General features: G+C 69.2%; 47 protein-coding genes (1 of these 47 running past the window's edge). 25 read left to right on the top strand and 22 right to left on the bottom strand.

Going from position 1 to position 57671, the window contains the following annotated elements:
- Positions 1 to 889, bottom strand: the beginning of a protein-coding gene (locus ACFVM3_RS09990) for a BTAD domain-containing putative transcriptional regulator (protein ID WP_378437338.1). The gene continues 1817 nt to the left of window position 1, outside the view; only the first 889 of its 2706 coding nucleotides appear in the window; the start codon lies at positions 887 to 889; the stop codon falls past the left edge of the window.
- A 122-nt stretch (positions 890 to 1011) separates the two neighbouring features.
- Between ACFVM3_RS09990 and ACFVM3_RS09985 the strand changes: the two genes are divergently transcribed.
- On the top strand, positions 1012 to 1497 hold the full coding sequence (locus ACFVM3_RS09985) for a hypothetical protein (protein WP_378437336.1): 486 nt from the start codon (positions 1012 to 1014) through the stop codon (positions 1495 to 1497).
- A 56-nt stretch (positions 1498 to 1553) separates the two neighbouring features.
- Here ACFVM3_RS09985 and ACFVM3_RS09980 read toward each other — a convergent pair whose 3' ends face one another.
- Complete coding sequence (locus tag ACFVM3_RS09980) at positions 1554 to 2366, bottom strand: SAM-dependent methyltransferase (protein ID WP_378437334.1); 813 nt, start codon at positions 2364 to 2366, stop codon at positions 1554 to 1556.
- A 172-nt stretch (positions 2367 to 2538) separates the two neighbouring features.
- Here ACFVM3_RS09980 and ACFVM3_RS09975 point away from each other — a divergent pair, with 172 nt between their 5' ends.
- The 5 genes from ACFVM3_RS09975 (at position 2539) to ACFVM3_RS09955 (ending at position 10750) form a co-directional block, all read left to right on the top strand.
- Positions 2539 to 3888: a cytochrome P450 gene (locus ACFVM3_RS09975; RefSeq protein ID WP_378437332.1), complete on the top strand. Its 1350-nt coding sequence runs from the start codon at positions 2539 to 2541 to the stop codon at positions 3886 to 3888.
- Between the two features lie 70 nt (positions 3889 to 3958).
- Entirely contained in the window at positions 3959 to 5008 is a 1050-nt protein-coding gene (locus ACFVM3_RS09970) for an alpha/beta hydrolase (RefSeq protein WP_378437330.1), read from the top strand.
- Between the two features lie 105 nt (positions 5009 to 5113).
- Positions 5114 to 7228 carry an EAL domain-containing protein gene (locus ACFVM3_RS09965; protein ID WP_378437328.1) on the top strand — a complete coding sequence of 705 codons (2115 nt, stop codon included), beginning with the start codon at positions 5114 to 5116 and terminating at the stop codon, positions 7226 to 7228.
- 196 nt (positions 7229 to 7424) lie between these two features.
- Positions 7425 to 8996 carry a substrate-binding and VWA domain-containing protein gene (locus tag ACFVM3_RS09960; RefSeq protein ID WP_378437424.1) on the top strand — a complete coding sequence of 524 codons (1572 nt, stop codon included), beginning with the start codon at positions 7425 to 7427 and terminating at the stop codon, positions 8994 to 8996.
- Positions 8997 to 9004: 8 nt separating this feature from the next.
- The gene (locus tag ACFVM3_RS09955; protein ID WP_378437327.1) at positions 9005 to 10750 is read left to right on the top strand and encodes a hypothetical protein; all 1746 of its coding nucleotides are present in this window, start codon (positions 9005 to 9007) and stop codon (positions 10748 to 10750) included.
- On the opposite strand, the gene ACFVM3_RS09950 is transcribed toward ACFVM3_RS09955, so the two are convergent.
- Positions 10744 to 11448: a class I SAM-dependent methyltransferase gene (locus ACFVM3_RS09950; protein ID WP_378437325.1), complete on the bottom strand. Its 705-nt coding sequence runs from the start codon at positions 11446 to 11448 to the stop codon at positions 10744 to 10746. The two genes, ACFVM3_RS09955 and ACFVM3_RS09950, sit on opposite strands and share 7 nt — an antisense overlap.
- A 40-nt stretch (positions 11449 to 11488) precedes the next feature.
- Here ACFVM3_RS09950 and ACFVM3_RS09945 point away from each other — a divergent pair, with 40 nt between their 5' ends.
- Together ACFVM3_RS09945 and ACFVM3_RS09940 are read left to right on the top strand one after the other, a co-directional pair.
- Positions 11489 to 15418, top strand: a complete 3930-nt coding sequence (locus ACFVM3_RS09945) for an alpha-(1->3)-arabinofuranosyltransferase (RefSeq protein WP_378437323.1) — start codon at positions 11489 to 11491, stop codon at positions 15416 to 15418.
- Positions 15419 to 15552: 134 nt separating this feature from the next.
- Positions 15553 to 16473 (top strand): hypothetical protein, encoded by a 921-nt coding sequence (locus ACFVM3_RS09940; protein ID WP_378437321.1) that lies wholly within the window; start codon positions 15553 to 15555, stop codon positions 16471 to 16473.
- A 5-nt stretch (positions 16474 to 16478) separates the two neighbouring features.
- On the opposite strand, the gene ACFVM3_RS09935 is transcribed toward ACFVM3_RS09940, so the two are convergent.
- Complete coding sequence (locus ACFVM3_RS09935) at positions 16479 to 17678, bottom strand: lipopolysaccharide biosynthesis protein (protein WP_378437319.1); 1200 nt, start codon at positions 17676 to 17678, stop codon at positions 16479 to 16481.
- 68 nt (positions 17679 to 17746) lie between these two features.
- On the opposite strand from ACFVM3_RS09935, the gene ACFVM3_RS09930 reads away from it, so the two are divergent.
- Positions 17747 to 19438 carry a hypothetical protein gene (locus ACFVM3_RS09930; RefSeq protein WP_378437317.1) on the top strand — a complete coding sequence of 564 codons (1692 nt, stop codon included), beginning with the start codon at positions 17747 to 17749 and terminating at the stop codon, positions 19436 to 19438.
- A gap of 3 nt (positions 19439 to 19441) precedes the next feature.
- Positions 19442 to 19621, top strand: a complete 180-nt coding sequence (locus ACFVM3_RS09925) for a hypothetical protein (protein WP_016335312.1) — start codon at positions 19442 to 19444, stop codon at positions 19619 to 19621.
- Positions 19622 to 20546: 925 nt separating this feature from the next.
- Here the strand turns inward: ACFVM3_RS09925 and ACFVM3_RS09920 are convergent.
- The gene (locus tag ACFVM3_RS09920) at positions 20547 to 21779 is read right to left on the bottom strand and encodes a glycosyltransferase family 4 protein (RefSeq protein WP_378437422.1); all 1233 of its coding nucleotides are present in this window, start codon (positions 21777 to 21779) and stop codon (positions 20547 to 20549) included.
- 163 nt (positions 21780 to 21942) lie between these two features.
- Here ACFVM3_RS09920 and ACFVM3_RS09915 point away from each other — a divergent pair, with 163 nt between their 5' ends.
- The gene (locus tag ACFVM3_RS09915; protein WP_378437315.1) at positions 21943 to 22641 is read left to right on the top strand and encodes a methyltransferase domain-containing protein; all 699 of its coding nucleotides are present in this window, start codon (positions 21943 to 21945) and stop codon (positions 22639 to 22641) included.
- Here the strand turns inward: ACFVM3_RS09915 and ACFVM3_RS09910 are convergent.
- Positions 22635 to 23669 (bottom strand): DUF3068 domain-containing protein, encoded by a 1035-nt coding sequence (locus ACFVM3_RS09910; RefSeq protein WP_378437313.1) that lies wholly within the window; start codon positions 23667 to 23669, stop codon positions 22635 to 22637. The two genes, ACFVM3_RS09915 and ACFVM3_RS09910, sit on opposite strands and share 7 nt — an antisense overlap.
- A gap of 224 nt (positions 23670 to 23893) precedes the next feature.
- Between ACFVM3_RS09910 and ACFVM3_RS09905 the strand changes: the two genes are divergently transcribed.
- Positions 23894 to 24277 (top strand): hypothetical protein, encoded by a 384-nt coding sequence (locus tag ACFVM3_RS09905; RefSeq protein ID WP_219151019.1) that lies wholly within the window; start codon positions 23894 to 23896, stop codon positions 24275 to 24277.
- Here ACFVM3_RS09905 and ACFVM3_RS09900 read toward each other — a convergent pair.
- The 6 genes from ACFVM3_RS09900 to ACFVM3_RS09875 form a co-directional block, all read right to left on the bottom strand.
- Entirely contained in the window at positions 24274 to 25449 is a 1176-nt protein-coding gene (locus ACFVM3_RS09900) for a PucR family transcriptional regulator (RefSeq protein WP_378437311.1), read from the bottom strand. The two genes, ACFVM3_RS09905 and ACFVM3_RS09900, sit on opposite strands and share 4 nt — an antisense overlap.
- 182 nt (positions 25450 to 25631) lie before the next feature.
- Positions 25632 to 26402 carry a hypothetical protein gene (locus tag ACFVM3_RS09895; protein WP_378437309.1) on the bottom strand — a complete coding sequence of 257 codons (771 nt, stop codon included), beginning with the start codon at positions 26400 to 26402 and terminating at the stop codon, positions 25632 to 25634.
- Positions 26403 to 26496: 94 nt separating this feature from the next.
- Complete coding sequence (locus ACFVM3_RS09890; RefSeq protein ID WP_378437308.1) at positions 26497 to 27186, bottom strand: sigma-70 family RNA polymerase sigma factor; 690 nt, start codon at positions 27184 to 27186, stop codon at positions 26497 to 26499.
- Positions 27187 to 27310: 124 nt separating this feature from the next.
- Positions 27311 to 27829, bottom strand: a complete 519-nt coding sequence (locus ACFVM3_RS09885; RefSeq protein ID WP_378437306.1) for a hypothetical protein — start codon at positions 27827 to 27829, stop codon at positions 27311 to 27313.
- 108 nt (positions 27830 to 27937) lie between these two features.
- Positions 27938 to 28558 (bottom strand): hypothetical protein, encoded by a 621-nt coding sequence (locus tag ACFVM3_RS09880; protein ID WP_378437304.1) that lies wholly within the window; start codon positions 28556 to 28558, stop codon positions 27938 to 27940.
- 207 nt (positions 28559 to 28765) lie between these two features.
- Positions 28766 to 29635, bottom strand: coding sequence for an alpha/beta fold hydrolase (locus tag ACFVM3_RS09875; RefSeq protein WP_378437302.1), 870 nt, complete (start codon positions 29633 to 29635; stop codon positions 28766 to 28768).
- 121 nt (positions 29636 to 29756) lie between these two features.
- Here ACFVM3_RS09875 and ACFVM3_RS09870 point away from each other — a divergent pair, with 121 nt between their 5' ends.
- Positions 29757 to 32840 (top strand): BTAD domain-containing putative transcriptional regulator, encoded by a 3084-nt coding sequence (locus ACFVM3_RS09870; RefSeq protein WP_378437300.1) that lies wholly within the window; start codon positions 29757 to 29759, stop codon positions 32838 to 32840.
- Position 32841: 1 nt separating this feature from the next.
- Here ACFVM3_RS09870 and ACFVM3_RS09865 read toward each other — a convergent pair whose 3' ends face one another.
- Genes ACFVM3_RS09865 through ACFVM3_RS09855 form a run of 3 tightly spaced genes read right to left on the bottom strand, consistent with a single transcriptional unit; the run spans position 32842 to position 37287 of the window.
- Positions 32842 to 33132 (bottom strand): hypothetical protein, encoded by a 291-nt coding sequence (locus ACFVM3_RS09865; protein ID WP_378437298.1) that lies wholly within the window; start codon positions 33130 to 33132, stop codon positions 32842 to 32844.
- Positions 33129 to 36524 carry a TM0106 family RecB-like putative nuclease gene (locus ACFVM3_RS09860; protein WP_378437296.1) on the bottom strand — a complete coding sequence of 1132 codons (3396 nt, stop codon included), beginning with the start codon at positions 36522 to 36524 and terminating at the stop codon, positions 33129 to 33131. Before ACFVM3_RS09860 ends, ACFVM3_RS09865 begins: the two co-directional genes overlap by 4 nt.
- 52 nt (positions 36525 to 36576) lie before the next feature.
- Complete coding sequence (locus tag ACFVM3_RS09855) at positions 36577 to 37287, bottom strand: GntR family transcriptional regulator (protein WP_378437294.1); 711 nt, start codon at positions 37285 to 37287, stop codon at positions 36577 to 36579.
- A 119-nt stretch (positions 37288 to 37406) separates the two neighbouring features.
- On the opposite strand from ACFVM3_RS09855, the gene ACFVM3_RS09850 reads away from it, so the two are divergent.
- Together ACFVM3_RS09850 and ACFVM3_RS09845 are read left to right on the top strand one after the other, a co-directional pair.
- Positions 37407 to 38324 carry a glycoside hydrolase family 16 protein gene (locus ACFVM3_RS09850; RefSeq protein WP_378437292.1) on the top strand — a complete coding sequence of 306 codons (918 nt, stop codon included), beginning with the start codon at positions 37407 to 37409 and terminating at the stop codon, positions 38322 to 38324.
- A gap of 9 nt (positions 38325 to 38333) precedes the next feature.
- Positions 38334 to 39197, top strand: a complete 864-nt coding sequence (locus tag ACFVM3_RS09845; RefSeq protein ID WP_378437290.1) for a sigma-70 family RNA polymerase sigma factor — start codon at positions 38334 to 38336, stop codon at positions 39195 to 39197.
- 485 nt (positions 39198 to 39682) lie between these two features.
- Here the strand turns inward: ACFVM3_RS09845 and ACFVM3_RS09840 are convergent, their stop codons facing one another.
- Entirely contained in the window at positions 39683 to 40927 is a 1245-nt protein-coding gene (locus tag ACFVM3_RS09840; protein WP_378437288.1) for a DUF222 domain-containing protein, read from the bottom strand.
- 140 nt (positions 40928 to 41067) lie between these two features.
- The gene (locus ACFVM3_RS09835) at positions 41068 to 41247 is read right to left on the bottom strand and encodes a GNAT family N-acetyltransferase (protein WP_378437286.1); all 180 of its coding nucleotides are present in this window, start codon (positions 41245 to 41247) and stop codon (positions 41068 to 41070) included.
- Positions 41248 to 41586: 339 nt separating this feature from the next.
- Here ACFVM3_RS09835 and ACFVM3_RS09830 point away from each other — a divergent pair, with 339 nt between their 5' ends.
- Both ACFVM3_RS09830 and ACFVM3_RS09825 read left to right on the top strand, forming a co-directional pair.
- Positions 41587 to 42363, top strand: a complete 777-nt coding sequence (locus ACFVM3_RS09830; RefSeq protein WP_378437284.1) for a cyclase family protein — start codon at positions 41587 to 41589, stop codon at positions 42361 to 42363.
- Positions 42360 to 43970 carry a thiamine pyrophosphate-binding protein gene (locus tag ACFVM3_RS09825; RefSeq protein WP_378437283.1) on the top strand — a complete coding sequence of 537 codons (1611 nt, stop codon included), beginning with the start codon at positions 42360 to 42362 and terminating at the stop codon, positions 43968 to 43970. The genes ACFVM3_RS09830 and ACFVM3_RS09825 overlap by 4 nt, the downstream gene beginning before the upstream one ends.
- Before the next feature lie 5 nt (positions 43971 to 43975).
- Here ACFVM3_RS09825 and ACFVM3_RS09820 read toward each other — a convergent pair whose 3' ends face one another.
- From ACFVM3_RS09820 to ACFVM3_RS09810, 3 genes are read right to left on the bottom strand one after another with little or no spacing between them, the layout of a single operon-like run.
- Positions 43976 to 45238 (bottom strand): class I SAM-dependent methyltransferase, encoded by a 1263-nt coding sequence (locus ACFVM3_RS09820; protein ID WP_378437281.1) that lies wholly within the window; start codon positions 45236 to 45238, stop codon positions 43976 to 43978.
- A gap of 26 nt (positions 45239 to 45264) precedes the next feature.
- Positions 45265 to 46650, bottom strand: a complete 1386-nt coding sequence (locus ACFVM3_RS09815) for an FAD-binding oxidoreductase (protein ID WP_378437279.1) — start codon at positions 46648 to 46650, stop codon at positions 45265 to 45267.
- A 51-nt stretch (positions 46651 to 46701) separates the two neighbouring features.
- Positions 46702 to 47910, bottom strand: coding sequence for an SGNH/GDSL hydrolase family protein (locus tag ACFVM3_RS09810; protein ID WP_378437277.1), 1209 nt, complete (start codon positions 47908 to 47910; stop codon positions 46702 to 46704).
- A gap of 113 nt (positions 47911 to 48023) precedes the next feature.
- Between ACFVM3_RS09810 and ACFVM3_RS09805 the strand changes: the two genes are divergently transcribed.
- The 4 genes from ACFVM3_RS09805 to ACFVM3_RS09790 all read left to right on the top strand — a co-directional run bounded on the left by ACFVM3_RS09805 (position 48024) and on the right by ACFVM3_RS09790 (position 53238).
- The gene (locus tag ACFVM3_RS09805; protein WP_378437276.1) at positions 48024 to 48395 is read left to right on the top strand and encodes an MmcQ/YjbR family DNA-binding protein; all 372 of its coding nucleotides are present in this window, start codon (positions 48024 to 48026) and stop codon (positions 48393 to 48395) included.
- 120 nt (positions 48396 to 48515) lie between these two features.
- Positions 48516 to 49682 (top strand): sensor histidine kinase, encoded by a 1167-nt coding sequence (locus ACFVM3_RS09800; RefSeq protein ID WP_378437274.1) that lies wholly within the window; start codon positions 48516 to 48518, stop codon positions 49680 to 49682.
- The gene (locus ACFVM3_RS09795; protein ID WP_378437272.1) at positions 49679 to 50341 is read left to right on the top strand and encodes a response regulator; all 663 of its coding nucleotides are present in this window, start codon (positions 49679 to 49681) and stop codon (positions 50339 to 50341) included. Before ACFVM3_RS09800 ends, ACFVM3_RS09795 begins: the two co-directional genes overlap by 4 nt.
- Entirely contained in the window at positions 50341 to 53238 is a 2898-nt protein-coding gene (locus ACFVM3_RS09790) for a BTAD domain-containing putative transcriptional regulator (protein ID WP_378437270.1), read from the top strand. Before ACFVM3_RS09795 ends, ACFVM3_RS09790 begins: the two co-directional genes overlap by 1 nt.
- Here ACFVM3_RS09790 and ACFVM3_RS09785 read toward each other — a convergent pair.
- On the bottom strand, positions 53210 to 53650 hold the full coding sequence (locus ACFVM3_RS09785) for a hypothetical protein (protein WP_378437268.1): 441 nt from the start codon (positions 53648 to 53650) through the stop codon (positions 53210 to 53212). The genes ACFVM3_RS09790 and ACFVM3_RS09785 overlap by 29 nt on opposite strands.
- A 165-nt stretch (positions 53651 to 53815) precedes the next feature.
- Here ACFVM3_RS09785 and ACFVM3_RS09780 point away from each other — a divergent pair, with 165 nt between their 5' ends.
- The 3 genes from ACFVM3_RS09780 (at position 53816) to ACFVM3_RS09770 (ending at position 55823) form a co-directional block, all read left to right on the top strand.
- Positions 53816 to 54649, top strand: a complete 834-nt coding sequence (locus ACFVM3_RS09780) for a class I SAM-dependent methyltransferase (protein ID WP_378437266.1) — start codon at positions 53816 to 53818, stop codon at positions 54647 to 54649.
- Positions 54649 to 55260 (top strand): TetR/AcrR family transcriptional regulator, encoded by a 612-nt coding sequence (locus ACFVM3_RS09775; protein ID WP_378437265.1) that lies wholly within the window; start codon positions 54649 to 54651, stop codon positions 55258 to 55260. Before ACFVM3_RS09780 ends, ACFVM3_RS09775 begins: the two co-directional genes overlap by 1 nt.
- A 101-nt stretch (positions 55261 to 55361) precedes the next feature.
- On the top strand, positions 55362 to 55823 hold the full coding sequence (locus ACFVM3_RS09770) for an ATP-binding protein (protein ID WP_378437263.1): 462 nt from the start codon (positions 55362 to 55364) through the stop codon (positions 55821 to 55823).
- 68 nt (positions 55824 to 55891) lie between these two features.
- Here the strand turns inward: ACFVM3_RS09770 and ACFVM3_RS09765 are convergent, their stop codons facing one another.
- A complete protein-coding gene (locus tag ACFVM3_RS09765; protein ID WP_378437261.1) occupies positions 55892 to 56494 on the bottom strand; it encodes a TetR/AcrR family transcriptional regulator in 603 nt (200 codons plus the stop codon).
- 88 nt (positions 56495 to 56582) lie between these two features.
- Between ACFVM3_RS09765 and ACFVM3_RS09760 the strand changes: the two genes are divergently transcribed.
- Positions 56583 to 57632 carry an NAD(P)-dependent alcohol dehydrogenase gene (locus ACFVM3_RS09760; RefSeq protein ID WP_378437259.1) on the top strand — a complete coding sequence of 350 codons (1050 nt, stop codon included), beginning with the start codon at positions 56583 to 56585 and terminating at the stop codon, positions 57630 to 57632.
- The last annotated feature ends 39 nt before the right edge of the window (positions 57633 to 57671 follow it).

The raw sequence follows: 57671 nt of genomic DNA, 5'->3' as shown, positions 1-57671 counted from the left end.
CGAACAGCTGTCCGTCCGGGAAATCGGCGGCGAGCCGGTGCGCGACGTGGACGGCGAGCGAGGTCTTGCCGACCCCGGCCATCCCGTCGACGGCCACGGGACGGCCGAGCCGGACGGCGTCGAGCAGACGCGCGATCTCCGCTTCTCTGCCGGTGAAATCCGGGACGTCGTAAGGGAGGAAGCACCGGGTCTTGCCGTATTCCGGCTCGTCGCGGAGGATCCGGTCGTAGAGTTCGCGGAGCTTCGGCCCGGGTTCGATCCCGAGTTCCTCCACCAACCGTGTCCTCGCCTGCCGGTAGACGTTCAGCGCGTCGGCCTGCCTGCCCTGCTGATGCAGCGCGCGCATGAGCAGTCCGGCGAACGGCTCGCGGAGCGGGTGTTCGGCGACCAGCGCCGTCAGTTCCGCGACGGTGTCCTCCCCGGCGGAGATCTCCTCGTCGAGGCAACGCTCCACAACGGACAGACGACGCTCGTCGAGTTCTTCGGCCTCGCCGCGCAGCGCCATACTGTCGACACCGGACAGAGCGGGTCCGTGCCAGCACGCGAGCGCTTCACGGAACTCTCCGCGCGAGACGTGCCCTTCGAACGTGCGCAGATCGAAGGCGCGCGGGCGCAGGACGAAGCCCGGACCTTCGGCGGTCAGGACGTCATCGGGAGCGCCCTCGGCGACGAGGGCGCGTTTCAGCGCGGTCGTGAGGTTGCGGATCTGCCGGGTGGCCGTGGCGGGCGGATCCTCGTCCCAGACGACGTCCACCAGCCGCGAGACCGAGACGACGCGATCGGCGCCGAGCAGCAGCGCGGCCAGGATCCGCTCCTGCCGCGAGCCCGCCAGCTTCAGCGCCCGCGCGCCGCTGCGGCACTGCACCGGACCCAGTACCCGAAACTCCATCGCACCCCCTCCCGCGAGGTTAACCGGCAGGCCGCCCGCACCGGTGCGGAAGTGATGCAGCTGTGATGCGCCGCCGGGCGAACCTGATGGGGACGGATACGGGACGTGATGAGGAGAACCCCATGCGCAAGCGGTATTACGCGGCGTTGGCCGGGCTGGTCGTGGCCGCGGCGGGAATCGGCGTGCCCGCCGCGGCGGCCGGCGACCAGCGGGCGGAGACGGAACGGCAGGCCTGTCAGCGCGCGTTCGACCGCGCGGTCTGGGATGACATGGACAGCTTCAACAAGCGCGACGAGGCCCGCTACCGGGCGATCATCCACCAGAACATGGTGACGGTCGGGCGCCGGGGACAGCTGTTCATCGGCTACGACGCCAACGTCGACCCGGTGGTGAACGAGCAGTTCAAGGTCCCGTACGAGTACAGCATGCCGTGGACGGTGACCCACACCGTCGTCGAGGACTGCAAGATGGGCTTCGCGATCCTCGACGCCTACTACAAGGTGCCGTCGCAGAACGTCAACCGGCACTACACGATCAGCCTGACGCTGGTGCGTGAGCACGGCAAGTGGCAGGTCATCAAGGACACCGTGACCGACGTGGTGCCCTGAGGGGGGCGTGAGTGGTGAGGACGGTTCTAACCGTCCTCACCACTCACGAGGTGACCCTACGGTTTCCGGCCCACCCCGGCGTACGGCAACGCGTTGATCTCCGGATCCTCGGACATGTCGCCGGCACCCTGCGGGTTCCACATCGCGCAGCCGACGACGCCGGGCTCGACGACGTCGAATCCGTCGAAGAACGAAAACACCTCGTCGTGCGTGCGGGGGATGGGGTCGTTCTGGGTGCTTTTGTACGCCTCGATCGCCTCATCGAGGCCGCTCGAGTTCGCGTCGGCCGCGACGTGCGACAGGGCGAGGAAACTGCCGGGGGCGATCCGCTCCCGGTAGCGGGCCAGTATCGCGTGCGGATCCCACGAGTCCGGCACGAAATGCAGCAGCAGCAACATGAACAGGCCGACCGGCTGGTCGAGATCCAGCAGTTCCTTCGTTTCGGGCGCGTCGAGGATGTCGTTGACGTCGCGGAGGTCGGCCTGGATCGCCGCGCACCGGCCGTTGCCGCGCAGCAGCAGTTTGGCGTGAGCCACGGCGACGGACTCGCGGTCGACGTAGACCACCCGGCAGGACGGGTCGATCCGCTGGACGATCTCGTGGAGGTTGCCGACGGTCGGGATGCCGGAGCCGATGTCGAGGAACTGCCGCACGCCCGCGTCCACCATATGCAGCGCGGCGCGCCGGAGGAAGGCGCGGTTGAGCCGGGCGGCGTCGCGGATGCCCGGCATGATCTTCAGGATCTGCTCGCCGAGGTCGCGGTCGGCCTGGAAGTTGTGGTCGCCGTCGAGCCAGTAGTCGTAGACCCGGGCGGGATTCGGCACGGTCGTGTCGACTTCGGGAGGCACCCAGTTCAGGTTCGAAGTCACCGTCGTCGCCGCCGTTCGGTCGAGGATCCGTTGGGGCACAGGAGTCTAGCGGGCTCAAGGGACCCGGCCGCCATCGTCCGATCGTGTGGATGTCCGGTGGCGGAACACACTCCGCGGCCTCGCGGCCCTAAGGTGGCCGGGTTCAGCGCCCAGCCACCGGGAGACGAGCACGATGGCACCACGTCCGGACGTCGCCGTCGCACCAGGCCGGTGGCCGGTGCTGGGACATACCGTGCCGATGCTGCGGGATCCGGTGAAACTGTTGTCCTCACTGCGATCGCACGGCGATGTCGTGCGGCTCGACTTCGGCCCGATGCCGGTCTACCTGGTCACCACACCGGAACTGGCCTGGCGGCTGCTCGCCGTCGACGCGGCGAAGTTCGACAAAGGCATCGTGTTCGACAAGATGCGACCGTTGTTCGGCGACGGGCTCGCGACCTCCAATGGGGCCTTCAACCAGCGACAACGACGGATGATGTTGCCCGCCTTCCAGCCAAGCCGGATCGCGCTCTACGCCGAGACGACGATGACGAAGGTCGCTGTAGACCTTGCGGACGCGTGGAAACCCGGCGAGGTGGTCGAATTCGACCGGCGTATGCAGGATCTCGCCCTGACCGTCTCCGGGCGCACGCTGTTCTCCACCGAACTCGGCGGCGACGCGCTCACCGAGATCCAGCGGTCGATCCCGATCATGCTGAAGTACGTCATGGTCAGGGCGTTCTCGCCGAAGTTCGTGGAACGTCTGCCGATCCCGGCCAACCGGGAGTTCGACGCGGCGGCCGCGCGGCTGCGGCGGGTCATCGGCGACGCCGTCGTCCGGGCGCGCGAGAAGGGCGGCGATCAGGGCGATCTGTTGTCGATGTTGTTGCTGGCCGAAGACGACGAGACCGGCGAGAAGATGACCGACCGTCAGGTGGAGGACGAGGTCATCACGATCCTCACCACCGGCGCCGAGACGACGGCCGTCGCGCTCGCCTGGTTCTTCCACGAAATCGGGGCGCGGCCGGAGATCGAGCGTCGCTTCCACGCCGAGGTCGACGAGGTGCTGGCAGGTGGGCCCGCGCGGTTCGAACACCTGCCGCGCTTGGTCTACACACACCGGATCATCAACGAGGTCGTCCGCCGCACCCCGCCGGTGATCCTGATGCGGCGGGCGCGGGAGGACGTCGAACTCGGCGGCGTGTGTATTCCCGCCGGTACCGAGGTCGCGGTCAGCCAGCACACGCTGCACCGCGATCCGCGCTGGTTCCCCGATCCCGGCCGCTTCGATCCGGATCGCTGGGAGCCGGAGCGCGCCGCCGAGGTGCCGAAGGGCGCGTTCATTCCGTTCGGCGCCGGCGCCCGGCTGTGCCCAGGGCATCGGTTCGCTCCGACGGAGATCGCGTTGGTGGCGGCGACGATCGGCGCCCGGTGGCGGCTGGAACCGGCACCGGGCGTGAAGGTCTTTCCTCAGATCAAAGCGACGATGCAGCCGAACCGATTGCCGATGATCGTGCGGCCGAGAACCTCGGGCTGGCCGTGAGCGTCCGGTCACCCCGTGTAGGGTTCATGCTCCTTCCGCGCGTCCCGATTCCGGAGAGGGTTCTGTGAGAATGCCGCTCAAACTGGCCATGGCGGTGGCCGCCTGCTGCGTGCTCCTCGGCGGTTTCCTGGTCGCGGCCCCGGCCGAAGCCGCCGACATCCGCTGTTCCGATCTGGATCTGCCGGTCACCGGCCCGCTCGGCGAACCCGCCACGGTCCACGGCCGGTTCTGCCTGCCCGGCGGCCCGGCACCCGATGCGGTGCAACTGCTGGTGCACGGCGGTACCTACAACAGCGCCTACTGGGACCTGCCCTACGACCCGGATCGCTATTCGTACCAACGGGACATGGCCGAACACGGTTACGCGACCTTCGCCGCGGACCAGCTCGGAACGGGCGGCAGCAGCAAACCGTTCAGCCTTCCGCTCCTGTTGCCGGTGCTGGCGCGCTCGATGCACGAGGTGATCGGCCATCTGCGCGCGGGCCGGGTCGGCGGCACGCCGTTCGAGAAGGTCGTGATCGTCGGGCATTCGGTCGGCTCCGGCATCGTCGCCGCCGAGGCGGCGACATACCAGGACGTGGACGGCGTGATCCTCACCGGAATGACGCATCTGCCGTCGGTCCCCGCCTTGACCCTAGGTGTGCTTTTCGGTCTGCAACCCGCGTTCACCGACGGCACGCTCGGTTCACTGGGCAGCGATCCGCTGTATTTCACGACGAAACCGGGAGCGCGTGCCGGACTGTTCTACGCGACGGAAAATACCGACCCCAGGGTCATCGAAGCCGACGAGGCGACCAAGGATCAGGTTTCGGTCCCGGGAATGGGAACGGTCGCCGTGTTCGGGATCGTGCTGCCCGCGACGAAAGCGATCCGGGTGCCGGTTCTCCAGGCGGTCGGCTCGAAGGACATCCTGTTCTGCGGCCTTTTCGCGCTTCGGGACTGCTCGAGCGGTGAGACGTTGCACCCGGCGGAAGCGCCGTTCTACCGGCCCGAGGCACAGCTTTCCACGTATGTTCTGTCCGGTGCCGGACATTCGCTGGCCTTACATCGCAACGCGTCCGAATATCGGGACGCGACCCGCGTTTGGCTGAGGGACAAGGTGGGTGTTGCAGTACCGTAGGGTGACCACCCGATTGGATGATCGGTGAACCGTGAGTACGGTTAGAGAATCGTGGAGGATGTTTCTCCACCACGGAATACGAAAGCGACCCCAGGACCGGCGGACGTGACTGCCCCACTTCCGGACGGCGATGAGTTCCCCGTATCGCCGGACGCCCCGAAGAGAACTTCATCCTCCGCATCCCCGAAGCGGAAGAACACCGCGCCGACCCGCGCCACGCTGGCCCGCAAGTGGGCCTACCTGGTCACCGGTACGGCGTATCTTCCGTATACCCACGCCCAGATCGAAGAGCATTTCGCCGCTCTGCTGGACGAGGTCTTCGCGGCGGTGCTGAGTGAAGACGCCGAGCCCGCGCAGGCCACCGAAGCCGGCGCGCGGCTCGTCGCGCTCAGATGCGTCGGGCCGGACAGCCTCCGTCGCACGATGGAGGTGCTCGGCAAGGGGCTCCTGCACGAGCCGGAGTTGAGTAGCGTGAAGTCGCTCCCCGAACGGGTGTTGCAGGTGCTCGGCGCCCTCGCGGCCGGTTATGGCGAGGCGTTGCGCGAGAGCATCCAGACACAGCAAGAGGATCTGAGCCGCACGCTGGTCACGCTCGAACGCGAGACCCGGCGCGAACTGGTGCTGACGCAGGCACGCTTCGAGCAGCTCTTCGCCGGTTCGGCCACCGGCGTGGCCGTCACCAGGGTCGACGGCCGCGTCCAACGGGTGAATCCCGCGTTCGCCGAAATGCTGAACCGGCCCGTCGCGGACCTGACCGGGCTCAACCTGTACGACCTCGTGCATCCGGACGACGCGGACGGCCTGCGCGAGGGCTACCGGAAGTTGCTCGACGGCGAGACCCAGCGGCTCGAACTGTCGCGAAGACTCGTGGCCGAGGACGAGGAACCGACGTGGGCCGGTTTCACCGGGGCCGTCATCCGCGATCCGGCTGGCGAAGCCCAGCAGTTGATCACCCTGGTCGACGGCGACACGGACGTCTCGTTGCTGCAGCGGCAGCTGAGCCGTCAAGCCCTGCACGACCCACTGACCGGCCTGCCGAACAGGCAGTGCTTCGGCACCCGGCTGGAACGGGCGCTGCGGCACGCCGACCCGTCCTTCGGCGTCACGGTCTACCACCTCGACCTGGACGGTTTCTCCCTGATCGCGGGCGGTCTCGGCCAGAAACAGAGCGACGACCTGCTGAAGAACGTCGCCGCGAAACTGCGGGCCGTCGTCGGCGGAGAGGACGCGCTCGTCGCCAGGATCGGCGGCGACGAATTCGGCGTCCTCATCCAGAACACCGCGGCCAGCCCGGACGTCGCCACGGTCATCGGCATGATCAACCAAGAGCTCGCCGAGCCGGTCTACCTCGAAAGCGGCAGCGGGGTGGCGGTCTCGGCCTGTATCGGGGTCGTGCACCGGCCACCGAGGGATATCGCGCCGAACGAGTTGCTGCGCGTCTCCGGGATGACGCTGCGCCGGGCGCAGGCCAACGGCTACCGCCAGTGGGCGCTGTCCGACTCCGTTCTCGACACCAGGGAACGGCACGAGTTCGGCTTGGCCGTTTCGATGGCGGGCGCCTGGGAGACCGGCCAGATCGAGGTCGGCTTCCGGCCGCTGACGTGGCTGGCGGACAGCAGGCCGGCGGGTATCGAGGCGAGACTCGCGTGGAACCATCCGCGCCACGGCCGGATCGGGCACGACACCTGCGTTCGCTTCGCCGACGAGACCGGTCTCATCGTGCCGCTGGGCGAATGGCTCATCCGCACCGCCTGCGAGGAGTCGGACGACCGGCTCCCGATGGTCGTGGGACTGACCCCGCACCAGGCCGCGGATCCCGATCTCGTCGGCTCGGTGCGGAACATCCTGGCCGCGACCGGAGTCGGGGCGTCTCGGCTGCGGCTGGGCTTCCCCGCCGGCTCCGTGCTCGCCGAACTCGGCGAGACGGTCGACAACCTGCATCTCCTCGCCGAGATCGGGGTGGACGCGGAACTGCAGGACTTCGGCGCGGCCGGTGACGTCGTCTGTCTCGTCGACGTGCCCGTGCGGACGGTCCGGATCGCGCCCCGGCTGGCGGAGCGGCGGACGGAACCGCTGGCGGAACGCTCGTTGCGGAACCTCATCGACACCGCGACGATGGCGGGCGCGACGGTGATCGCGGACGGGATCGACTCGACCGGCGACGCCGGATGGTGGCAGAACGCCGGTGCCCACATCGGTGCCGGACGTTATTTCGGTTAGGCCGAACTCGCGTGATCAGGGACGTAACTCGCGTGATCAGAGGCGTAACTCGTGAGTTACGCCTCCAAGCACGCGAGTCACGAGGTCGGTTAGGCCGTTTGCCGTAGCGGAAGGCACTAAGTTACCCGAGGGTTGACGTTCGCGGGCGGATTGGGCAACATCCCAGGTCCTCACCCCGCACCTCGGAGGCATGCACATGCAGGTAGGCCCGAGGCGTGGCGGGCGTTTCAACGCGCCCGTCGTCGTCTTGAGCCTGTTGCTGGTGATCGCGCTCGGGGCCTGGTGGGGCGTGGACTACCTGCGGGCCCGGTTGGCGGGCAACGGTTGTGACGCGCTGACACCGGTCGAGATCACCGCGGCGCCCGACGTGGCACCGGTGCTCACGCGGCTCGCGAAGACCGTGCCACAGGAGGAATGCTTCAGCGTCAACGTGACCGCGAAGGAGTCGGCCGAGGTCGCCGATCTGCTCGGGACCACCGCCTCCGGTGGGCCCGATGTCTGGGTTCCCGAGTCGAGCACGATGTTGTCGCAGGCCAGGGACGCCGGTGCGTGGAACCTGCCGGAATCCGGTCAGTCGGTGGCGAATTCCCCGGTGGTACTGGGACTTCCCGACGAAACCGCGCGGCGGTTCGGCTGGCCGGGGAAGGCTCCCTCCTGGCAGGAGATCCTCGACGGCTCCCAGGTCGGGATCCCGGATCCGGCGCGCGATCCGCTCGGCGTCGCCACCCTGCTCGCCCTGCGGAAGCTGACCGAGAAGGAGCCCGATCCCGCCGCGGCCTTCACCGCCGCCATGCGAAAACTGAACCCCGCGCCGGGGCAGACCCCGGCGACCGAACAGTCGGTTCTCGCACGGAATCTGGTGGCCGCGTATCCCGGTGTCCCGGTGCAGGGGTTCGACTACCCGTATGTCGTGCTGCCCAAGGCGTCCGAGGCGTCGAGGACGGCGGCGGAACGATTTCTGCGGCTGCTGCTCGATCCGCTCGCCGGGAGCATCTTCGCCGACGAGGGATTCCGGTCGCCCACCGGTCAGTTCGCCGTGCCGCGGGCGCGGGACAGCCGGACCGATCCGGCGCCGCATCCGCCGGGGCCTCCACCGGTGACGGACCTGTACGCCGCTCTCCAGGCCTGGGCCGGGACGAACCTGAGCGCCCGGGTCCAGGTGCTGCTCGACGTCTCCGGATCGATGGCCGCCGCCGTGCCGGGGACGGGGAAGAGTCGGATGGAGCTCACGCTGCAGGCCGCGACGCAAGGGCTCGGACTCTTCAAACCCTCCACGGAGCTGGGGTTGTGGCTGTTCTCGACCAAATTGGACGGTGACAAGGACCATCGGGTCCTGTTGCCGATGAAGACGATCGCCGAGCAGAAGTCGTCGGGCGGCGTCGAGCGGCTGCAAGCCGTGCGGCCGAAAGCCGGCGGCGCGACCGGGCTCTACGATTCGATCCTCGCCGCGTACCAGAACGCCAGGCAGAACTGGAAACCCGGCCGGATCAACCTGGTCGTCGTCCTCACCGACGGGCGCAACGAAGACGGCGAAACGATCGGGCTGCCGCAGTTGCTGGAGGAGCTGGGCAAACTCCAGGATCCGAGGAAACCGCTGCCCGTCATCGGAATCGGCATCGGGCCCGACATCGACGCGTCCGAACTGCGGCAGGTTTCCACCGCCACCGGCGGGGATTCGTTCACAACCCCCGATCCGAGGAAGATCTCGGACGTCTTCTACCAGGCGCTGAGCAAGATCATGTGCCAGCCGCCGACCTGCAAGAATTGAGGCGACCCGTGGCCCTCCGGGGGAAAAGACCTTCGCCGGTCACGTCTGCCGCCTTCGCGGCCGGCGTGATCCCGTTCGTGCTGCACGCGTGGGCGGCACTGCGCGGCAGCCTCGCACAGGACGATTTCGTCATCACCTACCACGCCGCGAAGTCGGGCCCGTTCGACTTCGGCTATTTCTTCCAGGATTACCACGGCCATTTCGCGCCGGGCGGCTTCCTGCTCGCCGACGTGCTGACCGCGTGGGCACCGCTGAACTTCGCCGTGCTGATGGCTCCGGTTCTGGTGATGCAGGCGGCGTCCTCCGTGCTGTTGTGGGCGGTACTGGTGCGCTGTTTCGGGCGCCGGTGGGGGATTCTCGTCCCGTTCACCATGTTCACGACGTCGACCTTGCTGCTCGTCCCGACGTTGTGGTGGGCGTACGCCATCCAGATCGCGCCCGTGCTGCTGGCCGCCACCGCCGCCCTCCACGCGCACGTGCGGTATCTCGCCGACGGCGGGCGCTGGGCGATCGCCACTGTGGCCTGGACGGTGTTCGGGCTGGCCTTCTACGAGAAGGCCGTGTTCATCCCGGTGCTGATCGCCGGGATCACCGTGCTGCTCGGGATTTCCCTGCGCCGCCACCTCGTGCTGATGGGTGTCCTCGCCGCCGTCCTGGTGGGCTACGCCGTCCTTTTTCTGGCCTTGACCACGAGCCAGGTCGGGCAGGGCGGTGGTGCGGTCACCGTCGGCACGGTCGCGGACATGACGGGCCGGATGCTCGGTGACACCCTGATCCCCGGACTCGTGGGCGGGCCTTGGTCGGGCCCCGGTCCCGGGGCGACGTTCGCCGCTTCCCCCGTGGCGGTGCGGATTCCGCTGCTGCTCCTGGCCGTCGTGGTGCTGGTCGCCGGGATCCGCGTGGGCGGACTCCGGGCCAAGAAGGCGTGGCTGCTGCTGGGGCTGGTGTTCGTGGCGGACATCGGGCTTTCCGCGGCCACCCGGCTCACCGAGGTCGGCCCGGAACTGGGCAGCGATCCCCGCTACATCGCCGACCTCGCGCTCGTCGTCCCGCTGTGCCTCGCTTTCGCCTTCCTGGAACCGAAACCGCTCGACCGGCCTTCGGATACCGTGCCGTCCACGGCGAGACGGCCGATCGCCCTGGCGTTGTGTCTTGCCCTGATCGCGAGTTCCGCCGTGGGATTCTCCCGGCTGGCGCCCGGACTCAGGTTCGACCACTCCCGGGAGTTCCTCGCCAACGCGCGGGCCTCGATCGACCGGGATCCCGATCTCGTGCTGTTCGACACGGCGGTACCGAATGACGTTTTGCACGGCTGGTTCGGAGAAAACGCCCGGACGTCACGGGTGGTGGGCCTGATCCCCGGCTTCCTGTTCGACCAGCCGACGAGCCGGATGTCCCTTTTGGACGATTCGGGCACCGCGAGGACGATCATCGGTGTGGAACCGGTTTCCCGTGGTCTGCCTGGGCCGATTGCGGGCTGCGGGTACACCGTCGGCGAGCAGCTGGTCCGCGTTCCGTTGGACACGCCCGTTCTCGGCCGCTACCTGCTGCGGATCGACTACTTCACCTCGGACGGTGGCGAAGGATTCGTGGACCGCGACGGCATCCGCGTGCCCGTATGGTTCCAGCCTGGCCTGCACACGATGTACCTGCCGATCGAGGGACTGTTCGACAAGATCGGCTTTCAGTTGTCCGCCAAGGGGGCTCCCGTCTGTCTCGCGAAGGTCGACGTCGGCGAACCGCTCACTCAGTAAGGGTCGTACGGGCTGTCGTGGCCGAAGATCCTCGCCACGGGTGCCAGCCGGAGCCGCAGCAGGATCTTGATCCCGACGTTGCGCAGGAACCACGGAATCTGGGCGAGCACGCGCAGTCTGTCCTTGAACGACGGTGGGGAAAGCCGGAATCGGGCGAGCGACGTCGCGCGGTCGAGATAGGTGTAGCGCCGTCCGAAGAGGACTTTCGCGATCGTGCCGATGGTGACGCCGATCGACGAAAAACAGTCGTGGACCAGGATTTCCCGGCCGTCGGTCAGGTTGGCCGACCAGCGCAGGTCGTCGGTGTAGGTCCAGTAGTCGTGTTTGCCGTCGATGTAGAGCATCTGGATCGGACGATCCCAGCTCGGCCGCAGCTTCGTGCTGTACTCCGCCACGAGTTCCACGACGTCCTCGACGCCCGCTTTTCTCAGGTTTTCCTCGAACCGTTGGCGTGTCGGCGATCCGCCGAACAGGCGGCCGTCGACGAACGGGTCGACGGCGATCACCCGCGCGCCGACCGTGCGGGCGGCGCTGGCGAGCACGATCGTCGAACGGCCCTGGTGGCTGCCGATTTCGACGATGAGGTCGCCCTTGTCCAAGCGGCACGCCGCGTTCCACAAGGACAGGCCCTGCTCCCGCGTCATCCAGCCCTTGACGGGTTCGGCGAGCGACCACGCATCTTCGAAACCGTCTGTCATAGGGCGCATAGTAGCCACGTTTCCGCTTAGTATCTACCGGATGGTAACCCCCGGGACGCTCGTGAAACGGCCGAGCACGTGGATCGTGCTGGCGCTCACCGTGCTGTCCTTTGTGCAGCGTCCCGGCAGGACGACGTTCGACACGAAACTCGATCTCGCCGTGGATCCGCTCGCCTTCCTCGGCAGGGCGCTGCACCTGTGGAATCCCCAGGCGACGGCGGGGGAGTTGCAGAACCAGGCGTACGGCTACCTGTTCCCGATGGGGCCGTTCTTCGCGCTGTGCCAGGCGGTCGGGATCCCGGTGTGGATCGCGCAGCGGCTGTGGTGCGCGATCCTGCTCTCGGTCGCTTTCGGGGGCGCCCTGCTGGTGGCCCGCGCGCTGAAAATAGGGAACGAACGGACTCGGCTGATCGGAGCAGTCGGTTACGCCCTCGCGCCGAGGATGGTCACCGAAATCGGTTCGCTGTCCTCGGAAATGCTGCCCGCCGTCCTGCTGCCGTGGGTGCTGCTGCCGCTGATCCTCGCCGACCGCATCGGCTCGCCGCGCCGTGCCGCCGGGTTGTCCGCGCTCGCCGTGCTGTGCATGGGCGGGATCAACGGCGCGATGGTTGTGATGGCGCTGGTGCTCCCGGGGTTGTGGTTGCTGACCCGGAAATGGCGGAGCACCCACGTCGCGCTGGCCATCTGGTGGTTCGTCTTCGTCGTCGGCGTGGTGCTGTGGTGGTTCCTGCCGCTGGTGCTGCTCGGCCAGTACAGCCTGCCGTTCCTCGACTACATCGAATCCGCGACCAACACCACGGCGCCGATGTCGTTGTTCGAGGTGCTGCGCGGCACGAACCAGTGGGTCGCGTACGTCGTGCAGGGCACGCCGTGGTGGCCGTCGGGCTGGGCGCTGATCGACAATCCCGTGCTGATGGCGGCCACCGGGCTGGTGGCCGCGGTGGGGCTGCTCGGCCTCGCGCGGCGCGGCCTGCCCGAACGGCGTTTCCTGGTGCTCGGCGTCCTGACCGGGCTGACACTGCTGACCGTCGGCTACGTCGGGACGCTCGACAGCCCGCTGGCGGAACCGGTGCGGCAGCTGCTTGACGGCCCGCTCGCGCCGCTGCGGAACGTCCACAAGTTCGAACCGGTGCTGCGGCTGCCGCTGATGCTGGCGTTCGTCCACGGCATCACGAGCGCCGCGCCCGTCCTGCGCCGGAATCTGCGGCCCGCGCTGGGTGCCTTGCTGGTGGTGGCGATGGCCGCGCCCGTGTGGCTGCTGACGTTGCGGCCCGGGCCGGGCTGGGACGAGGTACCAGGATATTGGTACGACGCCATGGGCCACGTCGCCAAGACCGACGCGACGGCACGGACGCTGTTGCTGCCCGCGACCGGATTCGGCGAGTACGACTGGGGCCGCACGGTGGACGAACCGGCGCAGGCCATCGCGGACAGCCCGTGGGCGGTGCGCAACCAGGTCCCGTTGGGCTCGGAGGGCAACACCCGCCTGATGGACTCCATCGACGCGGCGTTGGCCGACGGCAGAGGGGATCCAGGGCTCGCGGCGCTGCTCGCGCGATCGGGCTACCGGTTCCTGATGCTGCGCGGCGACATCGACCGCGCCAAGGTCGGCGCGCCCGATTTCACGACGTTGCGCGCCGGGCTGGCCGGGTCGCCGGGGATCGAGAAGTCGGCCCAGTTCGGGCCGCTGGAGATCTTCGAGGTGAAACGGCCGGTGCCGCTCGTCACCGCGACTTCCGCGAAGGACGTCCCGACGGTGAGCGGCGGCCCGGAGAACCTGCTGCCGCTGATGAACTCCGGGCAGCTCGACCCCGGCACGCCGACGGTGCTGACCGGGGACGGCGGTTCACCGTCCGGGCCGCGGCTGGTCACCGACGGGCTGCGTCGCGCCGAACGCAACGTCGGTGGCGTGCGGGACAACCTGAGCCAGACCCTGACCGCCGGGGAATCCGCGCGGCAGCAACGGGCCGTGCTGGACGTCTTGCCGTTTCCCGGCGAACAGCACCAGACCGTGGCCGCGTACCGGGGGATCCGTTCGGTCAACGCGTCGACGGCGGCGTCGTTCGCGGACGCGTTCGGCGGTTCGGATCCGAGCCATCAGCCGTTCGCCGCGCTGGACGGGGATCCGCGTACCGCATGGCATTCGTCGAGTTTCACCGGGCCGATCGGCGAGTGGCTCGAAGTCGAACTCGATACGCCGAGGCTGGTGAACTCGGTCGATCTCGCGATGGTCGACGACATCCGCGTCGGCTGGCCGCCGACCCGGATCCGGATCACCACGGACAACGGTTCCGTCGATCACCAGGTCGTCCGGGGCGCGGGGGCGCACACCTACCCGGCGCCCGCGGGGGTGACGCGCAAGGTGCGGATCACGTTGCTGTCGCTCGTGGTCGGCAGACAGGACGGCAACGTCGGGATCTCGGAACTGAAGATCCCCGGCGTCGACCCGCAACGCGCGCTCGAAGTCCCCGCCGACCTCGGGCCGGGTTCGGCGCCGGGCTTCGCGTTCACCCGGGGCACGCAACCGCGTTACGCGTGCGTGCCCGACGGAGCACACGTCCGCTGTGACGCCAATGCCGACCGCGACGGTGAAGAACCGGACGGGATCCGGCGGCTGTTCTCGACGACGTCGCCGAGCGCCTACGAGTTCGGTGGCACCGTGCTGCCGGCCGGTGGCGGCCGGTTCCCGGTGACTTTGCCCGATGTGCGGGTGTCGGCGACTTCGCAACTGGGCGGTGATCCGTCGGCGAGCGGATTCGCCGCGGTCGACGGGAATCCCGCGACCACCTGGCTGCCCGACGTCACCGATCTGCGGCCGATGTTGACCCTGGACTGGGCGAGCCCCCAGAGGATCTCCGGTATCCGCGTCGGCTCCGACACAGGCGCCCCAGCGCGGTTGGAACTGACCACACCGACGTCGAGCCGCTCCGTCGAACTCGACGCCTCCGGTGCGGCGACGTTCCCTCCCCTGGAAACCTCGCAGCTGAAGATCGCGTTCGCCGGTCTCGACGACGACCAGCGAACGCGGCATTCGCTGGGCATCGGCAGCCTGACCCTGACCGGCGCCGAACTTCCCGCCCCGGCCGCGGAATTCACGCTGCCCTGCGGATCGGGCCCGAACGTGCGCCTGGACGGCTTCGACTACGACACGTCCGTGCGCGGCACCCTCGCCGACTTCGTCGCGCACCGGCCACTGACGCTCTCCGCGTGCCCCGATTCGGCGGGCGGCGTCGACCTGGCGGCAGGTGGGCACGAGCTGCGGACCGACCGGTCCGAGTCCTTCGTGGTCCAGGACCTCTGGCTGAAACCTGTCGGGCAGGCCGTTTCGTCCGCAACCCATCGCGCAGTCACGGTGGAGTCCTGGGACGCGACGTCCCGCTCGGTCACCGTGGCGAGCGGTGAGGAGTCCATTTTGGCCGTTCCGGAAAACGCGAACGCGGGCTGGACCGCTTCGCTGAACGGGACCCCGCTGGTGAAGACACGCGTCGACGGCTGGCAGCAGGCGTGGATCCTGCCCGCCGGCTCCGGTGGCGTCGTGCAGCTGGAGTTCGCCCCGGACTGGAAGTACCGGTCGGGTCTGCTGATCGGCGCGGTCGCGATCCTGCTGGTGCTGATCGGCGCACTGTGGCCAGTCCGTCGGCGACGTGTTTCGGTGGAGGCGGGCTCCGGGCGGGTGGTCCCGGTGGTGCTCATCGGACTGCTGGCCGTACTGGGCGGAATGCTGCCGATCGTGCTGCTGATCGCCGTCCTGCTCACCCGCCAGTTCAGCGAACGCGCGCCGAGGTACCTCGCTTTCGGGGGCATGGTCGTGGGAACGCTCGTCGCGGTGGTGGGGCGGCTGCTGGGGCACGGTCAGGAGTGGGCTTACGGTCCGGTGACGCAGGCTTCGCTGCTGCTGGCGGCGGCGGCGATGGTGGCGACTTGTGTGCCTTGGTTCGCCGGACGCGAGCCTGAAGGTGACAGAGCGTGAGGGGTGTGTGGAAATAGAGACGCTGAATGTCCCTATTCCCACACACCCCCACTTGACCGGACCGGTCACGACGTCAAACCGCGTTTTCTGTCGGTGGGCCGGCTCAAGCTGGTCAGGTGCGAAGAGGGGAGTGGGTGCAGCACCCACTGGTGACGAGCGGCCCGGCCGTGGTCGGAGCCAAGCGGCTCGAAGAGCTCGGCGTGCCCAGGAGAACGATCTGGCGCCGGTGTGAGCCCGGTGGCGTCTGGCGGCTGCTGCTGCCTGGAGTCGTGCTGCTCGGGAACGGCGAGCCGACCGAGGAACAGCGGATCGAGGCAGGCCTGCTTCACGCGCGTGAAGGTTCGATGCTCACCGGCGTGTCCGCGCTCAGGCGTTATGGCCTGAAAACGTTGCCGGATTTCGACGACGTGCATGTCCTCGTACCGGCCGGAAGGGCGATCGCCAGTACCGGGTTCGTCCATGTCGAACGGACGCGACGCCTGCCGGTGCCGCGGATCAGAGCCGGCGTTCCCACCGCTCCCGTGCCGCGGGCGGTGATCGACGCGGCACGACGAACCTCCGAGCTGGATCCGGTCGTGGCGATGATGGCGGAAGCGGTGCAGGAGCGTCATTGCCTGCCGCGGGCGCTCGCCGTCGAGATCGACGAGCGGTCTCGAATCGACCCGAGACTGCTACGGGCGCTGGGGCCGATCCTGGGTGGCGCGCATTCCGTAGCCGAGGCCGACGCGTGGAACCTGTGGGCGCGTTCAGGACTACCGGAGTTCCGCTGGAACGTGAAGGTCTTCGACGCGGCAGGCCGGTTCGTCGCGAAGCCGGACGGTTGGTGCGACGAGGTCGGGTTCGCCTGGGAAATCGATTCCCGCGGCTATCACTCCGGAGGCGACCGGTTCCGTGCGACCCTCGCGCGAAACGCCCGGTATTCCGCGGCCGGGATCGTCGTTCTCCAAACCTTGCCGTCCCGTATCCGTACCGAACCGGATGTGGTCCTGGGCGAGCTCAGCGCAGCGTTTCGCAGTGCTCAACGGCGTCCGCGACCCGGCGTGCACATCGGATGAGCCGCTCACTTCCGCCGCGACCGCCACTCCAGTACGGCGCCCGACAGAGCCAAACCCCCGGCACAGCAAGCAGCGACGGTCACCACTTGCACAGCCGACGAGTGCAGCCAAGCGGTCACCAGCACCGTTTCCACCACGACGGTCGTCCACATCAGCACGGTCACCCGCCGGTCACCGGCGGCGAGGCGCGAGAACAGCAGGATCTGGACCAGCGCGAGCATCGAGCCGGCGAGGGCGAACGGCCAGACCGGCATGGTGCTGGCGGCGTAGCCGGAGCCGCCGATGAACGACAGCAAGCGCGACCCGAAAACGAGAGACACGAAAAGGACGAAGGCGTCGAGAGCGGCGCAGACGGCCAGGGCGGCGGGCAGGATGCGGCGGCGGTCGTCGCCGTTCGCGAAGCGGGGGAGCACCAGGACACCGACGGCTTGCGGGAGCCAGTAGGCGATCTTCGTGACGATCGCGCCGAGTGCGTACTCGCCGGCTTCGGTCGCGGGGAGGGTGTGGCGCGCCAGTACCAGGTCGAGGTTCACCAGCAGGACCAGCGCCAGCATCGCCTGTGCCGCGTGCAGGACTTCGCCCGCGTGCCAGCCCGCCTTCCGAGGGCGCTGCCGTCCACAGAGGACCCAGCCGCAGAGGATCACCAGGTACGAGCCGATCGCGGTCCCGGCCAGCGCGCCGGTTGCGTCGCCGCCGATCAGCAGGCCGATCAGCGAGCCGCCGACCTTGCCCGCGCCTTCGAGCGCCATGAGTCCGGCCAGGAGGGCGAAGCGACCGCTGCCCTGCAACAGGCCGTGGAAGAGGCCGAGCAGCGTCAGCGGGCCGAGCGTGACGGCCAGCAACAGCGCGGGCACCACGGAATCCAGGTGCAGCACGAAGACCAGCACCGGCGCCAGAAGCAGGCCGATGGTCGCGACGATGGCACTCGTCGTGAGGCCGAGCGCGAGAAGTGTCCCGCTGTCCTGCGGTTTGCGCGCCACCCGCAGCGCGACGACGGTTTGCAGCCCCATCGCGGGGACGACGCCGATCACGAGCACCGCCAGCAGCGAACTCAGCTCACCGAACGCGCTCGGCGCGAGCAGCCGGGCGGCGACGATGCTCAGCGCGTAGGCGCCGGCGTTGTTGGCCGCCAGCGCGAGCGAAACGAGGATCGCCGCGACACGCTTGTCGGTCCTGGCCTCTTCGACCTCGACGTCTACGCTCAACGGTGCTCCCATTACCGGCGAGTAATCGAGCGACCATAACCGTGATCGAGGCGGAAAGGAAAGGGCAGTTGGACGCACGGCGCGAACGTCTCGCCTTGGCCGCGGTGTCGGCCGGGCTGGCGTCGCTGGTGTTCCTGCCCGTGCTCGGACGCGGCTTCGTCCTGAGTTACGACATGGTGTTCGCCCAGCGTCAGTCGCTGATCCCGGACGCGCTCGGGCTCGGTTCCGCCCTGCCGCGATCGGTCCCCGCCGACGCCGTGATCGCGCTCGCGACAGCGGTGGTTCCCGGTGACGTCGTCCAGAAAATCGTCCTGCTGCTCTCGCTGTTCCTTGCGGCATACGGCGCAGGGCGGCTGGTCCCGACGGAGCAACTCGGTACGCGGATCGTCGCGGCCACCGGGTACGCGTGGACGGCGTACTTCGCGGAGCGGTTGTTCATCGGGCATTGGCCGCTCCTGCTCACTTACGCCTGTCTCCCGTGGATCGCGCGCGCCGCGCTTTCCCTGCGCCGGAACGAACCGAGGGCGCTCGCGGGACTCGTGCTCGCCTGCGCTCCGGCGGTGCTCACGCCACCCGGCGGTGTGCTGGCCGCGCTCACCGCGATCGCGCTGGCCGGACCGCGGAAACTCGGCCACACCCTCGGACTCGCCGTCGTGCTCAACCTGCCGTGGCTCGTCCCGACGCTCCTGCACGACGGCGGCACGCTGTCCGATCCCGCCGGGGTGGCCGCCTTCAGTGCCCGCACGGAAAGCTGGGGCCCGGCGATCCTGAGCGTGCTGGGGCTCGGCGGGATCTGGAACGGCGACGTCGTTCCCGGCAGCCGGGGCGCGCCGATGGCCCCGGTGCTGATCCTCGTCACGGTGGCCGTGGGGCTGGCCGGGCTCCGCCCCCTCGCGCGAAAGTGGGGGACGCCGCCAGCGAGAGCGTTGCTGTTGCTGGGAGTTCTCGGTGTCGTGCTCGCCGCGCTGGCGACGCTGCCGTTCGGCGAACCCGTGCTCTCCTGGGCAATGGGGCACGTTCCGGGTGCGGGACTGCTGCGGGACGCACAGAAATGGGTGGCCTGGTTGGCGCTTCCGGTCGCGCTCGGGTTCGCGCTGGCGGTCGAAGCCGCCACCGCGCGCCTGCGGACCGGGGCGGCGCGTGGGACGCTCGTCGTGGCCGCCGCGCTCTTTCCCTTGCTCACCATGCCCGATCTCGCCTGGGGCGGCTGGGGAAGGCTGGAAGCGGTGCGCTACCCGGCGGACTGGAGCGAAGTGCACCGCGTGCTGGCGGAAGACGACCGGCTCGGTGACGTCGTCGCGCTGCCACTGTCCACGTTCCGGAGTTTCGCCTGGAACGGCCACCGGACACAGCTGGACCCGGCGCCGCGGGCACTGCCCGAGACCGTGCTCGTCGACGACACACTTCGCGTCGGCGGCGAGGAGATCTCGGGCGAAGATTCCAGAATGGACCGTGTCCGCGCCGCGAAGTCGCCGGAAGAGCTGTCGGCGGCGGGAATCGGCTGGATCCTGGTCGAACACGGGACGCCGGGACGGGTCGACCCGCGGTTGCTGACCGGCGCGGAACGGGTGTGGTCCGGTGACTGGCTCACGCTTTACCGCACTCCCGGTGAGCCCGCCGTGACCGGGACGCGATCACCGATCCCCGTGGTGCTGGCAAACGGAGTAGCGCTGCTATCGATCGCGGCCGCACTGTTGTGCCTCAAGTTACCGGTGCGTACATTGAGCCGACGCAGGAATTCCCTGTCTCGGAAGGAGTAGGTCTTGGGCACCCTCATCGGCGCGGCGGCCGCCGTCATCATCGGGCTCGCGACAGCCGCGGGCGGGAGTTACGCGCTGACGAACACCGCGGACCCGGACGCCGCACCGCAGGTGCAGGCGAAGATCAAGGAGCAGTTCAACCCGAACTCGAGCCCCGAGCACGTCATTTACGGCAACCGCTGAGCCGGTGTCCGAGCTCGCTTCCGACCACGCCGGCCGGGTCGTCGGGCTCTACGGCGACCCCACCGTTTCCTGGAGCATCCTCCTGGAAGCGAGACTTTCTTCGGTGCTGACGCCGGAAAAGGCGCGGATGCGGCTGACGGTCGCGGTCGAGGAACGGCCGTGGCTCGGCGCCGCCCCCGAAGTCGTGGCCGTTTCCGGTGAAGAACTTCCGGCGATCCGTGATCGGTTCGCCGAGACGTCTTACGAACGCGGCGCGCCGTTGCTCCGGGTCGCGGTCGGCGTCGACGAGCCTGTCGTGCTGATCGCCGCGCACCACGGCGCGCTCGACGGTCTCGGTCTGCTGGCCGTCCTCGGGCTGGCCCTCGACATCCCGATCTCGTCCGCCGCCAAGGGAATCGGCGCACGCACGGCCGATCGGTCCTTTCTCATGTCCGCCTTCCAGCGCCTCGCTGAAGCACTTTTCGCGCCTCCGGCGAGAATCACCCCGGAACGGGCGGAAAGTCGCTCAGGAGACGTGTTCAGCGCGAGGATCCTTCCGCGCTCGCGGTTCGGATCCGCGGCTTTCGCGGCGGCCGCAGCCAAGCTGACCGAGACATGGAACGCCCGGCACGGCGAGGAAGCCGTCAGGGTGGTGGCCGCGGTCGGTGCCTCATGGCGAAGCGGAGCCGCGCCCGAACCCTTGCACGACAGCGCGTTCTTCCGGCTGCGGCTAGGCGGAAAACTCACGGTCGCCGAAGTGGGCGCGCTGCTGGCCGCGCAGCCGCCGGAACCCGATTTCCCCGCTCGCAGCAGCAGGATCGCCCGGCTGGGCACCCGGCTGCTGGCGAGCAGGCTCGGTTCGACCTATCTGGTTTCCAATCTCGGCGTCGTTTCGGCGGCGGACGCGGTCACGTCGATCGCGTTCTATCCCGCCGCCAGCGGCCGCTCAGGCGTGGCGTTCGGCGCGGTGACCGTCGGCGGGACGAGCACCGTCACCGTGCGCGCCCGCCGCAAGGACTTCGACGACGCCGCCACGGCCGACCTGGCCGACGGACTCGTTGAAGCGCTGCGGCGTCAGGACCCTGGGATGGGGGATGGCCACCCCGGCCACGTCGCGCACGAGTGATTCGAAGCGGTTCACGCTGCGTTCCCAGTCGAACAGGCTCGCCCAGGTGATGCCTGCCCTGCCCATTTCGGTCCGCCGTACCCGGTCGGCGAGCAGCCCTTCGACCTGTGCGGTGAAATCGGCGAAGTCGTCGGCCAGCAGCCCGGTCTTGCCCTCCACAATGGACTCAGCCACCCCGCCAGCCGCGCGATAGGCCACCGAGGGCACGCCGTGCGCGGCGGCCTCCATGATGACGATTCCCCAGCCTTCCTTGACCGACGGGCACAGGTGCAGCCAGGACCGTTCCAGGATCTCGTGTTTCTCGTCCTCGTCCACCCAGCCGTGCAGCCGGACGCGGTCTTCGACACCCCGGTCGCGGGCGTGCTCGCGCAAGACCTCTTCCCACGGTCCCTGGCCGACGACCTCCAGCTTCAGCGTCGGCCAGCGCGGGCTCAGTTCCGCGACGACGTCGATCGCGTGCTCGATCCGCTTGTGCGGCACCAGCCTGCTGACCGCGACCAGCGTCGGCTCCGTCTCGCGGACGGCCTTGCCGCGCGGAGGAGTGTCCAGCCCGTTGGGTACCACGGTGATCCGCGAGCCTTCGATCCCGAGGCCCGCCAGTTCGCCCTTGGTGATCTCGGAAACCGTGACGTAGCGGCAGTGCCGGAACAGCCACGGCGCCAGCCGCGATTCGATCCACCAGCCGATGCGGCCCAGTGTCTCGCCGAGCGCGCTGATCCACTGTTCCTTGTGGACGTGGTGCACCAGCACGACGACCGGGCAACCGGCGACGAGCCTGGCGAAGAACGGCATCCCGTTCTGGACGTCGACGACGAGGTCGGCATGCGCCTTCCGGATCGCCCGGAGCGCGTGGAGGTAGACGCCGAACTTGTTGCCACGGCGGCGATAGCGCACACCGTCGCGCCATTCCCCCGCGTTGGCGCCAGGGTACGCCGCGCACTGGATCTCGACCCGGTATCCGGCTTTGGCGAGTCCCTCGGCCATTCGCTCGACGTACCGCTCGGAGCCGCCGCCCTCCGGATGCCCGGTGTCGCGCCAGTTGACGAGCAGCACACGTGGCCTTTCCATCGTGGTTCTCCCAACCTGTTAGCGACAATGCTAGGTTACCGGTGCGTACACGGTAGAGGAATCATTCTCGGAAAGCGATGGTTCGATGGTCGGTAATCGGTCGGTGACCCCAGCAACGATGCCTCATCGCGCCACTTTGCGCAGATCGGTGACGTTGTTCCGGGCCTTTCTCACCGAACAGACGGATCCGGACGGTTTCTACTCGGTGCTCGCCGGCGACTCGGTCCGGCAATTGGCGCAGCACACTCCGTTGAACGGCCGAACCATCGTCGACGTCGGGGGTGGGCCTGGCTATTTCTCCGACGCGTTCCGCGCCGCCGGGGCCACGTACCTCGGCATAGATCCCGACGTCGGAGAGCTGACGGCGCGGGGAGAGGCCGGCGAGAACATGGTCCGCGGCAGTGGGACGAAACTGCCGGTGCGCACCGCGTCCGTGGACGTCTGCTATTCGTCGAACGTCCTCGAACACGTTTCCGAACCCGAGGTCATGCTGGCCGAGATGTGCCGGGTGACCAAACCCGGCGGCACGATTTTCGCCTCGTTCACGCCGTGGTATTCGCCGTGGGGCGGTCACGAGACCGCGCCGTGGCATTTCCTCGGCGGACACTACGCCCGGCGGCGTTATCTCGAAAAGAACGGCAAGGAGCCGAAGAACAAATTCGGGGAGAGCCTTTTCGCCTTTTCCGCAGGCGCGGCCATCCGGTGGGGGAAGGCCGCGCCGCTCGCCGATCTCCAGGAGGTCTATCCGCGCTACCACCCCTCCTGGGCCCAGTGGATCGCGCATGTCCCCGGGATCCGGGAAGTCGCGTCGTGGAACCTGGTGATGGTGCTGCGCAAGCGTCAGTGACGGGAGCGGGCGGGGCGGCGCTTCACCAGCAGGAAGACCCCGAGCGCGAGGAAGGCCGCGCCGCCGATCCCGAGCACGATCGGCCCGGTGCTCCCGATGAAGTCCAGCTTGCCCTTGTTCTCCTCCACCTGCTTGACCATCTTGTCGACGGTCGCGTCGGTGAAGGCCAGCTTGCCGTCGAAGACGACCGTGGGCGTGGGATTCGCGGCCGACCGAAGTTCCTGATGCGACAGCTGTTCCTGCTTGACCTGGATCCCCGTCACCGGCTCGATCCAGCTCGTGATGGTGCCCCGGTAGAACTGACCCGCCTCGACGGAGTCACCGGTGGCGCCGATGAGCGAGCCCGGCACCTTCTTCATCGAGATCTTCGTGTCGGGGATCTCCTGGACGAACTTGTAGACCTCGACGCCCTTGATCTCCTCGACACCCTTGAACCGGGCCTGGACGGCGCGGCCGGTGTTGTCGTCGTAGACCTGGTAATCCTTCTGTTCGGTGCCGAAGGGGAACTTGAAGTTCAGGCCGGGCTGCGGCTTGTACTCCTGGATCTCCTCGGGCTTCTCGCCCTCTTTTTCGGGCTTCTCCTTGAGCTTGGTGACGAAGCTGCTGTTGGCCGAGCACTTCGCCTCCTGGTCGCCGCCCGGCGGGACGTAGCCCTCCGCGGTGCGGCGGTCGAAGCAGACCTGGCGTTTGCTCGCGCTGACCACGGTCTGGTCGCTGGTGTCGACGACCGAGACGGCCATCAGCCATACGGCGACGTCCGTGCCCTCCCGCATCTCCGGCGGCGCGAAGTTCGCCACCACGCGGGCGGTCGCCTTCAGCTTGGCGTCGTCACGGATCTCGGTGACGGTCTTGCCGCCTTCGGTCTTCACCGCGAGCACCTTGGACGCGGTGCCTTCGAGGACCGACGTCGATTCCTGGTTCAGCGGCACCTTGGCGAGTTCGGGCTTCACGTAGGACGGCAGCAGCACCGCGCCGGCGACGGCGAACACCCCTAGTGCCAAGAAGATCAGGCTCAACGCTCGACGCAACGGTCCTCCTGGTGAGACACATTACCCATCGGTAATCAGTCGCCAGATACTGGCTCCTCGGCAGGTCAGCGTCAAAGGTGTGACCGGCGGTCACAGGCACCGCGTGCGACCGGAAGGCGGTACGCGCGCCGCCATTCGGCGCAGGCAGCCAAACATGTTTGTTCCCGGGAACAACGTGAGCGGGACCACCATCGGACGACTTCCGGTGCGTGGAAAGGAACTTTGTGCCGCAGGACCCGAACGATCCCCGCGCGCTGGACATCGGCGCCTACTCGGATTCGATCACCGACGTGGAGCTCCGCGACGCCGTCGCCGACGTCGCCGCGCTGCTTTCGTTGCACGGCAACGTGATCCGTGATCTGGACGCCAGGAGATCACGGTGGCGGCCAGGGCGGCGGTCGCCGCATCCCGATATCGTCCTGTCCGCGGCCGGAAGACGTCCACAGTGGACGAGGTCGGCGAATCCCGAGGTGACCCTGCCGGTCGCCACGACCGCGCGCGGCCGGACCCTCGCGGTACGGCTCACCGCGCGGCCCGGTCTCGGGCACACGCTGCTGGACCTCGCGAGGATCATCGACGCCGACATGGCGCCGGAGAGAAGGGGCTAAGCGTCGTCCGCCAGACGGACCGCCTCCAAAGCGACGTAGAGTTCGCCGACGTCGACCGGGTCGGACAGGTCGCGTCTGGTCAGTTCCTGCACGCGCCGCAGCCGGTACCGGACCGTGTTCGGATGGACGATGAGCCGGTCCGCGGCCTCCTTGGCCGAGCCGTGCCCGGCGAACCACGCGACCAGTGTGTCGAGCAGGACCTGCCGCTCCGGTTTGGGCAGCACCAGGAGCCCGGCCAGCACCGAGCGCAGGACGTCCCGCGACATCTCCGGCGCGCTCGCGACCAGCGTGGTGACCGGGGAGTCGCCGAAGACGGCGACGCCCGCGGCACCGGTGGTCAGTGAACGGCGGGCGATCCTGGCGCGATGGACCGCGTCCGGTACTTCGAGGAATCCGTTGAAAGGCCTGCTCATCCCCACCGCCAGCGGCAGGGTGCCCAGCACGTCGCGCAGCCGCCGGACGTCCTCGACGCGGTCGATCACGACGAGGCCGACCTCGGCGCCGGGTCGCCAGGCCGACTTCCAGCGCCGGGCTCGCAGCAGGGCTTCGACGCCGGGTCGTTCGTCCGGCTCGATGGATTCGGTCACGACGGCGACGAAGGTGCCGGCCGCCGGGAGGCCGAGTTCCTTGGCGGCGTTCTCGAGTTCGGCCTGGGTGGCGAACCGGCCCTGCAGCAGCCCGTCCAGCAGGGCGAGCTTCTCCTGGGAGAGTTCGGCGGCGACCTCGCTGTACGCGGTGGTCAGCGCGTCGGAGTAGAGGTCGATGGTCTTCCACACGTTGGAGTTGATCTCCACCGTGCGGGCCGGATTGATGAAGCCGGGGCCCGCCAGCTCCAGGAGACGCTCGTAGACGAAGATCCCGCCGATGCGGAACGCGCGGAGCACGGACGGCAGCGGGATACCCTGCCTGGCCTGGGCCAGCCCGGTCTTGCGGGCCGCGTCGAGCGGCAGCCCCCGCCCCTCGACGAGCGCGGTCAGCGCCCGTTCGAGATTCGCGCGGCAGACCTTGCGCAACTCGTCCGGCGCGGTGCTGTCCACCTGGTGATAGAACTCGTCCTCGTCGCTGAGGAGCTGGGCAAGGCGGTCGCTGAACTCGGGCAGCCGGGTGAGCATCGCCTGCATGAGCACACGCTGCTCCCGGGGTGCGGGAGTAGCGAGAGCTTCGGTGCCCATTCGTCAACTCTAACCCGATCGAGTGGCCGCTTTTTATCACGATGCGACGAAAGGGCGGTTTCACGAGCTGAGCGTGGTTGACAACCTGCGCAGGGTCATCCCGGTCCTCGGCAAGCGGACGGACGAAACGCCGCCGGACGAGGACCCCTTCGTCCGGCAGCGTTTCGAGGCCACTCGCACGCTCAGTGGTTGATCTTGAACCACGGCTGCGACCAGCCGAGATAGGTGTAGTTCCACGCGTTCTTGATCTCCGAGATCGTGGTCTCGGTGAAGCTGCCGGGGCCGTGGATGTCGTTCGACAGGAACTTGCCGCCGCCGATGGAGATCATCGTGTGCCCGGTGCCGCCGTTGCTGAAGAACGCGAGCCCGCCCGCGGGGACCTGGGTGTCACCGGGGTGCTTGTACGAACTCGGGATCTGCGTCCAGTGCACGTAGGCCGTTTCCGAGCCGCTCGCGGACCAGCCGTAGGCCCACGCGTTGATCCGGTCGCACCAGCGGTAGTAGTCGGGATCGTTGTTCGTGTGCACGTGCGCCTTCGCCCACGCGACGGCTTCGGCGCAGGTCCGCGGGTTGCCGGTGCCCGCGGTGGAACAGGAAAGGGTGCTGCCGGCGCAGTCAGGGGCGACGCGGCCGTCCGAACCGGTGTAGACGTAGGCGTCGCTGATGTAGCCGCCCTTCGACGGCACGTAGTCCCAGATGTCGGTGGTGCCGTACTTGCCGGTCACCGTCGAGCCGTTCGTCTGGCAGTCGATCGTGACGGCGGTGCCGCTCGCGACGGTGCCGACCGAACTCGCGCTGGTGCTCGGGCTCGACCGCACGGTCACCGCCACCCCGGAGTCGGTGTTCACCGTGCCCGTCGCCGCGAGCGCCTCGCCCGCGCCGCCGAGCATGATCGCCCCGGCCAGGGCGATCGCGCCCACCGTGCCTCTGGCGATCCTCGATCGGATCTTCATCTCTGTCCTCCAGTGGTTTCCCCGAATAGGGGGACAGGATGGTGGATCCCGGTACAAGGCGCGTACAAGAATCGATCGTCCGAAGTGGACGGTTCTATACCGGGACGAGTTCCGGTTCGGCGGTTTGCCCGACGATCGGGACATCACTCGCGTACCGGGCGTTCCGGTCGGTGAGCAGCGTCCGAAGCCGCGCGAGCGCGCGGAACTGCGCCGCGCGGACCGCGCCCGCGCTCGGCAGGCCGAGCCGTTCGGCCGTTTCCTCGGCCGATAGCCCGAACACGAACCGGAGCGCCAGCACCTGCCGGTGCGGCATCGGCAATCTCGCCAGCAGGACGCCTGCCTGCAGCCGGTGTTCCAGGCGTTCGATCTCGTCCGGGTCGCGGCGGGCCCAAAGCGGCAGTCCGTCGCCGATCTCCGGAACGGAGGCGACCGGTTCGCGGGAGCGGCGCCGGTGCAGATCGGCCACCTTGTGCCCGGCGATCCCGAGGACGAACGCGAGGAACCGGTCCGGGCGGTACCGGTAGCGGGGCAGGGCGATCAGGACCGCCTGCAACACCTCCTGCGCGCAGTCCTGTGCGTCGCAAGCGCCCGTTCCGGTGCTCCCGAGCCTGCTCGCGCAGTAGCGGAACACGTGCGGGCAAAGGAAGCGGGTCAACTCCCGGATCGCGTCCGGATCACCGGCCACGGCCGCCCGGACCACTCTGCTGTCCGGGTTGGGCAATCGTCCCGCCGTGGCGGCGGCACGGGAGTCCGCGGGGACCGTCGATGGCGCTACCTCGTCCAAGTCTGCACTCCTGGTTCAGGGGAACTGGCCGCCAAGGTGCGCCCGTCATCGGGGACTGGGACTTCGTGCGCGGTGGTCCAGCTTGCCGTTCCCCGCGAGGGATGTCCACACGACGGGCCGGAAGTCATCCGAACCGCGCAATGTCTACTGTGGACACTCGTCGCGACGCCATCTTGAAGCAGGACAGCACCGGGGGATAGGCGGTCGTGTCGGTGCTGAGGAGATCCGACGTCCAGACCAGGCAGTGCGCGAGAACCCGGATCCGCTGGTCGAGATCGGCGTTGTCGCAGGCCTCGCCGATCTGGTCGGCGCAGGTGACCCGGTCGTCGCGGACGCTGGCGGCGATGGCGCGGACGATCGCGGCCACGCCGGGATCGAGCCGGTCCGGCTGGACCGTCCTGCCCGCGTGATCCCGCAGGCGCAGGGTGAACGGTTCACCTATTCGCAGCGACCGGCGGCGATCCTTGGCCGCCAAGGAGAACGTGTCGACCAGTCGTCCGACGACGTCCCCGAACGCCGGAGCGCGCCGGGTGGAGGAAGCGGTGGACACCAGCGCGGTGGCGAGCCGGTCGGCTTCACCCGATCTGGTGAGCGATAGGAGGTCGCGGGCGACGGTGTGCGCGCGTTTGGCAGTGGGTGTCATGTCGGGCCCCTCGTTCGGCGTGCCGCCTCCCGATACCCGTCCGAGTGGCGGTCAAACCCGAATGGCGGTCGATTGCCGCCGGTAGGGGCGCGGGTTGGTCCGTTCGGCTCAGGCCGGCAGGCCGTCTCCGACGCGCAAGTAGCCGCTTACCGCGGCGACGACCCGATCCGCGTGAGACGGCTCGAGGTTCCGCACCCATGCCCGGAGGGCGTCGATGAACCCGACGAGGTCTCGGTCCACGCCTTGGAGAAGGGCGGGGAGATCCTGACGCCGGATCTCCAGCCGCCGTCCTGCGGGGAACTCCCAGTCCTCGTCGTCCACGTCCGGCCAGAACCGGATGATCTCGCCGTCGACCTCGAACATCGTCCCCGGACCATGCCCGAGGTAGGGTCCGTCCCCGTCTTGCAGCCCGTGCCAGTCCGGCCAGTCGGTCAGGTCGGCGCAGCAACCCGGAGTCACGGCGATGCCCTCGGCCTCGAGCTGCAGACCGCCGGGGAGGAAGGTGCGCTCGAGCCGTACCAGCTCGTCGAACGCGGTCCCGAGGTCGGGCTGGGCGAGTTCGCCGCTCGTGCTGTGCCCGAGCAGGGAGAGCACGACCGCGCCGACGTCGTCGGAGGGCATTTCGCGGTGCAGGGGGATCCACTCGCCGTCGTGGCCGCGAAACGGCCACAGCGCGAACGACGAATAGCCGCGTGGCAAGGATTCCACCACCGGAAGGAGCCTGGACATGCGGTGACGATACGGTGCGTGACCCTGCCGGTGCCACGACGTTTCGGGTGTTCGCGGTCCTGAGCGGGGCTGCCTCTCTGTTGCGAAAGTGGCTTTCGCAACCCTTCACTGGGGGATGGCTGGTCGATGTCCCCGATGCCGCATGGGGCATCGGACCGCGGCGACGCGAGCCGACGTCGCGTGCGCCGACCTTGCCGGCCTTTCGGCCTAGCGCGTCAGCAGGTCCCGCAGTGCCTTCACGACCTCCGCCGGTGATTCCTCGGCTATGAAGTGCCCCGCCGTGACCGTCCGGTGGTCCAGGTCCGTCGCCCACGCCCGCCAGAGCGCGACGGCGTCGTAGCCCAGTGCGGCACCCCAGTCCTGCTGGAGCACGGTGAGCGGCATCGTGAGCCGGTTGCCCGCGGCGCGGTCCGCCTGGTCGTGCTCGACGTCGATGCCCGCCGACGCGCGGTAGTCGGCGACGATCGAGGTCACCGCGTTCCGCGACGCCTCCAGGTACGCGGCCCGGACGTCGGCCGGGATCGCGTCACCGCGCTGGGTCCACGCGTCGAGGAAGTGACCGAAGAACGCGTCGGGAGCGGCGCCGATCAGCTGTTCGGGCAGTCCGGGCGGCTGGGCCATCAGATAGAGGTGGAAGCCGACCGCGGCGGTGGTGCCGTGCAGGACGTCCCACATGTCCAGCGTCGGCAGCACGTCGAGGATCGCGAGATGGCTCACCTCGTCCGGGTGGTCGAGGCCGGCGCGCAGCGCCACCAGCGCGCCCCGGTCGTGCCCGGCGAGGGCGAACCGGTCGTGACCGAAGGCCTTCGCGACGGCGACGACGTCGGCCGCCATCGACCGCTTCGAGTAGGTCTCGCCGGTGTCGGCGGGCTTGTCGCTTTCGCCGTATCCTCGCAGGTCAGGGCAGAGGACGGTGTGGTCGGCCGCCAGATCCGCCGCGACGTGCCGCCACATGAGGTGGGTCTCGGGGAAACCGTGCAAGAGCACGATCGGGCTGCCCGTCCCGGCGACGGCGACGTTGAGGGCCACGCCGTCCGCGACGGGAACCCGCTGATAGTCGAATCCGGTGATGCGCATGGGAACCTTCCTGGTCGTTTGGTGATGACCGCCAGCGTCCCCGGCCCGAATCAGCACCCGGTCAGCGACGACCGAGCGGCCGGGGCACGATGATCACCGTCGGTGAAGCGAGGAGGTGACGATGCGGTTCGGGGTGCTCGGCCCGCTCGTGGCCGAGGACGCGCGGGGCGAAGTCGGGCTCAAGGGCCCGCGGCACCGCGCGGTGCTGGCCAGGCTGCTGATCGCCCGCGGCCGGGTCGTGCCGGTGGAACGCCTGGTCGACGACCTCTGGGAACGCCCGCCCGAGGGCGCGGTCGGCGCCGTGCAGACGTTCGTCGGTGCCCTGCGCCGCGCCCTCGAACCCGATCGTGCGCCCCGCGAGCCCGCGCGGCTGCTCGTCACGGTCGCCCGCGGCTATGCCCTGCGCGCCGATTCCGTCGACGCGTGGGACTTCGAGGACGCTGTCGCCGCGGCCCGTGAACTGCTCGACGCCCGGCGACCGGACGCGGCACTGTCGCAAGTGGACAGTGCGCTCGCGCTCTGGCGTGGTCCCGCGTACGCCGAGTTCGCCGAGGAAGGCTGGGCAGTCGGCGAAGTCTCCCGCTTGACCGAACTCCGTTCGCTGGCGGGAGAACTCCGTGCCGAGGCACTCCTCGCGCTCGGACGCGCCGCCGAGGCCGTCCCGGAGCTGGAACCGCTGGTGCGTGAACATCCGTTGCGGGAGAACGGTTCTCGGCTGCTGGCGCTCGCGCTTTATCGCTCCGGGAGGCAGGGCGACGCGCTGGCGGTGTTGCGCACGACGCGCGAACACCTCGCCGACGAACTAGGCATCGACCCGAGCGCGAGCCTGCGGGACCTGGAAGCCGACATCCTGGCGCAAGCGCCCCGCCTGGAGCCGTCCGCGCCCAAGGCCGCCGAGCGGCCACTGGTCGGGCGCGACGCGGAGCTGGCCGAACTCGAAGAAGCCGTGACGCGGTCGCGGCTGGTGCTGATCTCCGGCGACGCCGGGGTGGGGAAGACCGCGCTCGCCGAAGCGTTCTCCGCCCGGCTCGCCGCGCGGGGCTGGACGACGGCCTGGGGAAGCGATCCCGACGACGAGGGCGCGCCGCCCGCCTACGCCTGGACCCGGATTCTGGCGACGCTCGCCGACGCCGGGTACGGCCCGGCGCCGACGGCTGAGCCGGGGACCGAAGATCCGCTGGCCGCGCGCTGGCGGTGGCATCGCGCCGTCGCGGCCCATCTGTCCGGTGCCGCGCCGCTGCTGCTCGTCCTCGACGACCTGCATTGGGCGGGCGAAGAGACCTTGGCGCTGCTGACCTCGGTACTGGCCGAGCCGGTGTCGATCATCGCGACCTATCGCGGCACCGACCCGCCCGCCCGGCTGACGGACTTCCTCGCCAGGGCCGCTCGCCACGAGCCGGCGCGGATCTATCTCGGCGGCCTGCCCGAAGCCGAAGTCGCCGGCCTGGTCCGTGCCACGACGGGGGAAGAGATCGACCCGGAAACCGCCGCGGTACTCCGTCGGCGCACCGGCGGGAACGCGTTCTTCGTCCGTGAACTCGCCCGCCTGCTGGGGGCCGAAGGCGTGGCCGCCTTGGACGCGGTGCCGCCGGGCGTCCGCGACGTCGTTCGCCACCGGGTGGACGCGCTGCCGGACGACGTCCGCGGCGTCGTGCGGCGGGCCGCGGTGATCGGAACGGACGTCGATCTGGACGTTCTCGAAACCCTGGTGGGGAAGACCGCGCTCGACGCCTCCGAGATCGCGGTCCGGCGCGGATTCCTGACCGAGCGGGCGCCCCGCCGGTTCCGGTTCGCGCACGCGCTCGTGCGGGACACGCTCTACCACGACCTCTCCCGTTCGCGGCGCGCCCGCGAACACGGCGAGATCGCCGAGGCGCTGGAAGTACTCCGTCCGGACGACGTCGACGCCCTGGCGCACCATTTCCTCCTGTCGGAGGAGCACGACGACCGTGCCGCGCGGTACGCGCAGGTCGCCGCCGAACGAGCCGAAAGTCGGTTCGCCCCAACGGAAGCAGCGCGCCTCTGGGACGCCGCGCTCACCGCGTACGACCGCTCTGGCGCCTCCGACACGGCGAAGCGGCTGGAGCTGATCATGGGCAAGGCCCGCGCTTCGGCCGTGGCCGGCGGGCTCGGCCAGTCGCGGAGGCATCGGGCAGAAGCGTTGGAGCTGGCGGAAGGGCTGGACGATCCACTGCTGACCGCTCGGGTGATCGGTGCCTTCGACGTCCCCGCCAGCTGGACCGAAAGCGACGACCGGGAACTCGCTTCCCGGATCGCGGAGACGGTCGAGCGCACCCTCGCCGCCTTGCCCGCCGAAATCAGGGCCGAACGGTGCCGCCTACTGGCCACCCTGGCCGTCGAACTGCGGAACGCGGGCGGAGAGCGAGCACGTGACGCGGCCCGAGAAGCCGAAGCGATCGCGCGGACGCTGGAAGATCCGGCTCTGCTGGCGTTCGCGCTCAACGCTCGGTTCCTGCAGTCCTTCGACCGCGCCGGTCTCGCCCCCGAGCGGGCCGCGATCGGTGCCGAACTGGTCGACCTCGCCGCGCGGCACGGGCTCGTGACGTTCGAGGTGCTCGGGCACCTCGTACTCCTGCAGGCGCAGAGCGCGCTCGCGGATTTCGCCGCCGCGGACCGGCATGCCGCGGCGGCGGACGAACTCGGCGACCGATACGGCCTTCCGCTGGTCGGCGTGTTCACCCGCTGGTATCGCGCGATGCGGACCGCGATGACCGGCTCCGGCGGGGAGGCCGCCTATCGCGCCGCGGCGGCGGGCCTCGCGGGAACGGCCATGTCCGGTGTGGACAACGGGATCCTCGCGCTCGCGCTGTACTGCGACCGGATGCAACGAGGTTTACCGCCGGAAGCGCTGGAAGACGACTACGGCGCTTACGAAAGCTGGTGCCGCCCGGTGCTCCCGATCCCGGATTCGCCGAGGGATCTGCTGTTCGAGGCCCGCACCTGTCAGCACGCCGTTGTCGCGCTCGAACTCGGTGACCGGACGACGATGGAACGCCTCTACGCCGAGCTTCTGCCCGCCGAAGGAGAGATCGCCGGTGCCGGGAGCGGAATGCTCACTCTCCGCCCGGTCGCGTGCTACCTCGGCGAGCTGGCCACCGCCCTCGGCCTGCGAGAAGCGGCCATCGAGCACTATCGGAAGGCGCGGGCCATCGCGGTGAAGGCCGGTTCACCGCACTGGGATTAGCTCACTGCTCCCGCATCGCGCGGCGGATCTCGGCCAGCTTGTCCTTGGCGGCCTTGTCGCGGTCGGCGATCTTCTTGTCGAGCGAAGCGACGTCTTCCTTGCCGCCGAGCCCGGCGAGCTCGGTCGAGCCCAGCGACGTCGTGTAGCGCTGCTCGATCCGGTCCCGCACGTGGTCGAACGAGGGCACGCCGCCTTCGCTGTAATCCGGCTCCGGGACCTCGACCGGAGCGGTCGGGGTCTCGTCGACTATCTCGGCGTCGAGGATTTCGTTGTCCGGTTTGTTCTCGGTCATCGTCCACTCCGTCCTGCGTGCCACGGCACGGCTTCGGTCATCAACCCGAGCATGCCCGAAACCAGCCGCATCTGGTCGACCGTGCGGATGTCGGCTTCGACCAGCCGCGGCGAGCAGACCACGATCGCGAGCGCCTGCGCCCGCGAGAGCGCCACGTTGAGCCGGTTGCGGGAGAGCAGGAAGTCCAGGCCACGCGGCAGATCGACCGCCGAGGACGAGGTCATCGTGGTGATCACCACCGGCGCCTCCTGCCCCTGGAACCGGTCCACGGTGCCCACCCGGACACCGGGGTGCCCGGCCTCGTCCAGCGCACGGGCCACGACCCTGGCCTGCAGGTTGTACGGCGCCACGACCAGGATGTCCTCGTCGCCGAGCGGCCGGGGCTCGCCGTGATCGGTCCAGGCGCGGCCGTGGAGTTCGGCGACGAGGGAGGTGACCGCCTCGGCCTCCTCGACCGACCGTGTCGTGTTGCCGTGGTGGTCGACTTCGGCGAGGTACAGGCCCGCCTCGACACCGTCGATCGCCCGCTCGGCGGCCGAGGGATGGGAGTGCAGGCGGCCCGCGTAGGACAGCCGCGACACCGGCTTGCAGACGGCCGGGTGCATCCGGCGGGTCTCGTCGAGGAAGTACCCGAGCTCGGCCGGGATGATGTCCGCCTCGCCGATCAGGTGCCCGAGTGCGGACGCTTCGGCGCCCGCGGGATGCGTACCCTGCACGACCTGCGGCAACTGCTGCGGATCGCCCAGCAGCAGGAGATTCTTGGCGCACATCGACACCGCGAGCGCGTCGGCGAGGGCGAACTGGCCCGCCTCGTCGATGATCAGCAGGTCGAACGGCTCTTCCCGGATCGCTGCGTTCGCGAACGTCCAGGCCGTCCCGCCGACCAGATGGCCGGTGTCGTGCTCCTCGCGCCATTTCACCAGCGCGGGATTGGTCTTCGGCTGCTCCCACGGCGCCGCCGGATCCGGGGTCCGCTTGGCGCGTTTCGCGCACGGCAGATCCGGTGCGTTCTTGAGCGCGGCGGACAGCACGTTCTCCACGGCCTTGTGACTGGTCGAGGTGACGGCGATCGTCTTGCCCGCGCGCACGAGTTTCGCGATGAGCCTGCCCGCGAGGTACGTCTTGCCGGCTCCGGGCGGACCCTGGACGGCGAGCGTGGAGCCGTCGAGCGCCTCGACGGCCTCGATCACCGTGCTCACCAGGTCCGTCCCGGCTTCGGGCAGGCTCCGGTCGTCGCGCAGCCGCGGCGTCGCACGCCGGAGCAGATCGACGCCGGGATGGGCGGGCAGCACCGGCAGCGTGTCGACGACGAGGCGGGCGAGGTCCGCGACCGCGTCGTCCTTGGGGGAGGGACGGACCGGGCTCCCGGGCAGGACCGCGACCGGCCGGTCGGCGGTGGTCTCGTCGGGCGGACAGCTCTCTTCCAGGGTGAGCTCGACGGCGGTGGCCGAGACGACCTTGGCGTCCCGCGCGGCCGCTCCGTATCGCAGGCGGACGTCGTCGCCGGGAGCGAAGGGATGCGGCCGGTCCGGGTCGCAGCGGAGCATCAGGGAACGTTTCGCCTTGCGGACCCGGCCGGACGGCGGCACCCATTCCCCGGCTTCCAGTGAGACCGGGACGGTGCAGGCGTTGTCGGTCTCCAGATCGCCGAGCGGGGCGGCCAGCTGACGGAAGTACTCCCACCACGCCGGATTCGTCTCGCGGCGGTGGTAGCCGACGGACGCGGCCAGCAGCGCGCGGGCGCGATCCTCACCGGTGAACTCGGCCGGATCGTCGGGAAGCCCGTCCAGCAGCGGATCGACCAGCGCGGCCAGCTGCGCGGCGCGTTCGGCGCGTTTCTGGGCGGCGACGTCCTCCTCGGTCTGCCGGAGCAGCGCGTCCACATCGGACTCTTCGGGTGGCTCGGCGAGCGCGATCCCTTCCTCCACACGGACTTTGTGGAGGAACTCGAACAGCCGCAACGTGGAGACGCAGTCGTACTCGTTGTAGTCACTGATCCCGCGCAGCACTTCGTCCGCGTGCTCGGTCTCGCCGGAGGCGGTGAGCGTCAAGTACTCCTCGTAGGCCTCGATGCTCGAAACCGCCGTCTTGACGTCGCCGTCGCGGGCTTCGGGCATGTAGAGCGGTTCGAGATACTTGATGGAGTACGACCGCTGCGAGACCCGGAGTGCCTTGCGTACCACGGAATACAGGTCCACCAGGCCGCCGCTGCGCAGTAGATGGTCGACGGCGTCTTCGCGGGTCCCGTGCACGGCGGCGAGCCGTTTGATCGCGGTGACCTCGTACGGGGCGTAGTGATAGACGTGCGAACCGGGATGTTCCGCGAGCCTCGCGGTGGCGAAGTCGACGAACTCCTCGAAGGCCCGTTTCTCCTGCGACCGGTTGTGCGCCCAGAACGGCGTGAACTTCGTGCCCTCTTCGGCGGTCACGGCGCCGAAGAGGTATTCGAGCCCTTCGCCCGCCAAGGCGTACGGGTCACCTTCCATGTCGAAGAAGACGTCGCCGGGCGCGGGCGGCGGGAGTTCGGCCAGCGCGTCCGGATCGATGACCTCGTAGGCGATCTGCCCGGTGGCGTCCTGCCGGACCTGGATCGCGGCCTGGGCACGCAGCGTGGTGAACGACGTCGTCGAGATGTCGCGCGGCCGGTCTTCCGGTGCGGCGGCCGCGAGCGCGTCGATGGTGCCGAGGCCCGCGGCGACGAGTTTGCGCCGCTGGTCGCCGCGCATCCCCGCGACCAGCGAAAGGTCGCGATCGGCCTCGCGTGCGCTCGCGCAGTGCGCGGCGTAGGAGCAGCCGCCGCACGCGGGGCGTTCGTCGGCCCACAGCGGGACCGGCAGGGTCGGCGGCCGGTTCCGCAGCCGGGCGCGGAGCCGGTCCACCAGCGGGAGGAAGTCGTCGACGCGGAACGACCGCGTGCTGTGATCACCCAGCAGCAGATGCATCCGCGGACCGGCGGGCCAGCCCGCCCGGCGCAGCGCGTCGGCGTACGCGGTCAGCTGGACGACGGCGGCGGGCTTCGCGTGCCTGGCCAGCTTCGTGTCGTAGACCTCGTAGCGGCCTTCGTCGTCCCGCATCAGGAAGTCGGCGCGGCCGGAGAACTCGCCGTCGTGGAAGACCGCCTGGTAGATCACCGGCGCACCGGCGCGTAGTGCCTCTTCGGTGGCCTTCGCGGCGACGACCGGGTCGCGTTCGTCGATCTCGACGACGGCGCTCCGTTCGCCGCGCAGCTTGTCCAGCGTCGCGGCCTCGTGCGCGCGCCCGTGCGTGACCGCCAGCTGATCCGGCCCGGAACCCGGCCGCGGTGCTCCAGGGAGGCCGGCGGCCAGCGCCTGGTTGAGGAGGCTGCGGTGCTCGCATTCGAGCAGGTCGGCGAGATCGGACGGGGTGTACATCGCCCGGGAGTCTCGCACGGACTCCCGGACGGACGGTCCCGGCGCGCCGGAGTCAGCCGGAGGTGTGGTCGAACTTCAGATGCGAGGTGATCCGGTAGCGGTCACCGCGGTAGAGGGAGCGGGTGTACTCGATCACGCGGCCGCCCGCGTCGCGCGTGGTGCGCTCGAACAGCAGCGCGGGGGAGTGCTGCGGGACGCCGAGCAGGCCGGATTCGTCGGCGTCGGTGACCGTCGGCTCGATGATCTGCACGGCCGTCGCGGGAACGACCTCGTACCGTGAGCGGAGCAGTTCGTAGAACGAACCGGACTCGAAGCCCGCGGCCGTGATGTCCGGCACGAGGTCCCGGGGGACCATGATCCGTTCGATCGCCATCGGCGCGTCTTCGACCACGCGAACGCGGGTGACGGCCACCAGCGTGTGGCCGGGGGAGACTTCCAGCCGCTTGCCGAGCCGGGCGCCCGCCGGGGTGGTGGCGAACTCGATCACCCGGCTGGTCCAGTGCCCCTCGGCGGGCGGGGCGAACTGCTCGCCGCCGGTGGCGGGAACGAGGTCCTGGGAGATCTTGCGCGGTGCGGTGAAGGTGCCGCGGCCGTGCTCGCGGACCACGAGACCGTCACGCTCCAGCTCGTCGATCGCGGCCCGCAGAGTGGGGCGCGAGACGCCGATTTCACTGCTCAGCGCGCGTTCCGAAGGCAGGACCTCGCCCGGCTGCCGCCGCTCGATGAGCTGGCGTAGCCGGTCCTTGACCTCTGTTCGCCGCATGACCACAGCCTACCCAGTGGTCATCGTGAATTGGCTGGTGGACAAGTTGTCTAGACCTATTGACTTTACCACTTCACCGGGTGACGGTGGAAAGAAACTGACCAGTGGTAAAGGAGACGATGATGTCGACCTCAGGGAAGTTGCGCGTTGCCGCCGTCGCCGCGTTGTCGGTCGCCGCGCTGACGGTGGCGCCGGGCGTCGCCGCCGGAGCGGCCGCTTGCGGGGCGCTGTTCGACGATTTCCACTACGGTTCGCACACGGACGGACTCCTCGCCCAGCACGGCTGGCAGGTGCGATCCGGCGCCGGTGGCCCCGGCGTCGGCGGAGCGCGCTGGGCTCCGGAGGACATCACCTTCCCGACGTCCGACGGGGAGAAGGTGCTGCAGCTTGCCTCCACCACCGACGGCACGCCAGCGGGCACGACGCAGACCGAGATCATGCAACCCGACCGGCGGTTCTTCGAGGGGACCTACGCGGCCCGGATCCGCTTCTCCGACGCGCCGGTGTCGGGCCCGGACGGTGACCGGATCAACCAGACGTTCTTCACCATCAGCCCGCTCCGCTACGACAACGACCCGATCTACAGCGAGCTGGACTTCTCGGAGTACCTGCCCAACGGCGGCTGGGGCGAGGCGGGCCCGGTGAACTTCCAGACCAGCTGGCACACCTACACGCCGGATCCTTGGTACGCCGAGAACAAGAGCGACAGCCAGCGCCGCAGCATCGACGGCTGGCATTCCGTCGTCGCGACCGTGTCCGACGGCCATGTGCGGTACTACATCGACGGCACGTTGGTGGCCGACCACGACCGCAGCGGGCCGTTCGACGTGTACCCGCGGCAGAACATGTCCTTGAATTTCAACCAGTGGTTCATCGACCTCACGCAGCACAGCGGCGGCACGAGCACCTACCTCGAACAGGTCGACTGGGTCTACTACGCGAAGAACGAGGTCCTGACGCCGCAGGCCGCCGCCGAACGGGCCGCGTCGTACCGGTCCTCGGGTGTGCGGTTCGCCGACGATCTCGGTGGTTGTTAGATAGGAGTCGTGGATCGGCTGACTGAACGTTTCGAGGAACATCGGACCAGGCTGCGTGCGGTGGCGTACCGGATGCTGGGTTCGGTCAGCGAGGCCGAAGACGCCGTGCAGGAGACGTGGCTGCGGCTCGACCGCACCGACGCGGCGGAGATCGAGAACCTCGGCGGCTGGCTGACTACGGTGGTGGCGCGGGTGTGCCTGAACGTGCTGCGCTCGCGCGATCATCGGCGGGAAGAACCGCTCGACGATCGGCTCGCCGAGTCGGTCGACTCCTCGGCGGATCCCGCCGCCGACGCGGTGCTCGCCGACTCGGTCGGGCTGGCGATGCTGGTCGTCCTGGACACGCTCGCGCCCGCCGAACGGCTCGCGTTCGTCCTGCACGACATGTTCGCGGTGCCCTTCGACGAAATCGCTCCGCTCATCGACCGTACCCCGGCCGCCGCCCGGCAACTCGCGAGCCGCGCCCGGCGCCGTGTCCAGGGCCGATCCGTCGACACGGAACCGGACGTCGCGCGACGGCGCCAGGTCGTCGACGCCTACCTGGCCGCGGCCCGCGGCGGCGACTTCGACGCGCTCCTCCGACTTCTCCATCCCGATGTCGTCCTCCGCGCCGACAAAGCGGCGGGCCCCTCGCGCGCGCCGATCTTCCTGCGCGGTGCGGACACGGTGGCTCGTGGTGCGGCCGCCGCTTCCGTGCGGGCGGCGGTCACTCAGCTCGCGCTGGTGAACGGCGGCATCGGACTCGTGATGGCCGACGAGGGGCGGCCTTCTGTGGTGCTCGCGTTCGCCTTCGTGGACGGGAAGATCAGCGAGATCGACGTCATCGCGGATCGGGAACGGTTGCGGGGGCTGGATTTGGTGATGGTGGACTGACCCGGGGTTGCGGTCGAGCGTGACGACTTCGAGCGGACGAGGGAGAACGCCTCGGTGAGCTGAGAACCGCGAATGGTGCGATGACTTCCGGTGCCAAGCACGGACACCGTCGCTGACGGAGTACCCAAGGATTCGACGAGGTCCGCGTCAGGGATGAGCGGACACGATCATCGATGAGTTCTCCATGCTCGACAGGCCGCTGCTGGCGATACAGCAGGAACGTCAAAAGAGGCTCGATGTGCTCGGGCCCTCACCGACTACATCTGTCTGCTGACCGAGGCGCAGGCCGTCGACCTCGGGAAGCGGCTGGCGGGGCGGACGGAGAGTTCGATGTTCGGTAGGTGGTTCAACTGAGCGAGCGCACGCGGAGTGTTTCCCTGGGAGTGAAGACGGACAGCGATCACTTGATGTCTCGCGTGGTTGGTGTCGTTCTCTGGGCATGCCGAAGGGCCCGTCGCCGGTGGTGTGCGGCGGGCTCTTCGGGGTCAGCGGTGGTTGTGGCGTGGGGTTTGTAGTGGGTCCAAATATTGCGGTGGGATGAATTCGGGTCGTCCGTTGGTGATGTGGACTTTCCAGCCGGATTGTCCGTGGATGACCATGTGGTGGTAGCGGCAGAGTAGGCAGAGGTTGTCGAGGTCGGTGTCGCCGAGTTGGCCCCACGGCAAAATATGGTGGGCTTCGCAGTGCTTGGGTTTGCGGTGGCAGCCGGGGAAGGCGCAGCCGTGGTCGCGGAGGTTGAGGGCGCGTCGTTGTGCTGGGGTGACGGACCGGGTGGCGCGGCCGATGTCGAGGGGTTCGCTCTCGGAGCCGAGGACTGCGGGAATGATTTTCGCGTCGCAGGCCAGCATCCGGGCGTGCCGGGCGGTGATCTGGGAGACCCCGTCCACGCAGGCCGACCCGAGTCCGGAGGTCAAAGTCTCCAGCGGGATCGTGACCACCACCGTCGTCCGATCCCCGGACAGGGTGGGGGCTTTGTCGTTGGTCATGGCGTAATGGATGGCGTCGAACAACGCGTCGCCGTTGCGCTCGCCCGGCGTGCGGGGGTCACGGTTGCCGTCTTCGTCGACGGGTCTTCGTTGTCCCCAGGTTTCGAATAGGGCGTTGGCTCTCGCGCCGAATTCGGGGTCGAGGAGGCCGTTGAGTCGCCACCAGCCGTCGTCGCGTTTCCGGAGATGGACCTCGCGTGAAGGTGGTGTGAGGTCTTCGTCTTTCGGTTCGTTGCCGTCGGGGTCGAGGTGGGCGAGGAGTTCGGCGCCGACGTTGGTGATCTGCTGTGGTCCGGCGTGGCGGGCGAGGTTGACCAGGATCCGTTCCGCGCCGGTCCGGTCCTCGGGCGAGACCTCGACAGGGATTTTCTTCAGCACCGCTAGGAGGGGGTCGAGTTGCTGATGCCCGAGGTCGCCTTCCGCGGCCGCGGCCCCGGCGATGGGGGCGAAAGCGGGGGCGGGGGTGCCGTCGAGGTTGCGGCTTTCGTTCACCGCCAGCGCGCGGGTCACGGTGTCGCGGGCTTCGTTCGGGCTGATGCGGGCGGTTTCGGCGAACCAGCCCGCCGTCGAACCATGCCCGAACAACTCCATCGGACCGCGGGATTCGATCTCGGCCAGGTACTGCCCGACCTCCGCCATGGCCTGCCGTGCCACCGACAACCGCTCCACGACGCCGTGCGCGAGCTCGCGCGCACCGGCACGCCACAGCTCCTGCGGCGGTTCGAGGATGCGTTGACTGGACACACCACAAGAATACCAGTACTCGAACAAGTGTGCGAATGTGAAAAAGGCTTCAGAATCGGCTGCGTATTCTCGGGCCGGCCGAGATGGCCGACTTGGGTCTTGTTGACAAGAAAGGGAAACGCGAAGGCTGGCAGTGCGAGTCATGCGTCGGGCAGCGACCTGATACCAAGGCGCATCAAGGTTTCTTCGATCTCAGCGCCCCGAGTAGGCGCGTAGGCGATCTCGGTGCCGACAATACTGAAGCCTGCCTTCTGCAGGACCCGAAGCGATCCGAGGTTGTCGCTGGCGACGCGGGCGTACAGGGGCCGGACCTCGGCCATGTCCCGACCCCAAACCGAACGGCCGATCCGGCAGGTGATTTCGGCGCCACCTTCCACGAAGAATCTGCCGATGGTGCCGAGGAAACGTCCGTCACCGCGCGCACGATGAGATCCGGCGAAGTCCTCAACCTCGCCATGTGGAGGTCGAAGGCTGCACGATCGTCGGGATCCTGGCGATGAACGCGGCCTCCGGGGTGTCGAGGTCACGATCCTCGACCGGCCGCAGCGCCACCTCGGTCATCGATCTCTCCTCGGCGTATCGGCGACGTCCCCGGCAGCCATCCAACCCGAAATCCGCCTAAAGTGACCAAGACGCCGCAGTCACCCCGGGAGGCACGCATGTCGTTGTTGGCCCAGCTGAACACCGCGCTCACCACGGGCACGGTCGAGGTCGTCGACCTCACCGCCCCGTTGAGCGCGAGCACCCCGATCCTCCGGTTGCCGGAGCCGTTCGCGAACACGATCCCGTTCGGCCTTGAGGAGATCAGCCGGTACGACGAACGCGGGCCGCGCTGGTACTGGAACAACATCCACACCGGCGAGCACACCGGGACCCACCTCGACGTTCCCGTGCACTGGGTGTCGGGAAAGGACGGCCACGACGTCTCCGAGGTGCCGCTGCGCACGCTGGTCGCCCCGGCCGTGGTGCTCGACGCGACGGCCCGCGCGGCCGAGGATCCGGATTTCCTGCTGTCCGTCGACGACATTCGTGAGTGGGAACGCGTGAACGGGCCGCTGCCCGACGGTGGCTGGCTGCTCTACCGCACGGGCTGGGACGCCCGGTCGCATGATCAGGAATCCTTCCTCAACAACGACGAGAACGGTCCGCATTCGCCGGGCGTCTCGGCGGAATGTGCCCGCTGGCTCGCGGAGGAGGCGCCGATCACCGGGTTCGGGGTGGAGACGGTGGGCACGGACGCGGGGCAGGCGCTGGCCCTCGAACCCGCCTTCCCCTGCCACGAACTCCTGCTGGGCGCGGGAAAGCACGGTCTGACCCAGTTGCGGAACCTGGCGAGCCTGCCGCCCACCGGGTCGCTGCTGGTCGTCAGCCCGCTCCCGATCGTCGGTGGTTCCGGCAGCCCCGCCAGGGTGTACGCGCTGGTCGAACGGGCATGAACGTCGCGGAGCTGGTCGGCCGCACGCTGGCGGAACTCGGCGTGGGTGCCGCGTTCGGGGTGGTGGGCAGTGGCAATTTCGAGGCCACCAACGGATTACGCTCCGGAGGGGTGCGGTTCGTCGCCGCGCGGCACGAGGGCGGCGCGGCGAGCATGGCCGACGCGTACGCGCGGATGAGCGCCCGTGTGTCGGTGCTGAGCCTCCACCAGGGCTGTGGGTTGACCAACGCGCTCACCGGGATCACCGAGGCCGCCAAGAGCCGGACGCCGATGATCGTCCTGGCCGGGGACACCGCGGCGTCGTCGGTGCTGTCGAACTTCCGGGTGGACCAGGACGCGCTCGCGTCGGCCGTCGGCGCCGTGCCGGAGCGCGTGCACGGCGCGCGCACCGCGGTCGCCGACACCGTCCGCGCCTACCGGACGGCGGTGCAGCAGCGCCGTACCGTCCTGCTCAACCTCCCGCTCGACGTCCAAGCCCAGGAGGCGGCCGAAGCGACCCCGGTTCCGGAAATCACCGGCCCGGCGCCGATCCGGCCGAACGCCGGCGCGGTCGTGAGACTGGCGGACCTCCTCGTCGAAGCACGGCGGCCGGTGTTCATCGCCGGTCGAGGTGCCCGGGGCGGTGCCGCACCGCTGAAGGAACTCGCGGAGATTTCCGGGTCGCTGCTGGCGACTTCGGCGGTGGCGCACGGGCTTTTCCACGACGATCCCTTCTCGATCGGGATCGCGGGCGGCTTTTCGTCACCCCGAACGGCGGAACTCATCAGGGACGCCGACCTCGTGATCGGCTGGGGCTGCGCGCTGAACATGTGGACCACCCGGCACGGCACACTGCTCGGCCCGGCCGCCCGGCTGGTCCAGGTCGACGTCGAGCTGGCCGCGCTCGGCGCGCACCGGCCGATCGACCTCGGTGTCGTCGGCGACGTCACCAGCACGGCCGTGGACGTTCACGCCGAACTCGAAAGGCGTGGCCACCGAAGGAGCCGCGAAGTCCCCGAAAGCACCCGGTGGAACGACGAGCCGTATAACGACCTATCCGGTGACGGGAGGATCGATCCGCGCACACTCAGCCGCCGGCTCGACGAGCTCCTGCCCGTCGAACGTGTGGTCTCGATCGACTCCGGCAACTTCATGGGCTATCCGAGCGCGTACCTGTCCGTCCCCGACGAGAACGGCTTCTGCTTCACCCAGGCGTTCCAAAGTATCGGGCTCGGTCTCGGCACGGCGATCGGTGCGGCGCTCGCCGTGCCGGACAGGTTACCGGTGCTCGGCGTCGGCGACGGCGGGTTCCACATGGCCGTCTCCGAGCTGGAAACCGCCGTGCGACTGGGTATCCCGCTCGTCGTGATCGTCTACAACGACGCGGCGTACGGCGCCGAGATTCACCATTTCGGTGACGCGGATATGAGCACTGTCCGGTTCCCCGACACTGATATCGCGGCGATCGGCCGCGGTTTCGGATGCGCCGGGATCACCGTCCGGTCGGCCGAGGACCTGGCCGCCGTCACGGACTGGCTCGGCGGGCCACGGGACGCGCCGCTCGTCGTCGACGCCAAGATCGCCGACGACGGCGGCTCGTGGTGGCTCGCCGAAGCCTTCCGGCACTGAGTCCGCTAAACGCCCCAGTCCGGCCTCAGCGGCATACCCGAGTCACCGTCCGGACCGACCTTTACCCCGAGCACCTGGTGCAGCTCGATCTCCCGCCGCTCGAAGGCGAGACGGCACGCGGCCATGTACAGGGCCCAGACGCGGCTCCGCCCGGCGCCCGCTTCGGCGACGGCCGCGTCCCAGTTCGCGTCGAGGTTGGCGCACCACGCGCCGAGGGTGCTGGCGTAGTGCTCGCGGAGGTTCTCCGAATGCCGCACCTCCAGCCCGCTGTCGTGCATCGCGGTGGCGATCTCCCCGACGGCCTCCAGCTCCCCGTCGGGGAAGACGTACCGGTCGATGAATCCGCGCGACCGGTGCGCGACGGAGGTGTCCGGGTTGGTGATGCAGTGGTTCAGCAACCGCCCGTGCGGCTTCAGTTTCCCCGCGAGGAAACGGAAGTACGACGGCAGGTTGCGGGCGCCGACATGTTCGGTGAGCCCGATCGACGACACCGCGTCGAAATCCGTTTCGGTGACGTCGCGGTAGTCGAGATGCCGCACTTCGGCCTTGTCCGCGAGCCCCTTGGTCACGATGTCCTTCTGCGCCCATTGCGCCTGCTCACGCGAAAGGGTCACGCCCAGCGCCTCGACGCCGTAGTTCGCGACGGCGTGCTCCACCATCCCGCCCCAGCCGCACCCGACGTCCAGCAGCCGCATCCCCGGCCGGAGGCCGAGTTTCCGGCACACCAGGTCGAACTTGTGCGCCTGTGCCTCTTCCAGCGACGCGTCGGCGGACGGATACGCGGCGCAGGTGTACGCCATCGACGGCCCGAGCACCAGTTCGTAGAACCGGTTCGAGACGTCGTAGTGATTGGAGATCGCGCTGCTGTCGCGCGCTTTCGAGTGCCGCAGCCCGTCGACGGTGCGCTTGAGGCGGCTCGGCAACTCCTCGGCGGGCGGGGCGACGCGGCGCAGGTGCGTGGGGCCGAGTTTGCGCAGCAGCCACAACCGGTCGGCGGCGCTGAGCTGATCGACCTGCGAAACGAGCGCGCGCAACGCCGTGTAGAGGTCACCGTCGACGTCGAGCGCGCCGGCGACGTAGGCCCGCGCGAGCCCGAGGTCTCCCGGGGACGACATCAGATACGTCAATGCCAGCGGCGACCGCACCTCGATCGTCACGGGCGCGTCGGCGGGCCCGCTCGTGCTGCCGTCGTAGGCGGTGATGGACACTTCGGTGCTCGGGCCGAGCAACCGCTCGAAGATCTTGCCGACGGTCGTCGTCTCAGCCATGGTCGTCTCTCTTCTTCGGGCCCGGGTCACCGCCGCCGCACGCATTTCGCGTACAGGTCGAGCAAGCGGCCGTCGGGGTCGTAAGCCGTCTTCAGTTTCCGGTAGGCGTCGCCGTTGTACAGCCGCCAGAACTCGTCCTCGGTATAGAAACTGTCGGAATACAGCGACTTCCGCCCGCCGAGCCGGTTCACTTCGGCCTCGATCAGCCGATTGTGCGTATCCGGCTCCTCGCCGGGGTCCAGCGGGACCGCGGACCAGAACCCGAAGTTGACGTACAGCGTTTCGGGGTCCAGTTCGTACAGCGGCGAGTTCACTCCGCCCGGCCGCTGCTTCAGCGGGCAGATCCACACCGGGCTGATCGGGATTTCGCGGCGGAAGAAGTCCAGGAACTCCGCCGCTCGCGAGAGCGGTACTTCGATGTCCTGGACGATGGTCTCTTCCGGGGGGAGTCCGCGCAGCTTGAGCAGTTTCGCGGCGATCCCGAACCGGCGGTCGAGCGCCACGACCTTCCAATAGACCGAAGACCGCAGCAGCCGCCTGCCCAGCAGCAGCCGGGGGAGCCGGTGCTGCACGCCGAACGCCCGCGAACACCAGAACCAGTCCGTGTCCCAACGCCACAGGTAGTCGCGGACGCTCAGATGATCCGTCTCGCGGGAGCGGATCGACTTGTAGTAGATGTCGAGCCAGGTGTAGTCGCTGGTCGTGGGCGCCGAGCTGGTGAACGTGCCCAGTGTCAGGTACTGCTCGCCCGGCCCGAAGACCGTTCCGTCCACGAAGTCGGCCGACCCGTCACGGCAGGCTTCGTCGAGTGCCGCGAAGTACTCCTCGGTGTCCTCGTAGCGGACGTGGTCGAGCCGCACGTACGGTTTGACCGGCTCCAGTTCGATCTTCAGCCGCAGCGCGTAGCCGAGCGTCCCGTACGAGTTCGGGAAGCCGTGGAACAGGTCGCTGTGCTCGTTGTCCGGCCGCGCGACGACGATCCTGCCGTCACCGGTGAGCAGTTCCATCTCCAGCACCGACTCGTGCACGAGCCCGTTGCGGAACGAGGACGACTCGATGCCGAGGCCGGTGACCGCGCCGCCGAGCGTGATCGTCTTGAGCTGCGGCACGACCAGCGGCATCAGCCCGTGGGGCAGGGTCGCGTCCACCAGTTGCTCGTAGGTGACCATTCCTTCGACGTCGGCCGTGCGCGCCAACGGATCGACGTCGAGCACGTGCGTGAATCCCGAGACGTCCAGCCCCGGTGTGGTGGTCGCCGTCCGTGCCCGGAACAGGTTCGACGTCCGCTTCGCCAGCCGGATCGTGCCGTGGAGATCCGCGAGCTGTGCGCGAAGCGTTTCGGCGCGCGCTTCGTGTTCGGCGAACCGGACCAGCCGCGCCGTCGCTCGGGTACCGCTGTCTCCGCTAGTCATTCCTGATCGCCATCAGTTCATCGTGCCCCACCGAACCGCCTGGCGCAGCCCTTATTCGTGCCGGAGGCGGTGCAGCGGGACGGCGTCCGCCATGGCGGTGAAGCCCTTGTCGCCGGGATGGAGGTGATCGCCGGAGTCGTACTCGGGTTTCATCCGCTGCGGGTCGGCGGGATCGCGGATCACCGCGTCGAAGTCGATGTAGCCGTCGAAGAGCCTGCTGGTCCGGATGAACCGGTTCACCGCCTGCCGGGTCTCCTCGAGCTGCGGAGTGTACGAACCCCAGCCCTTCCACGGCGTGATCGTCGCGCCCAGCACCCGCAGCCCGCGGTCGTGCGCCCTCGTCGCGATCTGCTTCAGCGCCGAGATGATCTTGTTCGGATCGGCCTGGTGCGGGGTCTGCTGGATGTCGTTGATGCCCTCGAACACGATCGCCGTCCGCACGCCGGACTGGTTCAGGACGTCCCGGTCGAGCCTGGCCAGCGCGTTGACCCCGTAGTCGCCGCCGTCGAGCAGCAGTCGGTTCCCGCTGATCCCGGCGTTGAGCACGCCGAGGCGGGAGCTGATCTTGTCGGCGAGCTGATCGGGCCAGCGCAGGTTCGCGCCCCAGGTCGAATTCGCCCCGTCGGTGATCGAGTCGCCGATCGCCACGACGCTGCCCCGCAACCCGGTGCCGCGGACGTCCACTCCCGATACGTAGTGCCAGACCGCGGTCTTCTCCGGGAAGGCGGCCGCCGACTCGTCGGCCGCCCTGTCGCCGTTCCGGGTGAAGTACGAGTTCTGCATCGCGAGCGGGTGGTAGGTGACCGGGCCCGACGGCTCCGGGGTGTACGTGGTCACCAGGAGGTCGCCGTCCCTCGGCACGGTCAGCGCCGCGCCGTCGCTGACGATGTCGGCGCCCGGCGGCACGGTGACCTCGCGGTCCCCGCCGAAGGTCAGCGTGCGCATCGTGCCGGGCACGGCCTGCGGGGTGTCCGGGCCCGCCGCGACCGCGACGGTCACCCGGCCGAACAACACCGGAGTCCGGCCGAAGGCGTTGGACAGCCGCACGCGGACCTCGTGCCCGCCGGCGCTGGTGTGCACGATGTTGCGGATCGAGAAGTTCGGGTAGCCGTTGTCGGTCCCGGCCACCCCGGCCGCGGGCGCCGCCGCCCAAGTGCCCACCCAGCCGCTGGTGGCGGGGCTCTCCACCGGGACCGCCGCGGCACTCGGCACCAGGCCCAGCACCAGGATTCCCGCTACGGCGAGATACTTCACGCGCATGTCGGTCCGCCTCCACCCAGTCGGCTCCACTCATCGTCAAGGAATCACCGACAACCGGTCAACGGCCCGGACAGGACAGGTTTCTGTCGGTAGGCGCGGTTAGCCTGAACGCCATGAAGCGTGCTGCTCTCGCGAAGCTCTGCCTCGCCCTCCCGGGCGCCCGGGAGGAGTTCCCGTTCGGCGAGGACATCAGCGTGTTCAAGGTCGCCGGCAAGATCTTCGCGCTCGGCCCGCTCAAGGCGAAGCCGCTGCGGATCAGCCTCAAATGCGAGCCGGATCTGGCGGTCCGGCTGCGCGCCGAGCATCCGGCGATCGTCCCCGGCTACCACCTGAACAAAAGGCACTGGAACACCGTCGAACTGGACGGCTCGCTGACCGACGACTTCGTGCGGGAGCTGATCGAGGACTCCTACGACCTCGTCGTCGCGGGCCTGCCGAAACGAGAACAGGAGAAACTGAACTGGGTGGCGCTCAGCCAGGAATGACCGACCCGGGTTTCATCCGGATTTCATCCCACCGTGCTCGTCCGGCCTCCTACCGTGGGCGGAGACGGGTGCCGCCCGCCGCACGATGACTCGCTCATCGGGACTTCCTAGGCTGATGCCGTGCTGAGGATCTTGCGGGACCGGTTCCGGGCACGGGTGCAGGCCAGCCTCACCCGTGCCGGGCTGACCCTGCCGTGGTGGGGGGCGTTGTGCGCGAGCGCCGTGAGCTTCGTGTTCACGGCGGTGGCGCTGGTGCAACGGGACGCCCTGCTGCCGCCAGAGCCGATCGCGCTGGCCGGGCTGATCGTGATCGCGCCGTCGGTGATCTGGGCGGTCACCGACTGGATCATGCCCTGGGTGCGGATGACGGCGCTGATCATCGCCGCCTCGGTGCTGCTCATCGAACCCGTGCTGCCGGATTTCGCGCCGTTGCTGCTGCTGGTCGCGGCCACCGAGGCGGGCAGTGTCCTGCGGACGACGTGGGGGATCGCGATCGTCACCGTCGCGGGCGAGGCGGTACTGGTCGTGGCGGGGATCTGGGGTGGGCTGATCGGCGGGCCGGTGTACATGGTCGCGATCCTGCTCGGCCTCAGCGGCGGGCTCATGGTCCGCTGGTACACCAGGGTGCTCGACGCCGAACGCGACAACCGCGACGCTTCCCGTGACAAGGCCCTGCTCGCCGAACGTCAGCGGATCGCGCGTGAGGTGCACGACGTCGTCGGCCATTCGCTCAGCATCACTCTGCTGCACCTGACCGGCGCCCGGCACGCGCTGCAGCAGGACCGCGACGTCGACGAGGCGATCGAGGCGCTCACCGAAGCCGAGCAGGTGGGACGGGCCGCGATGGCCGATATCCGCCGCACGGTCGGCCTGCTCGCCGACTCCCCGTCGGGCAGCGCCCCGCTGCCGGGGGTGGAGGACATCGCGACGCTGGTGGAACGCACTCGCAGCGCAGGGCTGGCGGTGCGCTATACACAGGAAGGCGACCTCGGCCGGGTAGGCGCCTCGGAAGGATTGGGCCTCTACCGGATCGTGCAGGAATCACTTGTCAACGTCGTCAAACACGCCCCCGGCGCGACGGCCGAGGTCCGCCTCGACGCCTGCCGTTCGGGGCTGAAGCTCATCGTCAGCAACACCCTCCCCGCGACCGTCCGGCGCACGGCGGAGGACGGTTCGGGACTGGCGGGAATGGCCGTTCGCGCGGCCCAGCTCGGCGCCGATCTCAGCGCCGGGCCCAGCGGCAGGCAGTGGATCGTGCAGGTCACCGTGCCGGGGGCCAAGCCGTGACCGCCGCCGAGATCCAGGTGCTGCTGGTCGACGACCAGGAGCTGGTCCGGTCCGGGCTGCGGCGCATCCTGCGGCGCCGCGACGGGTTCGTCATCGCGGGGGAATGCGGCGACGGTTCGGAAGTGCCGTCGGCGCTGGCCGCGCACGAGGTCGACGTCATCGTGATGGACCTGCGGATGAAGAACGTCGGCGGGGTCGAGGCGACCAGGCGGCTGCGGCGGTCCGGCGGGCATCCGCCGGTGCTCGCGCTCACCACCTTCGACGACGACAACCTCTTGGCCGAAGCGCTGCGGGCGGGCGCGGCCGGGTACGTCCTCAAGGATTCCCCTGCCGAGGACCTGATCCGCGCCGTGCGGGCGGTCGCCGCGGGCGACGCGTGGCTCGACCCCGGCGTCACCGGGCGGGTGCTCGCCGCGTACCGGCAGGCCGCGGGGAACGGCAGCGGCGGACGCTCACCGGAACTGCTGACCCCGAGGGAGCAGGACGTGCTCAGGGCGATCGGCCGCGGGCTGACCAACGCGGAGATCGCCGCGGCTCTCGTCATTTCGGAGGTGACCGTGAAAAGCCATATCGGCCGGATCTTCACCAAACTCCAGTTGCGGGACCGGGCGGCGGCGATCGTGTACGCGTTCGACCACGGGATCGTGGTGCCGGGCTGATGCGCAACGATGGGGGGATCATGCCGGACTCGCGACTTCGCTTCGAACTACTCGGCCCGTTGCGGGCCTGGCACGGGGAGACCCGGCTGGATCTGGGGCCGGTCCGGCAGCAGGCCGTGCTTGCCGCGCTGCTGCTGCGCCCGGACGTGACCGTCAGCCACTACGAACTCACCGACGGGCTCTGGGAGAAGCCGCCGGAGTCGAACGTGTTGCCGGTGTACGTCCGGCGATTGCGGCAATGCCTGGACACCTCGGGCCAGAAGCCGCGGGACTCGGTGATCGTGTCCGATCGAGGTGGCTACCGGTTCGCCAGCGGCGGGGTCCGGCTGGACGTCGTCCGGCTGGAGGAGGTCGCGGCGGTCGCGGCCGCCGCCGAGGAGTCCGGCGACCTCGTCGCCGCGGTGGACACCTTCGCCGACGCGCTCCGGCTGTTCCACGGCGAGCCTCTGACGGGGCTGCCCGGCGCGTTCGTCCAGGGGGAGCGGCGACGCCTGGAGGAACGCAGGCTTCTGCTGCTGCGCCGGAAACTGCGGGCCCAGCTGAAACTCGGGCGGTTCGACGAGGTGATCGGCGAGCTGTCGGCGCTGGTGTCCGCCGATCCGCCGAGCGAGCCGCTGGCCGCGTTGCTGATGCGGGCGCTCTACGGCGGCGGGCGGCAGGCGGAGGCGCTGGAGGTGTTCACCGACGTCCGTGAGCGGCTGATCGAACAGCTCGGCGTCGAGCCGGGTGAGGAACTGCGGCAGGTGCAGGATGCGGTGCTGCGAGGCGACGAGACACTGCTCGGTGTCGCGCCGCGCCGCGAGCCGTCCCGTCGGATCCGCAACGAACTGCCCGCCACCAACGGCGAACTCGTCGGCAGGGACCGGGAACTGGCGCTGCTCGTCGAAGAGGGGGATCCGGAGTCGGTCTCGGTCGACGCCGTCGACGGTGTTCCCGGCGCAGGGAAGACCACGCTCGCGGTACGTGCGGCCCACCGGCTCCGTGAGTCCTATCCGGACGGTGCTTTGTTCGTGGATCTCCACGGCTACACCGAAGGCCGCGAGCCGGTGACGCCGGAGCGAGCGCTGCGGCGGTTGCTGCGCGCGGTCGGTGTCGAGGACGGGGCGGACGATCTCGACGAACTGGCCGCGTCGTGGCGGGCGGCGACCGCGCAGCTGCGGTTGCTGCTGGTGCTCGACAACGCCGAATCCGCCGGACAGGTGCGCCCGCTGCTGCCGTCCGGGCCGGGCAGTCGCGTGCTGGTGACCAGCCGCCGTCGTCTGTCCGGGTTGGACGCCGACCGCCGGGTTTCCCTTGGCGCGCTGGGCCTCGAAGTGGCCGAGCGGTTGCTCAGCCGCATCGTGGGGGCGCCGAGGGCGGAAGGGGAGCGGTTCGCCGTGCGTGCGCTCGCCGGGCTCTGCGGGCGGCTGCCGCTCGCGCTGCGGATCGCGGGTGCCCGGTTGCAGAACCGTCCGATGTGGACGTTCAAGGACCTGGTCGACCGGATGTCGGACGACGAGCGCAGGCTCGGCGAACTGACGGCCGAGGATCGCAGTGTCGAGGTGGCGCTGCGCCTGTCGTACGACCAGCTGCGGCCCGCCGAGCAGACCGCGTTCAGCGTGCTCGGCCTGTCGCCGACGACCGAATTCGACCGGCTGTCGGTCGCCGCCCTGCTGGACTGCTCGCCCGCCGAAGCCGAGCGGCAGCTGGAAAGCCTGGTCGACGCCAGCCTCGTGCAGGAGCCCGCGAGCGGCCGCTACCGGCTGCACGACCTGGTGGCGGTCTATGCCCGGCGGCTCGCCGGGGAGATGCCCGAAGACGCCGCCGAAGCGGCTCGGAAACGGGTGTACGGGCTCTACCTCAGTGCCGCTCGGCGCGCGAGCGAGTGGGGTGTCGCGCGCTTCCCGCTGGAGACCGGAGGACCGTTCACCGGGCAGCGTGACGCTTCCGCCTGGCTCGACGCGGCCGGGGACCTGCCGGAGGTGGTGTCGCAAGCGGCCGAAGCCGGGCTGGACGACCTCGCGTGCTCGGTCGCCGAGGGTCTGGTCGACTATCTCGCGCGTCAGCAGCGGTACCACGAATGCCGGACGGCGTTGCAGGTCGCGCTGCCGCTGGCCGAACAGGCCGAAGACGAACGCCTGGTCTCGTCGCTGCGGTTCTGCCTCGGCTACGCCTACGCCATGCAAGGGCACCTCGACCGGGCGCGCGGCTGGTTCGACGACGCGCTGCGGGCGGGCCAGGCATCCGGAGACCGCGGGGTGGAGGCGCGAGCGCTAGGCGGGCTCACCATGGCGGATCTGATCGACGGGCGGCACGATCGCGCCATCCCCGGGATGCGGCGGGTGATGGTCCTCGCCGAAGAGGTGGGGGACCGCTGGCTCGCCGAACGGTCGCTGTCCGCCCTGGGGTATCTCGCCTACCTGCGGGGCGAGCACGAAGAGGCGCTCGTCCACCTCGGCCGCGCCCGCGAGCTGAGCGAGGAGATAGGCAGTCCGGGGATGCTGGCCAGGGTGCTGTGCCACAGCGGCACCGTCCGCCTCGAAACCGGCAGGTTCGCCGAAGCGGTGCTGGACTTCCGGCGGTCCGTCGAACTCGCCGAGGAGACCACGGACGGCCTGCTGATCGCCACCAGCCTCGCCAGGCTGGGCGCCGCGGAACTGGAACTGGGGAATCTCGACGCGGCTTTCGAACTCCAGCGGCGGGCGTTGACGGCGGTCACCGACGAGACCGTCGTCGGGATGGAATCCGAGATCCGCAACCGGCTCGGCCGCACCCATCTCGCGGCGGGCGATCCGGTGGCAGCCAGGGAACACTTCGAGTGGGTGCTCACCACCATCGGGCCCGACGGTGATTCCCTCCAGCGCACCCTCGCGCTGGAAGGTCTGGACCTCACCAGACAGTCGGCACGCCGGCGTTGACGATCGTGAACCGGTGCCCCGCCATGCTCGTCCGCCAGCGCGCGAAGTAGGCGTCGGCCGCGTCGGCCAGGTGCGTCCCGGCGCGGACCTCGTGGACGACGCAAGCCCATTCGGCGCCGTCGCACAGCACCAGTTCCCGCGGTGCCCCGCGCTTGCGGAGCACGGAAGAGCAGAGGGCGCCGCGCCTGCCGACGCTGCCGTCGTCGAGACAGCGACGGAGGTCTTCGACGGCGTGGGCGGCCGTCTCGAACAGCGTCCACCGGTACCTCGGCGAGGGGCGGCCGTCGGCCCACGGCGTGGAGAACGCGGCCCAGCTCCAGCCAGGTCCGACGAGCCCGTCCCGTTCGCCGGGACTCGGCGCGTCGTCCCTGGGGAACACCATGTTGTACGGGGTCCGGCTCGCCGGGCTCATACACGTCTCCTCGTGGACCACCGGTCCGCGGCCGCGGATCCGTGCCGGAACCGTAAAGGGGCGCCATGAAATCGCGATGAAACGACGGCTTGACGAGCGGATCGGGCGTCCGCCATCATGAACAGGTGTTCATGAACGCACGTTCATAACGGAGGAGGTTCTGGTATGTCCGGCATCGTCAACACCGCGCAGTCGGAGGCGTGGAACGGCTACGAGGGACGGCACTGGGCCCAGCACGACGAGCGCTACGACGCGGTGAACAGCGGGTTCAACGAATTCCTGTTCGACGCCGCCGGAATCGGCGAGCGGGACCGGGTGCTCGACATCGGCTGCGGCAACGGCCAGGTCACCCGGCTCGCCGCCGTCCGTGCTCCGCTCGGGGGAGCGACCGGGATCGATCTGTCCGCGCCGATGCTCGCCACGGCGCGTGCCCGCGCGGAGGCCGAAGGTGTCGCGAACGTGGTGTTCGAGCAGGGTGACGTCCAGGTCTTCCCGTTCGGGGACAGCGTTTTCGACGTCGCGCTCAGCCGGTTCGCGGTGACGTTCTTCGCCGATCCGGTCGCCGCTTTCGCCAACGTGCACCGCGCGCTGCGGCCGGACGGGAAGCTCGCGTTCCTGTGCATGACCGCACTCGCCGGAACCGATCTCGGTACCGTTTTCGGCGCGCTGGCACCGTTTCTGCCGACCCCGACCGGTGAGGACGGCACGGGGCCGACGGCGTTCGCCGACCCGGCGCGGGTCCGCGCGGTGCTGACCGACGCCGGATTCGCCGATGTCACCTGCGACCGTGTCGAGGCGGACCAGGTCTGGGGAAGCGATGTTCCCGACGCGGCCGGCTTCATCGCGGACTGGGGGCCGGTCAAGTATCACCTCGATCTGGCCGGCGCCGAAGCGGCGAAGGGGGCGCGGGAAGCACTTTCGGCCGCGCTGCGGCCTTTCGAGGGGGCAGACGGTGTCCGGTTGCGCGGCGCCGCCTGGCTGGTCACGGCGAAGTCCTGATGTCGCCGAGAAAAGCGGCGGCCCTGCGCCGTACTGAAGACGGCCGGAGCCTGCGCGAGCATCTGATCGGCACCGCCGCGGACCTGATTTCCGCCGGTGGCACCGCGGAACTCACGGTGCGAGCGATCGCGCATGCGGCGGGAGTCGCCGATGGTGTGCTGTACAACCATTTCGCCGACAAGGAGGAATTGCTGGCCGAAGCTTTGGCGGAACACGTGCGGAGGGCCGAAGCCGGGCTCGGCGAGCTGCCCGAGCCTGGTTCGGCTACGGTCGAGGCGAATCTTCGCGCCCAGCTGGCGTACGGGTTGGCTCTGCACAAGGAGATCCTGCCCGCGTTCGCAGGGCTCCTCGCCCGTCCCGTCGTGCTCGCGCGATTCGCGGATCGGGCTGGGGACGGCGAGACCTGGCGCGACCGTCTCGCCGGATATCTGTGCGCCGAAAAGGAACTCGGCAGGCTGGACGGCGATGTCGACGCGGCGGCGGCCATGCTGGTTGGCGTCTGCCACGAAACGGTGCTCTCCGCTCTGCTCCCGCACGGCCCGGCGGTGACCGGTTCGCCGGGGGTGGAAGCCGTGGTCAAGACGGTGCTGGAGGGTATCGCGGCCGGATGACCGGAGTGTCGGGTTCGACACGGGTTGATCGGCGGGTGTTCTGGGTAACCCGGATGTGCGACTTCAGCAGGGAGGCCGCGCGCGACGGGAAGGGTGGCTCCATGATCAGTATCGCGGAGCATCCGGTGCCGGGAACCTGGGTGCTTGACCTGCGAGCCACGACGCCACGGGCGTTGCCGGACATGCGTGCCTGGGTGGTCAGATGTCTTCCCGATCTCGGCGAGAAGCATCTCGACGACGTCCTGCTCGCGGCGACGGAGCTCGTCGCCAACGCGTACGTGCACGGAGGTGGCGCGCGCCACATCCAGTTGTGGCGTGGCGTGACACCCTGCGCGGTGCGCATCGAGGTCGCGGACGTCAGTGTGGAGCAACCCAGGGCGCGGTGTTCGCAGATCGAGGATCCCCGCGGCCGCGGGCTGCTCGTCGTCGACGGGGTGGCGGTGCAGTGGGGTGTCCGGCGTGAGCCGGTGCGGGGCGGGAAGATCGTCTGGGCGCACATCCGGTGCGACGGCCGGTGTCCGGAAGCGCTCCCGCGCGTGCGCACGAGGCGCTCCCGGAACTGACCGGACTCGGACGGCGCCGCGGGGCTCGCATGGCGGCCCGGTTCCCGCCACGATCCCACTGAATCACGTCACATTTTCGTGCGTCCTTCGATTGCGGCGCGGGCGGCTTCGACCGACTTCCGGACGACGACTTCCGTGGAGTAGCCCTGTTTCGTGAAGACGCCGTCGAGGTAGAACGTGCCGTAGCCGTGCGCCTGGGTGAACAACTGCTCCATCAGTTCGAGCCCGTCCTGTGGCCGGTCCGCGACGGCCAGGCAGAGCATGACGAACTGGTCGGTCAGGCGGCGGGTCTGCTCGTGCAGGGTGGCGTGCTCGGGGCCCTGTAAGCCGTCCGAGTAGATGATGTTCATCCCGGCGCGGCGTTCGATGAGGTATTCCGTGTACGCGCCGGCCGCCGCGGCGAGCGCGGCGACGGGTTCGCTCTCGGCTTCGACGGCTTCTTGCACCCTGTCGGCCAGCTGGCAGGCGACGGTGGCCGCGATCGCGGCCAGCAGGCTCTCCTTGTCCGGGAAGTGCCGATACGGCGCGCCAGGGCTGACTTTCGCGCGCCTGGCGACCTCGGCGACCGAGAACGCGCCTAGCCCCTGTTCGGCGATCAGGTCCAGCGAGACCCGCACGAGTTCGGCGCGCAGGTCGCCGTGATGGTACTTGCCGCCCATGTCGTGGATCACACCGTCCCGGTCGCGGAATATGTAAGAGCCCTCTTACGCTAGTTGTAAGTGACCTCTTACATGGTCTCACTGTTTCTCGGAGGGTTTCATGACGACGACCACGCACGCCATCGCCGCGCCGTCCCCGGGCGCCGCTCTGTCGCCGACGACGATCGAGCGTCGCGACCTGCGTCCGGACGACGTGCTGATCGACATCGCGTACGCGGGGATCTGCCACAGCGACATCCACCAGGTGAAGGAGGACTGGGGCAGCGCGATCTTCCCGATGGTCCCTGGCCACGAGATCGCCGGCGTCGTCGCCGCGGTCGGCTCCGACGTGACGAAGTACCGGGTGGGCGACCGTGTCGGGGTCGGCTGCATGGTGGATTCCTGTGGTGAGTGCGAATACTGCCTCGCGGGTACCGAGCAGTTCTGCGTGAAGGGCAACATCCAGACGTACAACGGTGTCGGTTTCGACGGCGAGAACACCTACGGCGGCTACAGCAGGCAGATCGTCGTGAAGGACGCTTTCGTCTGCCGTATCCCGGAAGGGATCGGCCTCGACGTCGCCGCTCCGCTGCTGTGCGCGGGGATCACCACCTACTCCCCGCTGAACCGCTGGGGCGCCGGGCCGGGTAAGAAGGTCGCCGTCGTCGGCCTCGGCGGGCTCGGCCACATGGCGGTCAAGATCGCGGTCGCGATGGGCGCCGAGGTCACCGTGCTCAGCCAGAGCCTGAAGAAGCAGGAAGACGGCCTGAAGCTGGGTGCGAAGGACTACTTCGCGACCAGCGACGCGTCGACGTTCAAGTCGCTTCGCGGCCGTTTCGACCTGATCCTCAACACCGTCTCCGCGACACTGCCCGTCGACTCCTATCTCGGCATGCTGCGGGTCGGCGGTGCGATGGTGAACGTCGGCGCGCCCGGCGAACCGTTGTCCTACAACGCCTTCTCTCTGCTCGGCGGGAACAGGGTGCTCGCCGGTTCGATGATCGGCGGGATCGCCGAAACCCAGGAGATGCTCGACTTCTGCGCCGAGCACGGGATCGGCGCGGAGATCGAGACGATCTCGGCCGACCAGGTGAACGTGGCCTACGACCGGGTCGAGAACAGCGACGTCCGGTACCGGTTCGTCATCGACGCGGCGACCATCGGCGCGTGACTTTCCTGGCCGGAGGGTTGCGAAAGCCACTTTCGCAAC

This window comes from Amycolatopsis sp. NPDC057786 (assembly GCF_042797905.1).
Lineage (GTDB): Bacteria > Actinomycetota > Actinomycetes > Mycobacteriales > Pseudonocardiaceae > Amycolatopsis.
Note: the sequence above shows the minus strand (reverse complement) of the source record. Positions and strands in the feature narration are given on the sequence as shown.

Coding starts and splice junctions, on each gene's coding strand:
- ACFVM3_RS09985 (WP_378437336.1), top strand. CDS start 1,012: ATGCGCAAGCGGTATTACGCGGCGTTGGCCGGGCTGGTCGTGGCCGCG.
- ACFVM3_RS09975 (WP_378437332.1), top strand. CDS start 2,539: ATGGCACCACGTCCGGACGTCGCCGTCGCACCAGGCCGGTGGCCGGTG.
- ACFVM3_RS09970 (WP_378437330.1), top strand. CDS start 3,959: ATGCCGCTCAAACTGGCCATGGCGGTGGCCGCCTGCTGCGTGCTCCTC.
- ACFVM3_RS09960 (WP_378437424.1), top strand. CDS start 7,425: ATGCAGGTAGGCCCGAGGCGTGGCGGGCGTTTCAACGCGCCCGTCGTC.
- ACFVM3_RS09950 (WP_378437325.1), bottom strand. CDS start 11,448: ATGACAGACGGTTTCGAAGATGCGTGGTCGCTCGCCGAACCCGTCAAG.
- ACFVM3_RS09945 (WP_378437323.1), top strand. CDS start 11,489: ATGGTAACCCCCGGGACGCTCGTGAAACGGCCGAGCACGTGGATCGTG.
- ACFVM3_RS09900 (WP_378437311.1), bottom strand. CDS start 25,449: ATGGGCACCGAAGCTCTCGCTACTCCCGCACCCCGGGAGCAGCGTGTG.
- ACFVM3_RS09895 (WP_378437309.1), bottom strand. CDS start 26,402: ATGAAGATCCGATCGAGGATCGCCAGAGGCACGGTGGGCGCGATCGCC.
- ACFVM3_RS09885 (WP_378437306.1), bottom strand. CDS start 27,829: ATGACACCCACTGCCAAACGCGCGCACACCGTCGCCCGCGACCTCCTA.
- ACFVM3_RS09880 (WP_378437304.1), bottom strand. CDS start 28,558: ATGTCCAGGCTCCTTCCGGTGGTGGAATCCTTGCCACGCGGCTATTCG.
- ACFVM3_RS09875 (WP_378437302.1), bottom strand. CDS start 29,635: ATGCGCATCACCGGATTCGACTATCAGCGGGTTCCCGTCGCGGACGGC.
- ACFVM3_RS09870 (WP_378437300.1), top strand. CDS start 29,757: ATGCGGTTCGGGGTGCTCGGCCCGCTCGTGGCCGAGGACGCGCGGGGC.
- ACFVM3_RS09865 (WP_378437298.1), bottom strand. CDS start 33,132: ATGACCGAGAACAAACCGGACAACGAAATCCTCGACGCCGAGATAGTC.
- ACFVM3_RS09860 (WP_378437296.1), bottom strand. CDS start 36,524: ATGTACACCCCGTCCGATCTCGCCGACCTGCTCGAATGCGAGCACCGC.
- ACFVM3_RS09855 (WP_378437294.1), bottom strand. CDS start 37,287: ATGCGGCGAACAGAGGTCAAGGACCGGCTACGCCAGCTCATCGAGCGG.
- ACFVM3_RS09850 (WP_378437292.1), top strand. CDS start 37,407: ATGATGTCGACCTCAGGGAAGTTGCGCGTTGCCGCCGTCGCCGCGTTG.
- ACFVM3_RS09835 (WP_378437286.1), bottom strand. CDS start 41,247: ATGGCCGAGGTCCGGCCCCTGTACGCCCGCGTCGCCAGCGACAACCTC.
- ACFVM3_RS09830 (WP_378437284.1), top strand. CDS start 41,587: ATGTCGTTGTTGGCCCAGCTGAACACCGCGCTCACCACGGGCACGGTC.
- ACFVM3_RS09825 (WP_378437283.1), top strand. CDS start 42,360: ATGAACGTCGCGGAGCTGGTCGGCCGCACGCTGGCGGAACTCGGCGTG.
- ACFVM3_RS09820 (WP_378437281.1), bottom strand. CDS start 45,238: ATGGCTGAGACGACGACCGTCGGCAAGATCTTCGAGCGGTTGCTCGGC.
- ACFVM3_RS09815 (WP_378437279.1), bottom strand. CDS start 46,650: ATGACTAGCGGAGACAGCGGTACCCGAGCGACGGCGCGGCTGGTCCGG.
- ACFVM3_RS09810 (WP_378437277.1), bottom strand. CDS start 47,910: ATGCGCGTGAAGTATCTCGCCGTAGCGGGAATCCTGGTGCTGGGCCTG.
- ACFVM3_RS09805 (WP_378437276.1), top strand. CDS start 48,024: ATGAAGCGTGCTGCTCTCGCGAAGCTCTGCCTCGCCCTCCCGGGCGCC.
- ACFVM3_RS09790 (WP_378437270.1), top strand. CDS start 50,341: ATGCGCAACGATGGGGGGATCATGCCGGACTCGCGACTTCGCTTCGAA.
- ACFVM3_RS09785 (WP_378437268.1), bottom strand. CDS start 53,650: ATGAGCCCGGCGAGCCGGACCCCGTACAACATGGTGTTCCCCAGGGAC.
- ACFVM3_RS09780 (WP_378437266.1), top strand. CDS start 53,816: ATGTCCGGCATCGTCAACACCGCGCAGTCGGAGGCGTGGAACGGCTAC.
- ACFVM3_RS09775 (WP_378437265.1), top strand. CDS start 54,649: ATGTCGCCGAGAAAAGCGGCGGCCCTGCGCCGTACTGAAGACGGCCGG.
- ACFVM3_RS09770 (WP_378437263.1), top strand. CDS start 55,362: ATGATCAGTATCGCGGAGCATCCGGTGCCGGGAACCTGGGTGCTTGAC.
- ACFVM3_RS09760 (WP_378437259.1), top strand. CDS start 56,583: ATGACGACGACCACGCACGCCATCGCCGCGCCGTCCCCGGGCGCCGCT.